The 57671-nt window shown below is 35.9% G+C and carries 59 protein-coding genes (1 of these 59 running past the window's edge); 19 read left to right on the forward strand and 40 right to left on the reverse strand.

Translation table 11 applies throughout. The features are described 5' to 3' along the window. Positions 1-426 precede the first annotated feature (426 nt). Positions 427-783, forward strand: a complete 357-nt coding sequence (locus tag ACXVYO_RS09660) for a YgzB family protein (protein WP_229136801.1) — start codon at positions 427-429, stop codon at positions 781-783. Between the two features lie 201 nt (positions 784-984). On the opposite strand, the gene perR is transcribed toward ACXVYO_RS09660, so the two are convergent. The 6 genes from perR to ACXVYO_RS09690 all read right to left on the reverse strand — a co-directional run bounded on the left by perR (position 985) and on the right by ACXVYO_RS09690 (position 5276). Further along, a complete protein-coding gene (gene perR, locus ACXVYO_RS09665; protein WP_000237831.1) occupies positions 985-1413 on the reverse strand; it encodes a peroxide-responsive transcriptional repressor PerR in 429 nt (142 codons plus the stop codon). A gap of 298 nt (positions 1414-1711) precedes the next feature. Continuing rightward, on the reverse strand, positions 1712-2167 hold the full coding sequence (gene bcp / locus ACXVYO_RS09670; protein ID WP_000633720.1) for a thioredoxin-dependent thiol peroxidase: 456 nt from the start codon (positions 2165-2167) through the stop codon (positions 1712-1714). A gap of 44 nt (positions 2168-2211) precedes the next feature. After that, entirely contained in the window at positions 2212-2616 is a 405-nt protein-coding gene (locus tag ACXVYO_RS09675; RefSeq protein WP_458466839.1) for an ion channel, read from the reverse strand. 72 nt (positions 2617-2688) lie between these two features. Then, positions 2689-3474: an ABC transporter permease gene (locus tag ACXVYO_RS09680; protein ID WP_061676757.1), complete on the reverse strand. Its 786-nt coding sequence runs from the start codon at positions 3472-3474 to the stop codon at positions 2689-2691. A gap of 4 nt (positions 3475-3478) precedes the next feature. Further along, positions 3479-4270 carry an ABC transporter permease gene (locus ACXVYO_RS09685; RefSeq protein WP_000521523.1) on the reverse strand — a complete coding sequence of 264 codons (792 nt, stop codon included), beginning with the start codon at positions 4268-4270 and terminating at the stop codon, positions 3479-3481. After that, complete coding sequence (locus tag ACXVYO_RS09690) at positions 4263-5276, reverse strand: ABC transporter ATP-binding protein (RefSeq protein ID WP_000843649.1); 1014 nt, start codon at positions 5274-5276, stop codon at positions 4263-4265. The genes ACXVYO_RS09685 and ACXVYO_RS09690 overlap by 8 nt, the downstream gene beginning before the upstream one ends. Before the next feature lie 127 nt (positions 5277-5403). On the opposite strand from ACXVYO_RS09690, the gene hemL reads away from it, so the two are divergent. The 3 genes from hemL (at position 5404) to ACXVYO_RS09705 (ending at position 12805) form a co-directional block, all read left to right on the forward strand. Continuing rightward, a complete protein-coding gene (hemL, locus tag ACXVYO_RS09695; protein ID WP_327798748.1) occupies positions 5404-6702 on the forward strand; it encodes a glutamate-1-semialdehyde-2,1-aminomutase in 1299 nt (432 codons plus the stop codon). 198 nt (positions 6703-6900) lie between these two features. Beyond that, positions 6901-11337: a glutamate synthase-related protein gene (locus ACXVYO_RS09700; protein ID WP_458466840.1), complete on the forward strand. Its 4437-nt coding sequence runs from the start codon at positions 6901-6903 to the stop codon at positions 11335-11337. 379 nt (positions 11338-11716) lie between these two features. Beyond that, complete coding sequence (locus ACXVYO_RS09705) at positions 11717-12805, forward strand: aromatic acid exporter family protein (protein WP_061676753.1); 1089 nt, start codon at positions 11717-11719, stop codon at positions 12803-12805. 15 nt (positions 12806-12820) lie between these two features. On the opposite strand, the gene ACXVYO_RS09710 is transcribed toward ACXVYO_RS09705, so the two are convergent. From ACXVYO_RS09710 to ACXVYO_RS09725, 4 genes are all read right to left on the reverse strand, one after another. Continuing rightward, entirely contained in the window at positions 12821-14581 is a 1761-nt protein-coding gene (locus tag ACXVYO_RS09710; RefSeq protein WP_458466841.1) for an ABC transporter ATP-binding protein, read from the reverse strand. Positions 14582-14635: 54 nt separating this feature from the next. Then, complete coding sequence (gene ntdP / locus ACXVYO_RS09715) at positions 14636-15166, reverse strand: nucleoside tri-diphosphate phosphatase (RefSeq protein ID WP_000506626.1); 531 nt, start codon at positions 15164-15166, stop codon at positions 14636-14638. Positions 15167-15416: 250 nt separating this feature from the next. Next, positions 15417-15677, reverse strand: coding sequence for a YgaB family protein (locus tag ACXVYO_RS09720; RefSeq protein ID WP_000997584.1), 261 nt, complete (start codon positions 15675-15677; stop codon positions 15417-15419). 188 nt (positions 15678-15865) lie between these two features. Continuing rightward, positions 15866-16147, reverse strand: coding sequence for a gamma-type small acid-soluble spore protein (locus ACXVYO_RS09725; RefSeq protein WP_458466842.1), 282 nt, complete (start codon positions 16145-16147; stop codon positions 15866-15868). 124 nt (positions 16148-16271) lie between these two features. Here ACXVYO_RS09725 and ACXVYO_RS09730 point away from each other — a divergent pair, with 124 nt between their 5' ends. Beyond that, positions 16272-16496 (forward strand): hypothetical protein, encoded by a 225-nt coding sequence (locus ACXVYO_RS09730; protein WP_458466843.1) that lies wholly within the window; start codon positions 16272-16274, stop codon positions 16494-16496. A 91-nt stretch (positions 16497-16587) separates the two neighbouring features. On the opposite strand, the gene mutY is transcribed toward ACXVYO_RS09730, so the two are convergent. Beyond that, the gene (mutY, locus tag ACXVYO_RS09735; RefSeq protein ID WP_458466844.1) at positions 16588-17685 is read right to left on the reverse strand and encodes an A/G-specific adenine glycosylase; all 1098 of its coding nucleotides are present in this window, start codon (positions 17683-17685) and stop codon (positions 16588-16590) included. Between the two features lie 149 nt (positions 17686-17834). On the opposite strand from mutY, the gene ACXVYO_RS09740 reads away from it, so the two are divergent. Then, positions 17835-18815 (forward strand): metal-dependent hydrolase, encoded by a 981-nt coding sequence (locus ACXVYO_RS09740; RefSeq protein WP_458466845.1) that lies wholly within the window; start codon positions 17835-17837, stop codon positions 18813-18815. 24 nt (positions 18816-18839) lie between these two features. On the opposite strand, the gene ACXVYO_RS09745 is transcribed toward ACXVYO_RS09740, so the two are convergent. Then, on the reverse strand, positions 18840-19106 hold the full coding sequence (locus tag ACXVYO_RS09745) for a YfhJ family protein (protein ID WP_458466846.1): 267 nt from the start codon (positions 19104-19106) through the stop codon (positions 18840-18842). A gap of 123 nt (positions 19107-19229) precedes the next feature. Here ACXVYO_RS09745 and ACXVYO_RS09750 point away from each other — a divergent pair, with 123 nt between their 5' ends. Both ACXVYO_RS09750 and ACXVYO_RS09755 read left to right on the forward strand, forming a co-directional pair. Continuing rightward, the gene (locus ACXVYO_RS09750; protein WP_000517891.1) at positions 19230-19388 is read left to right on the forward strand and encodes a small, acid-soluble spore protein K; all 159 of its coding nucleotides are present in this window, start codon (positions 19230-19232) and stop codon (positions 19386-19388) included. A 37-nt stretch (positions 19389-19425) separates the two neighbouring features. Continuing rightward, positions 19426-19578: a YpzG family protein gene (locus tag ACXVYO_RS09755; protein ID WP_000122093.1), complete on the forward strand. Its 153-nt coding sequence runs from the start codon at positions 19426-19428 to the stop codon at positions 19576-19578. Between the two features lie 64 nt (positions 19579-19642). Here ACXVYO_RS09755 and ACXVYO_RS09760 read toward each other — a convergent pair whose 3' ends face one another. Both ACXVYO_RS09760 and recX read right to left on the reverse strand, forming a co-directional pair. After that, positions 19643-19960 carry a YfhH family protein gene (locus ACXVYO_RS09760; protein WP_073518177.1) on the reverse strand — a complete coding sequence of 106 codons (318 nt, stop codon included), beginning with the start codon at positions 19958-19960 and terminating at the stop codon, positions 19643-19645. Between the two features lie 10 nt (positions 19961-19970). Beyond that, positions 19971-20783 carry a recombination regulator RecX gene (gene recX / locus ACXVYO_RS09765; RefSeq protein WP_458466847.1) on the reverse strand — a complete coding sequence of 271 codons (813 nt, stop codon included), beginning with the start codon at positions 20781-20783 and terminating at the stop codon, positions 19971-19973. 81 nt (positions 20784-20864) lie between these two features. Here recX and ACXVYO_RS09770 point away from each other — a divergent pair, with 81 nt between their 5' ends. The 4 genes from ACXVYO_RS09770 (at position 20865) to ACXVYO_RS09785 (ending at position 24070) form a co-directional block, all read left to right on the forward strand. Continuing rightward, positions 20865-21770, forward strand: coding sequence for a TIGR01777 family oxidoreductase (locus tag ACXVYO_RS09770; protein ID WP_458466848.1), 906 nt, complete (start codon positions 20865-20867; stop codon positions 21768-21770). A 140-nt stretch (positions 21771-21910) separates the two neighbouring features. Further along, complete coding sequence (locus ACXVYO_RS09775) at positions 21911-23041, forward strand: amidohydrolase (protein WP_458466849.1); 1131 nt, start codon at positions 21911-21913, stop codon at positions 23039-23041. Between the two features lie 241 nt (positions 23042-23282). Continuing rightward, positions 23283-23840 carry a GNAT family N-acetyltransferase gene (locus tag ACXVYO_RS09780; protein ID WP_098664416.1) on the forward strand — a complete coding sequence of 186 codons (558 nt, stop codon included), beginning with the start codon at positions 23283-23285 and terminating at the stop codon, positions 23838-23840. A 110-nt stretch (positions 23841-23950) separates the two neighbouring features. Next, positions 23951-24070: a YfhE family protein gene (locus ACXVYO_RS09785; RefSeq protein WP_000358487.1), complete on the forward strand. Its 120-nt coding sequence runs from the start codon at positions 23951-23953 to the stop codon at positions 24068-24070. A gap of 367 nt (positions 24071-24437) precedes the next feature. Here ACXVYO_RS09785 and ACXVYO_RS09790 read toward each other — a convergent pair whose 3' ends face one another. The 13 genes from ACXVYO_RS09790 to ACXVYO_RS09850 all read right to left on the reverse strand — a co-directional run bounded on the left by ACXVYO_RS09790 (position 24438) and on the right by ACXVYO_RS09850 (position 39701). Continuing rightward, positions 24438-25604, reverse strand: coding sequence for a diglucosyl diacylglycerol synthase (locus tag ACXVYO_RS09790; protein WP_458466850.1), 1167 nt, complete (start codon positions 25602-25604; stop codon positions 24438-24440). Between the two features lie 412 nt (positions 25605-26016). After that, complete coding sequence (pflA, locus tag ACXVYO_RS09795) at positions 26017-26748, reverse strand: pyruvate formate-lyase-activating protein (RefSeq protein WP_458466851.1); 732 nt, start codon at positions 26746-26748, stop codon at positions 26017-26019. Positions 26749-26816: 68 nt separating this feature from the next. Further along, entirely contained in the window at positions 26817-29066 is a 2250-nt protein-coding gene (gene pflB / locus ACXVYO_RS09800; RefSeq protein WP_061676739.1) for a formate C-acetyltransferase, read from the reverse strand. A gap of 339 nt (positions 29067-29405) precedes the next feature. Continuing rightward, on the reverse strand, positions 29406-30953 hold the full coding sequence (locus tag ACXVYO_RS09805; RefSeq protein ID WP_458466852.1) for a glycosyltransferase family 2 protein: 1548 nt from the start codon (positions 30951-30953) through the stop codon (positions 29406-29408). Further along, complete coding sequence (locus ACXVYO_RS09810; protein WP_458466853.1) at positions 30946-31911, reverse strand: NAD-dependent epimerase/dehydratase family protein; 966 nt, start codon at positions 31909-31911, stop codon at positions 30946-30948. Before ACXVYO_RS09810 ends, ACXVYO_RS09805 begins: the two co-directional genes overlap by 8 nt. After that, complete coding sequence (locus ACXVYO_RS09815) at positions 31908-33152, reverse strand: nucleotide sugar dehydrogenase (RefSeq protein WP_458466854.1); 1245 nt, start codon at positions 33150-33152, stop codon at positions 31908-31910. Before ACXVYO_RS09815 ends, ACXVYO_RS09810 begins: the two co-directional genes overlap by 4 nt. Next, positions 33142-34722, reverse strand: a complete 1581-nt coding sequence (locus ACXVYO_RS09820; RefSeq protein ID WP_458466951.1) for a glycosyltransferase family 2 protein — start codon at positions 34720-34722, stop codon at positions 33142-33144. The genes ACXVYO_RS09815 and ACXVYO_RS09820 overlap by 11 nt, the downstream gene beginning before the upstream one ends. Further along, complete coding sequence (locus ACXVYO_RS09825; protein ID WP_458466855.1) at positions 34703-34897, reverse strand: hypothetical protein; 195 nt, start codon at positions 34895-34897, stop codon at positions 34703-34705. Before ACXVYO_RS09825 ends, ACXVYO_RS09820 begins: the two co-directional genes overlap by 20 nt. A gap of 16 nt (positions 34898-34913) precedes the next feature. Next, positions 34914-35315, reverse strand: coding sequence for an LSm family protein (locus ACXVYO_RS09830; protein ID WP_000335520.1), 402 nt, complete (start codon positions 35313-35315; stop codon positions 34914-34916). Positions 35316-35482: 167 nt separating this feature from the next. Beyond that, a complete protein-coding gene (locus ACXVYO_RS09835) occupies positions 35483-36298 on the reverse strand; it encodes a sugar ABC transporter ATP-binding protein (RefSeq protein ID WP_458466856.1) in 816 nt (271 codons plus the stop codon). A 138-nt stretch (positions 36299-36436) separates the two neighbouring features. Continuing rightward, positions 36437-37681, reverse strand: a complete 1245-nt coding sequence (locus ACXVYO_RS09840; protein WP_458466857.1) for a serine hydrolase domain-containing protein — start codon at positions 37679-37681, stop codon at positions 36437-36439. A gap of 262 nt (positions 37682-37943) precedes the next feature. Next, positions 37944-39446 carry an N-acetylglucosamine-specific PTS transporter subunit IIBC gene (gene nagE, locus ACXVYO_RS09845; RefSeq protein WP_087979328.1) on the reverse strand — a complete coding sequence of 501 codons (1503 nt, stop codon included), beginning with the start codon at positions 39444-39446 and terminating at the stop codon, positions 37944-37946. 141 nt (positions 39447-39587) lie between these two features. Further along, positions 39588-39701, reverse strand: a complete 114-nt coding sequence (locus ACXVYO_RS09850) for a transcriptional regulator (protein ID WP_458466859.1) — start codon at positions 39699-39701, stop codon at positions 39588-39590. Between the two features lie 69 nt (positions 39702-39770). Here ACXVYO_RS09850 and glsA point away from each other — a divergent pair, with 69 nt between their 5' ends. Both glsA and ACXVYO_RS09860 read left to right on the forward strand, forming a co-directional pair. Continuing rightward, entirely contained in the window at positions 39771-40700 is a 930-nt protein-coding gene (gene glsA, locus ACXVYO_RS09855) for a glutaminase A (RefSeq protein ID WP_458466860.1), read from the forward strand. 175 nt (positions 40701-40875) lie between these two features. Continuing rightward, a complete protein-coding gene (locus ACXVYO_RS09860; protein ID WP_000766602.1) occupies positions 40876-41217 on the forward strand; it encodes a DUF3969 family protein in 342 nt (113 codons plus the stop codon). A 22-nt stretch (positions 41218-41239) separates the two neighbouring features. On the opposite strand, the gene ACXVYO_RS09865 is transcribed toward ACXVYO_RS09860, so the two are convergent. Together ACXVYO_RS09865 and ACXVYO_RS09870 are read right to left on the reverse strand one after the other, a co-directional pair. Then, on the reverse strand, positions 41240-41398 hold the full coding sequence (locus ACXVYO_RS09865) for a hypothetical protein (protein ID WP_458466861.1): 159 nt from the start codon (positions 41396-41398) through the stop codon (positions 41240-41242). Positions 41399-41513: 115 nt separating this feature from the next. Next, positions 41514-42125: a manganese efflux pump gene (locus ACXVYO_RS09870; RefSeq protein ID WP_458466862.1), complete on the reverse strand. Its 612-nt coding sequence runs from the start codon at positions 42123-42125 to the stop codon at positions 41514-41516. Between the two features lie 130 nt (positions 42126-42255). On the opposite strand from ACXVYO_RS09870, the gene ACXVYO_RS09875 reads away from it, so the two are divergent. Beyond that, positions 42256-42909 (forward strand): DUF1232 domain-containing protein, encoded by a 654-nt coding sequence (locus ACXVYO_RS09875; RefSeq protein WP_458466863.1) that lies wholly within the window; start codon positions 42256-42258, stop codon positions 42907-42909. A gap of 99 nt (positions 42910-43008) precedes the next feature. On the opposite strand, the gene ACXVYO_RS09880 is transcribed toward ACXVYO_RS09875, so the two are convergent. From ACXVYO_RS09880 to ACXVYO_RS09890, 3 genes are all read right to left on the reverse strand, one after another. After that, on the reverse strand, positions 43009-44283 hold the full coding sequence (locus ACXVYO_RS09880; protein WP_458466864.1) for an acetylornithine deacetylase: 1275 nt from the start codon (positions 44281-44283) through the stop codon (positions 43009-43011). A gap of 108 nt (positions 44284-44391) precedes the next feature. After that, complete coding sequence (locus ACXVYO_RS09885; protein WP_458466865.1) at positions 44392-45813, reverse strand: amino acid permease; 1422 nt, start codon at positions 45811-45813, stop codon at positions 44392-44394. Positions 45814-45912: 99 nt separating this feature from the next. Next, positions 45913-46167: a biotin/lipoyl-containing protein gene (locus ACXVYO_RS09890; RefSeq protein ID WP_000859483.1), complete on the reverse strand. Its 255-nt coding sequence runs from the start codon at positions 46165-46167 to the stop codon at positions 45913-45915. Between the two features lie 274 nt (positions 46168-46441). On the opposite strand from ACXVYO_RS09890, the gene ACXVYO_RS09895 reads away from it, so the two are divergent. Together ACXVYO_RS09895 and ACXVYO_RS09900 are read left to right on the forward strand one after the other, a co-directional pair. After that, the gene (locus ACXVYO_RS09895; RefSeq protein WP_458466866.1) at positions 46442-47845 is read left to right on the forward strand and encodes a sigma-54 interaction domain-containing protein; all 1404 of its coding nucleotides are present in this window, start codon (positions 46442-46444) and stop codon (positions 47843-47845) included. A gap of 157 nt (positions 47846-48002) precedes the next feature. Beyond that, the gene (locus tag ACXVYO_RS09900; protein WP_458466867.1) at positions 48003-48200 is read left to right on the forward strand and encodes a hypothetical protein; all 198 of its coding nucleotides are present in this window, start codon (positions 48003-48005) and stop codon (positions 48198-48200) included. Between the two features lie 52 nt (positions 48201-48252). Here the strand turns inward: ACXVYO_RS09900 and truA are convergent, their stop codons facing one another. From truA to ACXVYO_RS09930, 6 genes are all read right to left on the reverse strand, one after another. Next, the gene (gene truA / locus ACXVYO_RS09905) at positions 48253-48990 is read right to left on the reverse strand and encodes a tRNA pseudouridine(38-40) synthase TruA (protein WP_061676723.1); all 738 of its coding nucleotides are present in this window, start codon (positions 48988-48990) and stop codon (positions 48253-48255) included. Positions 48991-49046: 56 nt separating this feature from the next. Then, the gene (gene rlmD / locus ACXVYO_RS09910; protein ID WP_088022763.1) at positions 49047-50426 is read right to left on the reverse strand and encodes a 23S rRNA (uracil(1939)-C(5))-methyltransferase RlmD; all 1380 of its coding nucleotides are present in this window, start codon (positions 50424-50426) and stop codon (positions 49047-49049) included. A 10-nt stretch (positions 50427-50436) separates the two neighbouring features. Then, positions 50437-51300, reverse strand: a complete 864-nt coding sequence (locus tag ACXVYO_RS09915; protein WP_458466868.1) for a DNA-3-methyladenine glycosylase family protein — start codon at positions 51298-51300, stop codon at positions 50437-50439. Positions 51301-51359: 59 nt separating this feature from the next. Continuing rightward, a complete protein-coding gene (pdaA, locus tag ACXVYO_RS09920; protein WP_061676720.1) occupies positions 51360-52142 on the reverse strand; it encodes a delta-lactam-biosynthetic de-N-acetylase in 783 nt (260 codons plus the stop codon). A gap of 126 nt (positions 52143-52268) precedes the next feature. Continuing rightward, on the reverse strand, positions 52269-53789 hold the full coding sequence (fumA, locus tag ACXVYO_RS09925; RefSeq protein ID WP_080467825.1) for a class I fumarate hydratase: 1521 nt from the start codon (positions 53787-53789) through the stop codon (positions 52269-52271). A gap of 206 nt (positions 53790-53995) precedes the next feature. Beyond that, positions 53996-54178, reverse strand: coding sequence for an SE1561 family protein (locus ACXVYO_RS09930; protein ID WP_000513558.1), 183 nt, complete (start codon positions 54176-54178; stop codon positions 53996-53998). Positions 54179-54391: 213 nt separating this feature from the next. Between ACXVYO_RS09930 and yfkAB the strand changes: the two genes are divergently transcribed. Further along, entirely contained in the window at positions 54392-55519 is a 1128-nt protein-coding gene (gene yfkAB / locus ACXVYO_RS09935; RefSeq protein ID WP_063263193.1) for a radical SAM/CxCxxxxC motif protein YfkAB, read from the forward strand. A gap of 35 nt (positions 55520-55554) precedes the next feature. Here the strand turns inward: yfkAB and ACXVYO_RS09940 are convergent, their stop codons facing one another. Continuing rightward, positions 55555-56352, reverse strand: a complete 798-nt coding sequence (locus ACXVYO_RS09940) for a YfkD family protein (RefSeq protein ID WP_458466869.1) — start codon at positions 56350-56352, stop codon at positions 55555-55557. A gap of 81 nt (positions 56353-56433) precedes the next feature. Beyond that, entirely contained in the window at positions 56434-57489 is a 1056-nt protein-coding gene (cax, locus tag ACXVYO_RS09945) for a calcium/proton exchanger (RefSeq protein WP_327811185.1), read from the reverse strand. Positions 57490-57665: 176 nt separating this feature from the next. Between cax and ACXVYO_RS09950 the strand changes: the two genes are divergently transcribed. Then, positions 57666-57671 carry the start of a pyridoxamine 5'-phosphate oxidase family protein gene (locus ACXVYO_RS09950; protein ID WP_061676715.1) on the forward strand. Its footprint extends 411 nt past the window's final position, so only the first 6 of its 417 coding nucleotides appear in the window; the start codon lies at positions 57666-57668; its stop codon lies beyond the right edge, outside the window.

Here is a 57671-nt window from a genome sequence, read left to right on the forward strand (position 1 = left end):
GAGCCAGGATCAAACTCTCCAATAAAGTTAGTTTGTCTAGCATCTAAAAATAAAAATTGACGTTTCACGTTGTTTGTTTCGTTCAGTTTTCAAAGAACTACTTAGTCGCTCATTTGCGACTTCCTTATGTTAACATCTTCGTTTTTCGATGTCAACTAAGTTTTTCAATTTCTTTTTTGTCGTTTTCTGCGTTTCCGCATCAGCGACGGTTATTAATATATCATGCAGTACATATAGGGTCAATACTTTTTATAAAAAAATTTCACATCCCGTTAAATCCTTAAAAACATGTTCCAAAAAATCATTATAGTCTTCCTTCATTCTTCATCACACTCCGCATTTCATATCTTATCACTTTATCATGTTTCCGAACGAGTGAAAATTCTAAATTTTGTGTTATATTATTATTATAGGAGCGTGGTGAGAATGAGCATTAAGTATTCAAACAAAATCAATAAAATCCGGACCTTTGCATTAAGTTTAGTATTTATCGGTCTCTTCATTGCATACTTAGGAGTCTTTTTCCGTGAAAACATTATTATTATGACAACATTTATGATGGTTGGCTTTTTAGCTGTTATCGCTAGTACTGTCGTTTACTTTTGGATTGGCATGTTATCTACTAAAACGGTACAAATTATTTGTCCAAGCTGCCATAAGCCAACAAAAATGCTCGGTCGTGTTGACGCATGTATGCATTGCAACCAACCTTTAACAATGGATCGAAATCTAGAAGGAAAAGAATTTGATGAGAAATATAATAAGAAGAGCTATAAATCATAGTTATATATAGGTACAATGTAGCCTTACAAAACTAAACATTAAAAGGTGATTTCTTAACCAAGAAATCACCTTTTGTATTTATCCTTAATCAAATTAGGTTCTTCACTGAACATTTTAAACCCTCCTGAACCTAACGCAATTCCCATATATAATAAAGAAAGAGGCTGACGTAAAGCCGTCAGCCTCTTTCTTTATTATATATTACGCCTTATGACACTCTGGACAAACGCCATAAATTTCTAAGCGATGACTATTAATAACGAAGCCTGTCGTTTTCGCAGCTTCCTCTTCAAGCTGTTCCAAACCTCCATAAGGAAAATCAACAATCTTACCACATTTTTCGCAAATCACATGATAATGTTGACTTGTAACATAATCAAATCTACTTGAAGCGTCTCCATAAGTTAATTCCTTTACAAGTCCAACCTCTTTAAATACACGTAAGTTATTATAAACAGTTGCAACACTCATATTTGGAAACTTACCTTCTAATGCTTTATAAATGTCATCCGCTGTTGGGTGCGTCATAGATTCCACAAGGTACTCTAAAATAGCATGACGCTGTGGAGTAATGCGTACACCCGTATTTTTCAGCATTTCTAGCGCTTCTTTTAATTCTTCTTTGACCACCGTCATGCACCCCGATTCTATACGGATTATTATTTTATAATTCTTATAAAGAGTGTACTCCTTTTCTTATAAATCGTCAATATTTCTACTATAAGTATGTGGTTTATTTTTGTATATAGCCTTATTCTTATATATCTTTCCCCATTTTCTATACATTTACATAGAAAAAAAGTGCGACATAATCGCACTTGGAATATTATCATCTGAGGAGGTATGCCCTACACTTCACTTTATGTAAGACGATAAAATATGTATAGACACTCGCCTTACTTCTATATATTTTATCTCCACAGTGAATTTACTTTATATAAGAAAGAACATCCTCAATATGTCCCTTCACTTTCACTTTACGCCATTCTTTTACAAGCTCACCGTCTTTATTAATAAGGAATGTAGAACGCTCGATTCCCATGTACTCTTTCCCAAAGTTCTTTTTTAATTTCCAAACATCGTACAATTCTGCTACCTTATGATCTTCATCTACTAAAAGCACAAATGGAAGTTCATGCTTCTCAATGAATTTCAGATGTCTGTTCGCTGAATCAGGGCTTACACCAAGAATAACTGTATCTTTCTCTTGAAATAATCCATATGCATCTCGAAAATCACACGCTTCAGTTGTACACCCTGGAGTCATATCTTTCGGATAAAAATATAGAACTACATTTTTACCACGAAAATCAGCTAAGCGAACTTGTTCCCCGTTACTTCCCTCTAATGTAAATTCTGGAGCCATTTCTCCTACTGTGATCATTATTATCACTCCTACTCTTTTCTTTTACTATATCAAATGCAATCTTATTTTTCATTGTCTATTACAGACCTCATGACAAAAGCAAACGGTAATGTATATCCAATTAGCGCTTCTGCAATCGCAATCCATCTCCCTATTCCAATCGGAGCTATATCACCGTACCCAACGGACAATAAAGTAACTGCGCTAAAATATAAGCTAATTTCTACGAGTTGAAAAGATTGAGCATGCAAGCTTTCTCCATCTTCTTTCAAAACTGCAAAGCCCATTTCTTCTAATACAACATAACTTAACCCAAACGCAATCAATACCGTTGTATAAATTAAAAATAAGGAGGCTAAATTATAAAGCGAAAAGAAACGCCTAGAATCTGAATATGAACTCCATAACAATTGGACACTTCTCAAAATAGCAATTGCTACAATTAATAGAATAAATCCCCATAACATGTCCTCCACCTCATTTTATATGTATGAGACAGCTATTGGATTTATCCCTTAGAAACAAACAAGCTTCTATAATTAATTCCCAGCACCACGGTACCTTTTTACCCCTTGATTCCAAAGAGTGATTGCAATCGTAAAACAGATAACACCAACGAATGGTGTTGCAAATGCATAGCTATTCCACTCTGTTTTTCTTAAAAAATATGCTGCTGGATACACTCCGACAAACGCAAATGGTAATACAAACGTTAAAATGAAGCGAATCACACGATTATAAATATTAACAGGATAGCGACCATAGTTACCTATGTTATACATTAGCGGCATAATTGAACTTTTCGCATCCGACCAAAAACCAAGACTTGCAAGCGTAACAAATATCCCTCCGTATACAAGGGCGCCCCCTCCTACCATCAGTAAGAATAAGAAGAAATCATACCAGTAAAAAGATAATTGCAACTCCACCGCTGCGTAGCCCATTACAATTATTCCTGTAATCGCTCCAATTAAAGATTCAAGCTCCATTCTTTCTAATATAATTTGAAACAAACTATGAATCGGTCTTGTTAATATACGATCCATTTCTCCTTTAATAATGTAACGATCATTAAAGTCCCATATGTTAAAGAAAGCTGAGAAAATGGCAAACGGCACTAAAAAGAAACCATAAATAAAGATGACTTCTTCTCTACTCCAGCCTTTTAATGCTTGCGTATGCCCAAACACAACGAGAATAAAGATTAAATTAACAGCCTGCAGTGATAAATCAGAAAGTAATCCAACGATAAAATCGCCCCGATACTCCAATTTTGTTTTTATATATTGGCTTGCATATTGCAAAAATAGGTTTATATATATCATCTCATCATCCCCCTTGTACAATTAGACGTTTTCTCGCCGTTCTCCACATGAGTACAATTGGAATAATAAGTACAATTGCCCAAATTACTTGGAATAATAATGCCTCATACAATTTACTTCCTTGTATACCTTCTGAAAAAATCATACTCGGAATATAACTAATGGCCTGAAACGGTAAAAATACCATTGCCTTTTGAGCCCATAACGGATAAAAACTAATTGGTAATAATAGACCTGAAAACAAATCAATAACAACACGTTTTGCATACATAATTCCGCTATTATTAAATAGGAAGAACGTGAGCATTCCCGTCATTAAATTAATTTGTGTATTAATAATAAAACTAAATATTAAAGATAAGAAGAAATATAACCACGTTTGAAAATTCGTTGTAATTTGCAATGAAAATAATAAGGTAACGATAACCATACCTGGAATTGAAAAGAAGGCAAAACGAAATATTCCTTCACCGAGACCTTGCATCACTTTCATCCCTAAATAGTTATATGGACGAATCAGTTCTACCGCTACACGTCCTTCTTGAATCTCCATCGCGATTTCCCTATCTATATTATTAAAATAAAAGGCACGTGCCATCCACGCAATTGCGATATACGTAGTCATTTGCGAAATAGATAAACTTTCAATATTCTCTTTCCCGCTATAAATTGCTTGCCATAAAAAATAATACGCACCGATATTAATTGTATAAATTAAAATCCCACTATAATAGTTTGTACGATACGCAAGCATCATTAAAAAGCGAATTCGAATCATTTCAATATACTTACCCATGTTTAATACCTTCTTCATAAATGTTACGAATAATTTCCTCTGTAGACACTTCGTTAATTTTTAAATCTTTAATTTGAAATGCTTGTACTACTTTAGAAATAAGCATTGAAATGATAACTTCTTCATTCGGTATTTTTGCAACCCACGCGTTTTCCTCTTTTGCTTTCGACCAAACGACATGACTATCTGGCATAACCATTGATAAAGCCTGATAGGAAACTGGTGCAATAAATTGAAAGTGTATTTCCTTCTCTGCTCCCCACTGCGTACGAAGATTATTTAAAGAACCGTCATACATAATATTTCCTTCATCCAGCATGATAACGCGCTCACATAAAGCTTCAATATCCGTAATATCATGGGTTGTTAATAAAATTGTTGTTTTATAACGTTCATTCATTTCTTTTAAAAATTCACGTATTTTCAATTTCACAAGAACATCTAACCCAATTGTAGGTTCATCTAAAAATAATAACGGCGGATTATGAATTAATGCTGCAGCTAATTCACAACGCATTCTTTGACCTAGAGATAACTTTCGAACTGGCTTATCTAATAAAGGACCGATATCTAACGTTTCAATTACGTGCTCCATGTGCTCTTTATACTGAGCATCTGATACACCATACACCTTTTTTAATAAACGAAACGATTCTTGTACAGCAATATCCCACCAAAGTTGCGAGCGTTGACCGAAAACAACACCAATTGTTCTTACAAATTCTTCTCTCTGTTTATGTGGATTCATCCCATTTACTAAAATCTCTCCTGATGTCGGAGTCAAAATCCCCGTAAGCATTTTAATTGTCGTTGATTTACCGGCACCATTCTCACCAATATACCCAACCATTTCACCTTGTTTCACAGTAAAAGATACGTCATTTACTGCTGGTACTATTTTATAATTACGATTTAATAAATCGCGAAATGCACCCTTTAAACCCGGACGACTTGAATAGGCTGTAAACTCTTTACGTAATCCTTGTACCTCAATTACCGATTTCATAACCGGACCCCCTTCCTAAATGTCACAACGAATAGTTTACCCAACTGCCTTCTCTATCACAAACAATACGTCTTTTCGAAAAACATGTTAGAATAATACATAGATTTTTGTAAGGAGATGAATTGTAGTGAAATTCACAAAATCAGAAGCATTACATAAAGAAGCTTTAGAACATATTGTTGGCGGCGTTAATAGTCCTTCTCGTTCTTTTAAAGCAGTTGGCGGTGGCGCTCCTGTTGCTATGGAACGTGGAAAAGGTGCTTATTTCTGGGATGTAGACGGAAATAAATATATCGATTATTTAGCAGCATACGGTCCTATTATTACTGGACATGCTCACCCGCACATTACAAAAGCAATTACAACAGCTGCTGAAAATGGTGTACTTTACGGAACACCAACAGCGCTAGAAGTAAAATTTGCAAAAATGTTAAAAGAAGCAATGCCTGCATTAGATAAAGTCCGCTTCGTAAACTCTGGTACTGAAGCAGTAATGACAACAATTCGTGTCGCTCGTGCTTACACAGGCCGCACAAAAATTATGAAATTCGCTGGTTGTTACCACGGTCATTCTGATTTAGTACTTGTAGCAGCTGGATCTGGCCCTTCTACGCTAGGAACTCCTGACTCAGCCGGTGTACCACAAAGTATCGCTCAAGAAGTTATTACCGTTCCATTTAATAATGTAGAAACTTTAAAAGAAGCATTAGATAAATGGGGACATGAAGTAGCTGCTATTCTTGTAGAACCGATTGTTGGAAACTTCGGTATTGTAGAGCCAAAACCTGGCTTCCTTGAGAAAGTGAATGAACTTGTTCACGAAGCTGGTGCACTAGTAATTTATGATGAAGTTATTACTGCTTTCCGCTTCATGTACGGTGGTGCTCAAGACTTACTTGGCGTAACACCAGACTTAACAGCGCTTGGTAAAGTTATTGGCGGTGGACTTCCGATCGGTGCTTACGGTGGTAAGAAAGAAATTATGGAACAAGTTGCTCCGCTTGGACCTGCATATCAAGCTGGTACAATGGCAGGAAACCCCGCTTCTATGGCATCTGGTATTGCTTGTCTAGAAGTTCTTCAACAAGAAGGGCTTTATGAGAAATTAGATGAACTTGGTGCAATGCTTGAAAAGGGAATTTTAGAGCAAGCTGCAAAACATAATATCGATATTACATTAAACCGACTAAAAGGTGCTTTAACTGTATACTTCACAACAAATACAATTGAAGATTACGATGCAGCACAAGATACAGACGGTGAAATGTTCGGTAAATTCTTCAAGCTTATGCTGCAAGAAGGAGTTAACTTAGCACCTTCTAAATATGAGGCATGGTTCTTAACGACAGAACATACAAAAGAAGATATTGAATATACAATCGAAGCTGTAGGCAGAGCATTTGCTGCTTTAGCGGAGAATAAATAATCCCGTCATGAAAAGGAAAAAAGAAAGCACATCTTTCTTTTTTCCTTTTTTCTATTTCATAAATCCCTCATTAATAGTATAATTATTCATAATTATCTGTTTAATTTTCTTTTATATCCTTACTATCTCTGTATACAAGGCTGCTCACGCCTTAAATAGTAAGATTATTCAAACTTCAATAAGAGGGGGGATTGACGGATGCTCAATAAAACAAATACATGGACACCGTCTTTATTTCGAGATTATAAAAATGCAGAACATGATGCGTGCGGAATCGTTTCCGTTATGGAGAAACGAAAAATTCCTACAAAAGAAAACATTGACCTTTGTATACAATCACTCGTCAAAATGAATCATAGAGCTGGCTTCATTAATGGTGAAGGCGATGGAATCGGCATTCACATTGATGTACCAAAAGCACTTTGGAATGAAAAACTAAAAAGTAGCGGATATACTCCAACGATCGTGGATCATCCCCACTTTATCGTTGGACATTTTTTTCTAAACAAAAACGCAAATATCGTTAATTTAAAAAATCATATTCGTACACAACTAAACAACGAAAACCTTGCAATCCTTTTCGAAAGTGACGACGTAATAAATTCCGATGCACTCGGTCCACTTGGCAAACAAGAAGAACCTTTATTTTGGCAAGTTGCTCTTATCGCGGAAAATGAAGTTAAACATATTGAGCAAACATTATTTTCAGTAACGATCAAAATAGAGGAAAACGAAGCGATTCATGTTGCTTCTTTAAGTCGTGACCATGTTGTATATAAAGTTCTAGGTGCTGGGGATACACTTGTTGCCTATTACAATGATTTACAACATCCACTTATCGCTTCAACTATGACACTAGGACATAACCGCTATTCTACTAATACATTATCTAATTTTTTTCGTGTACAACCATTTAGCGTTCTCGGACATAATGGTGAAATTAACACCATTGCAAAATTACGCGATCAAGCTGACATGATTCATGTTCCACTTACTGCTGGGGGCAGCGACTCCCAAGATTTAAACCGCACCTTAGAAACTCTACTTGTTCAATACGACTACAGTTTATTTGAAGCAATGGATATACTATTCCCACCAATTATTAATGAAATTAAACTTTATGAACCTCATTTACAAGATTTATATACGTATGTACGTGAAGCATGGGGCCATTTTGCGCAAGGTCCAGCTGGCATTATTTCACGTTATAAAGATGAAGCTGTTTTCAGCGTTGATTCCCTTGGACTACGACCAGTATGGAAAGTTGAAACAGAAAGCTCTTATATTTTCTCATCTGAACCTGGAGTTGTATCACCAACTGAATATATAGCAGAACCAAAACCACTCGCTCCTGGAGAAAAAGTCGGTCTAAAGTGGAATGAACAAGATGAGCTGGTACTCTACGAATACGATGACTACCAAACTCAAGTATATAACCGTTTTAAAAAACGAGTGGATACGAAAGGTTATCATTTAAACTTATCTATCCCTGAAACGAAAGAAATCTCGGGATTATGTGATTCTATGCAAGTTGAGACGAAGCAATATGTTGCTTTTGGATGGGACCGAGAGCATATTCAGCTTCTTGAACAGATGGCAACAAAAGGCGTTGAGCCAATTCGCTCACTTGGACATGACTCACCACTTGCCGCACTCGATACTGATAGACGAAATATCGCTGACTTCATTAAGGAAAGTGTAGCCGTTGTTACAAATCCAGCAATCGATCGCGATCGAGAGGTCGAACACTTCTCCACACGGACGATACTTGGAGAGCGTCCAAGTTTATTAAGTGGCGCTAAACAGCCATTTGTAGTTGAGATGCTTTCCCCCGTTATTTTAGAAGGAAGTGTAGCACAATCTATTGCAGAGGATTTACACACAATTACGTACGAACAACTTATACAGCTATTCAATACTCATAGCTCTATCGCTACAATCTCTGCTACATTCAGTCCGGCAGAAACTTTACAATGCGCCTTAAATCGAATTAGTTCTGAAGCGATAAAGGCCGTGAACAATGGAGCTTCCCTACTATTAATAGACGATGCCAACGCTCATCTAAATGAACAGTTATGGATTGATCCGCATTTAGTTACCGCTAAAGTACATCAAGTATTAAGCGAAAATAAATTACGCCGAAACTGCTCTCTCGTTATACGTTCTGGTGCCCTTCGCTCCTTACACGATATCGTCACACTGTACGGATTAGGAGCAGATAGTATTAATCCATATTTATTATTTGCAACCGTAAATGATGGGACAAAAACACCAATTACGAATTTATATCATGCACTTAATAAAGGACTAGAGAAAGTCATTTCAACAATTGGAATTCATGAATTACGCGGTTACGGTCGCCTCTATTCTTCCATCGGATTACATGAGGAAATCGCAAATATATTACAAATTACGAATTTCTTCGGGTCAAATAATCTAGCTTTTTCGCTTGAATCACTTGCTGAAGATGCACAAATGCGAGCAGATGATTACAACGATCCTAAAGTTAGAATGCGAAAATCTTTTCATATATTCCCGCGAATTTGGAAAGCAATCGGCGATGTCGCAAAAGGAAACTCTTATGATGATTACCGTGACAAGTTAAGTGAATTAGAAGAAAATAACCCAATTGCAATTAGACACCTTGTTCAAACGAAACAAGCAAAACATGTAGTTCCCGCTGAAGAAGTGTCCATCAGCATTCACAATCATGATTTACCATTTATTATTAGTTCCATGTCATTCGGTTCTCAAAATGAAGTTGCCTTTCGCGCATATGCAGAAGCGGCCGATCAGCTAAATATGATTAGCTTGAACGGTGAAGGCGGTGAAATTAAAGATATGATTGGAAAGTATCCACATACACGTGGACAACAAGTTGCATCTGGGCGATTTGGCGTAAATGCTGAACTACTAAATTCATCAAACTTAATTGAAATAAAAATTGGGCAAGGCGCAAAGCCTGGTGAAGGTGGACATTTACCAGGTTCAAAAGTAACAGCCAAAATCGCTGAAGCACGTAATGCTACAATTGGCTCAGATTTAATTTCACCTTCTAACAACCATGATATTTATTCCATTGAAGATTTGGCTCAAATGATTACAGAGATTAAAACGGCTAATCAACTTGCGAAAGTAGCTGTAAAGGTCCCTGTTGTCCCTAACATTGGAACAATTGCTGTCGGTATCGCAAAAGCTGGTGCTGATTTTATTAACATTAGCGGATTTGATGGTGGTACAGGTGCTGCGCGTATTCACGCATTGCAACATGTAGGTCTCCCTGTAGAAATCGGTGTGAAAGCCGCTCACAATGCTTTATTAGAAGCAAATATGAGACACAAGGTAGAAATTTGGGCTGACGGTGGTATTCGAAGTGTCAATGACGCCTTGAAAATCATGCTTCTTGGGGCAAACCGTATTGGTTTTGGTACATTATCTATGATTGCAATCGGCTGTACAACTTGCCGCGGATGTCACCTTGATACTTGTCACGTTGGAATTGCAACACAAATTGAGTCTGAAGCTCAGGCGAAAGAACATGGATTACGCCGCTTCGTCCCACGCAAATTAGAAAGCGCCGTCGCTGGATTATTACATTTATTCACCACTTTTGGCGTAGAACTAAAACGATTAACAGGAAATCTTGGTTATACAAATTTACAAGAAATTGTTGGGCGTTCCGATTTATTAGAGCAAGTTCGAGGCGAAAATTCATTAGACTTATATAATTTACTACAAACGATAGAACATCCACCTGTTACACAAACAGAATACGTATCGGAAAAACAATTGGAAACAGTTCATTCCCCTCATTCAAAAGAATTAGTAGGCGTTGGCGTAGAGCATCGCGTTATGGGTGGCCTAGAATCTTGCTATCGCGTTCGTAGTAAATTATATGAAGACACCAAGCTTGAACCACTTACATTAAAGTATACGAATGGCTCTATTCCTGGAAATGGATTAGGTGCTTACAATAGTGAGAACTTATTTATACACGTAAATGGCGGTGCACAAGATGGTATTGGTAAAACCTCCTTTGGTGGTGGTATTTATATAACAAAAGCAAAAGGAAAAGACGGCATATATTATAACGGTTCTGTCGGAAAAGGTTTTGGATACGGTGCACAAAAAGGAGCGCTATACGTTCAAGGTAATGCTGATGCTCGCGCTGGCATTCGCCTTTCTGGAGCAGACATGATAATTGGAGGGCGTATGACAAAGCCACTCCGTGAAAAAGAGCAAGGGAATATAGGTGCATACTCTAATATTAAAGGTTTCGCTTTTGAATATATGACAAATGGGCGAGCGCTTGTTTTAGGGGATCCTGGTCCATGGATCTGTGCTGGTATGACTGGCGGTGTTGTATATTTACGTCATGATTCAAGCTTAGGTTTAACTGAACAGGCTTTAAAAAGAAGAATCGCAAAAGGAGCAAATGTTACATTACAAACAATTAGTAAAAATGGTGTGCAAGATGTAACTGAGTTATTGCTAGATTATATTCGTGTACTAAATGAGCATGAGCAATACGAGGAAGTTGCTTTATTAACACCGTTACTCGATGATATGCAGCAACAGTTTTTTGAAATTATCCCGAAAAAAGAGCAAGCTGACCCTTCTATCTCAACAGAGTGATATACCTAACTTTCATTTTCAAGAATAAAGTGAAACTTTAATCAGCCCTCACCAATCGGACTTTTATGGGCAGTTGACTCCCCACCTAAATTCTTTGCTTTCGCTGAATTTTGAGGTGGGGATCTTACTGCCCATTAAAGCGGGATAAATTGACGAAGTACACTTCTCATAGTAATCTATAGTAACAATTTGAAACCTGCTGAAATTCAGCAGGTTTTTTTACTAAAAACTGATGTTTAAAAAGAATTAGGAAAAAGTATAAAATGAATCTTAATTTCTTATTAACGTCACTAAAATATCACTTGCTAACATATTGTAATGAATGTATAGTATCATGTTGTACATTCATTATGACAAGAGAAAGGATCTTATTAAGGGTATGAAACTTGGTGCTCGCATTTTAAAAACGGGTATCGCCATCACGTTAGCTTTATTTGCTTGTATTTTACTTCAGTTACCGAGTCCAGTATTTGCCGGAATCTCAGCTATATTCGCTGTTCAACCGTCTGTATACCGCTCGTATTTAACAGCTCTTGAGCAAATTCAAGCAAACGTCATTGGCGCGGTATTCGCTATCGTATTTGCTACTGCTTTTGGACATAATCCTTTTATTATTGGATTAACATGTATATTAGTAATTGCGCTTACGTTACAATTACGATTAGAAAACACAATATCAATTGCTTTAGTAACAGTTATCGCCATTATGGAGTATCAGGGCGAAGATTTCTTTAGTTTTGCCTTACTTCGCTTTGCGACGATTATGATTGGAATTATTGCGGCTTCACTTGTAAATTTAGTGTTTATGCCGCCAAAATACGAAACAAAACTCTATCATCGTATCGTTGATAATACAGAAGAAATTGTAAAATGGATTCGAATGAATAGCAGGCAAGCTTCTGATTTTACAACGCTAAAAACTGATATTGATCGTATGAAAGAAAAAATGATCAAACTAAACCATTACTATTTGCTGTATAAAGAAGAAAGAAGCTACACGAAAAAAGTACAGTTCGCAAAAATTCGTAAGCTCGTTTTATTCAGACAAATGTTAGCGACGACAAGCCGTGCTTTAAGTACGTTAAAATCATTACATCGTACTGAAAATGAACTGCGCTATATGCCAGAAGAATTTCAGGAATCTATCCAAAACGAACTTGACTCATTAACCCATTATCATGAACAAGTTTTATTAAAATTTATTGGTAAAGCAAAAAAACAACAATCTGTTGAAATGCTTGATGAAGTTGAAACAGGTAAACAAGAATTAATTGATATCTTTATGGATTATCAAAACAAGGACGATGAGGAAGCGTATAAAACATGGCTACACCTCTTCCCTCTTATTTCTGCCATTATTAACTATAGTGAAGAAGTAGAGCATTTAGATTTACTTGTGGATAGTTTCTACACATACCATAAACCAGAAGCAGAACTCCAAATCGAAGATAAAAAAGAAGACGAATAAAGAAAACAGCTCCTTTTACGCTAAAGGAGCTGTTTCTGTTATATGTTGAAGTTGATATAAATTGTAATAAAACCCTCTTTTTTTCATTAACTCTTCATGAGAACCTGTTTCTTTAATTTCACCATCTTCAATATAAATAATCGTATCCACATGCGTAATCGTCGCCAATCGATGTGCGATTATGATCGTCGTTCGATCAGCAGCTAACGTCTGAAGCGCCTCTTGAATATACCGTTCATTTTCTAAATCTAAAGCGGATGTCGCTTCATCTAATATAAGTAACGATGGGTTCTTTAGAAACACTCGTGCAATCGCTACACGTTGCCTTTGCCCACCAGATAACTTCACACCACGTTCCCCAACGACAGTATCATAACCATCAGGTAACTCTATAATAAAATCATGAATTTGCGCAGCTTTGGCAGCTGCAATCACTTCTTCCTCTGTAGCTTTAGGATTTCCATATAAAATATTTGCCCCGATTGTATCACTAAATAACAAATTATCTTGCAGTACAATTCCAATATGACTACGTAAATTTCTCATATCATACTTTCTAACATCTATCCCATCTACATACACTGCACCTGAAGAAACATCATAGAAACGCGGGATTAAACTAGCAAGAGATGACTTCCCTCCCCCACTTGCTCCTACAAGTGCTACCTTCTCTCCTGGCACCATAGTTAACGAAAGGTTATGTAATATCTCTTTTTCATCTGCATTGTAACGAAAAGATACATTATCAAATATCACTTCACCATTTAATTTTGTCGTTTGTACCGCACTTGGCACATTGACAATATCGTATTTCTCATCTAACAATTCAAACACTCGATCCATCGATGCGAAAGACTGTGTTAATGTTGTAGAGGAATTAACAAGACGTCGAAGCGGACTATACAAACTATCCATATATCCAACAAAGGCAACCATAGTCCCTAATGTTAACTGCCCCTGAATCACTTCGTACGCTGCAAAACCGATTACAAGTAACGGGCCTAAATCGGTTAACGTATTCACTGCTGAAAATGTCCTTGCAGTCCAACTCGTATGCGTTAACGCTTTCGTCAAAAATTCATTATTTCTTTTTTCAAACTGCTTACCCTCGTACTCTTCTAATGCAAAGCTACGTGTCACTTGCATCCCTTGAATACGTTCATGTAAATACCCTTGCATCGTTGCTAAAGCTTGTGAACGCTCTTTCGTCAATTTTCGAAGACGTCCGAAAAAATATTTCACTGCCACTACATAAATAGGTAAAATTAATAGCGCAACAAATGTTAATTTTACATTCATAGAAAACATAACAATAATAGCAATAGCGATTGTTGCCGTATCCAACCAAACATTCATCAAACCAGTAATTACAAAGTCCTTCGTTTGTTCTACATCATGAATGACACGTGAAATAATCTCTCCTGTTTTTGTATTCGAATAATAGCGTAAACTCAACTTTTGCAAATGACCAAAAATATGTTTTCGCAAATCATATAGTATCGTATTTGCGATACGCTGCGCGAAATATTGACGATAATATTCAATTGGCGGTCTCACTACTGCAAAAATAAAAAAAGCAATCCCAACAGCTGTTACTAATTGGGATGTTTTATCTTGAAGTGACCCTCCGCCTTGAATTACATCATCAATAATATATTTTAATAACCACGGCATAATAAGCGGAATGCCGAATTTAACTAGACCAATCATAATCGTAATAGCAATAAGCCACCGATATGGTTTAACAAATTGCAAATATCTTTTTATACCTTGCACATAATCCCCCCTCTAATAGGACAAACCTGCCGGGAAATCCCCTGCAGGTTTGTTTTAATTTCTGTACATTAAATATCTTTCATACCACATATCTACGAAATCTGGCGCGAATGGCCCTTTTCTCTGATGAATCCATTGTGTTAATTGTGCTACATTTCGTTTTAAAATAGTATCAATAACAGGTGGGTACTGCATAATTTGACTATGCTTTTCATACTCATCTTCATCTAAAAGCGTATATGTCATATCTGGATACACTTTAATATCTAAATCATAATCAATGTACTTCAATGCTTCAGAATCATATGCAAAAGGTGAGCCTAAATTACAATAATAATATACTCCCTCTTCCCTTAGCATCCCAATCACATTAAACCAATAGTTTGCATGAAAATAACAAATTGCTGGTTCACGAGTAATCCATGTTCGGCCATCTGATTCTGTCACTACTGTACGATCATTTGCTCCGATCACGAGGCTCTGTGTCCCTTTTAAAATTGTTGTCTCTTCCCACATTCTATGAATGGAGCCATTATGTTTATAACTATGTATTTGTACTTTTTCTCCTTCTTTGGGAAATCCCATATATGCTCCCTTCTTTCAACTGCAAATGCCCTTTGAACTGCATCCACTTTTTTTCTATTATAACTTTTTTGTCGAAATTTTAAAACTAAAGCGACAAGACTCCATTTCTCACACTGAATACCATATCCCTAATCTTCTTAGGAGACAAGGTCTTCGCTGAATGATTTACAAACGAGGAAATAGAAATAGAAAAAGCCCTTCCTTATTTCTATCTAAAGAAGGACCTTTCACCGGAGGGAAACAATATGTCTTATCCTAAATTTGAAATCATTTTTTCAGTTTCAAAAGATTGAATTACACTATTTGTTTGCTCTTCAAACTTCTCATGTAATAACTTGAGTGCTACTTCTGTTCTATATATTTCTTGGCGTATAAAATGTAATTCCTTTTTATCGCACGTATCCTTTTCGCTCATTTCAATTTGCTGATACTTCTCTAGATGAGCTTGTAACTTCAACAACTCATCCATCGTTTCTAATTGCTCTCCCACCAACTTATCAAAGTCGTTCATTACTTACCCCCTTTTAGATTTATTGATCAGTTATTATTCCTCATTACATATTTCTAATCTTTAACTTCCTTCTCCTTTGACTACATTTGTTGACTTATTAGAAGTTATGTCGTTCGCTTTATTTTCATCACCATGAACAAAGCACAAAGAAAACACTTCTCCCGAATTAGAGAAGTGTTTTTCTTCCATTACTGATTTGAACTAGAAGATTGTGATTGTTTTGCAGCTGATTGTGCATTTTGTTTTTTCACAGCATGCACGTCTGTTTCAGTTGCAAATTCAGTACCATAACTAGCGTTTGCACTTTGTGCACCAGAAGCTTGCGCTTTCTTTGCTTCTGATTGTGCATTTGCTTGTTGTACTGCTTGCACATCTGTTTCAGTTGAAAACTCTGTACCATAACTAGCATTTGTACTTTGAATGCTAGCGCCAGAAGTTGCCTTGTTATAACCTTGTTGTTTTTTATTCATCTTTCTCACCTCCACAACCAATAATGTAACCAATTTACTTAGAAGCTATCCGTGATTTTCTTTTTTTAATCTCCGTATATATCTCTTATCACTCATTCAAACTATAGGAAATGGAGGTGGAAATATGTATATAGGACGCGATATGACTGAACTAACGATGGTTTCAAAAAATGAGTGGAAAGAAGATGAATTGGCTTATTTTCATCATTCATTACAACAGATTCTTCCGTATTTAAACGCAGAAGGTCAAAGTATCTATAAAGGAATTGTAAAAGAAATTGAAACAAGAGGCGGCTTACAAGAAGGTGAGGCTAGTTGGACTCATGGGACAAAAATTTCTTACGATTAAAAAAGTGTTCCCAATCTAGGGAACACTTTTTTATGGTTCAACTAATAATCAGTGGGGGATGAAGAAAACCCCCACTGATTAAAGTTTCACTTTATTGCATTGTAATCTTCTCGACACAACTTTCATAAATCGTACGATGTGATTTCGAGAAAGGCAACTGTTCAAAAGCTTCTTTCGATACAAATTTCAATGTATCTGTTTCAACAATATCACCAGTTACTTTTCCGTAAAATACAAATATATCCCAAGTGCGATGGGTAAACGTATGTTGTACATTCATTGCGTATTCTTCAATAGAAATTGAAAGCTCAAATTTTTTGTTCATATAATCTATAAGCTGTTCCTTCTGATTACGAATCCCTTCGCCAAGTTCAACATTCGGAAACTCCCACATATTAGCTAATAAACCGGTACTTGGACGTTTATTAATGACGTAACGACCATCTTCCGTTTGAAGCACTCCTGCAACAATCGGTACCATCGTAGGGGCCTTTGCTTTACTTTTGACTGGTAATTCCTTTTGAACACCTTCAGCATATCCCCTGCAATGCTCACGTACAGGACAAAGTAAGCATGCTGGATTTTTTGGAATACAAATTAGCGCGCCTAACTCCATCAAACCTTGATTAAAATAAGATGGATTTTTAGCCGAAATAATTTCACGCACAATCTCTTCAAACACTTTTCTAGTTTTTGGTTTTGCAATGTCATCCCATACGGATAAAATACGAGATAATACACGCATAACATTTCCGTCAACTGCAGGCTCTGGTATACCATATGCGATACTTAAAATAGCACCTTTTGTATATGGTCCGACTCCCTTTAACTTTTCAATTTTCTTTACATCATTCGGTACAATTCCGCCGTATACTTCTTTTACTTCTTTTACGGCCGCATGTAAATTACGTGCCCTAGAATAATACCCTAAACCTTCCCATGCCTTTAATACTTCTTCATCATCAGCATTTGCCAAAGCTTCTAGAGTAGGAAACTTCCCCATAAAATTCGCGTAATATGGTTTTACAGCTTCCACTCTAGTTTGCTGCAACATAATTTCTGAAACCCAAACACGGTATGGATCTTTATTTTTACGCCACGGTAAGTCGCGTTGCTCTTTTTCAAACCAACCAATTAAATCATTTTGAAACTGCTCTATGTTAAAATTATTTAATATTTCAAGTGTCAAACTTGATCCCCCTCATTTTTTTGCATATAAGTACTATTATAAAGATTTTAGGAAAAAATTTAAGTAAGATGACATAGGAAATAGAAGGCAAAGGACTTGAGGTATCGAATAAAAAGAGTTACATTAATAAAAAACGGAGGTGGATTTCTATGGACACAGCCACTCACCTTGTTATGGGCGTTACTCTAGGCAGTTTGGCAACGTTAGATCCAGCCATAGCACAAAGTGATATTGGACCACAAGCAGTTATGCTTGCTACAATTGCCGGTTCCAATATTCCTGACATCGATACAGTTTTAAAATTGCGTAATAACGCTAAATATATAAGAAATCATCGCGGGATTACTCATTCCATTCCTGCAGTGATTCTTTGGTCATTCCTTATAAGTGGCATCTCTTTCGCCTTCTTTTCAGACGCTCCATATTTGCATCTACTACTTTGGTCATTTATTGCCGTCTTTCTTCATGTCTTTGTAGATATTTTCAATGCCTACGGTACACAGGCATTACGGCCCTTCACAAAAAAATGGGTAGCACTCGGTATCATTAATACATTCGATACCGTCATTTTCTTCATCCATATACTCGCAATTGCTTGTATGCTCGTAGGTTCCCATAAAGGATATACTGCCTTAGCAGCGTATATATTGATGGTTGTTTACTATATCGGACGGATTATGATGCATAGAAATATAAGAAGCGTTGTACAAAAACGTTTCAAAAATGTTGAGAAGATAATTATTTCTCCTTCTTATCGATTTTATCATTATCATTTAGCAATCGTTACAACCAATTATTACTACGTTGCTAGATGGCATCGCGGTAACATCATGGTATATGATAAATTCGAACGGGTACCGTTCCCAGACAATACTATTATGCGCGCTGCTAAACAAGATGAAAACATCTCAGCATTTTTATCTTTCTCCCCTGTGTATCGCTGGGACATTTTCGATTATGATCATTATTACGAGGTTCGATTCATTGATTTGCGCTATCGTAGTAAAGATTATTATCCATTCGTTGCGATCGTTCAACTTGATCATAACTTAAATATTATTAGTTCCTATACAGGATGGATTTTTAGTGAAGAAAAACTTCGAAAAAAGCTGGAGTTACTTCCACATTAAAAAAAGCGACTTAAGTCGCTTTTTTTAATGTTTCAAATGATCTTCTTGATTGATTAAATGGCTATATTTCGGATTATTTGTACGCATTTCATGAAGGCGACCTCCATAATTATTAATCCATGTTCGTACCACTTGTTCAGTCATTTCATCACCTTGATAACGACCTGATTTCGCATAAGTTGTTTGAAAGTCTTCCCACAATAATTCAACCCACGCACGAGCTTGTGCGTAAGAAAGTTTGTCATTTTTGTCTATTAATTCTTTTGTTAATGTTTCGTGAATATCATTCATGTTCTATTCTCCTTTTACCTATTTATTCCCTTAATTTCTAAAGGATAGTTTCTTCTATTTTGCACATTCTATAAGTGATACTTCTTAAAGAGGTATCAACTGATGATGAGGAGGGCGTTCGCAATGGGTAAACAAGCCGAATTTTGGTCTGAGTCAAAAAACAACAGCAAAATCGATGGTCAGCCGAAAGCGAAATCACGCTTCGCTTCGAAACGACCTAACGGCACAATTAACACGCACCCACAAGAACGTATGCGTGCTGCAAATCAGCAGGAAGAGTAGTACAAATTAAATTAACTTCCTACACGAGGTGATAAAGATGAGCTACCGTGATCGCTTAGATAGTCGTTCTGAATTATTTAACCATACGTGGACTCGTCCGAAACATGCTAAAGCGCAGGTTAACGGACAGACGCAACAAACCCAGTCTCTCATTATATTGGCGAATGAATGTAAAAAGCGCCAATTTTAGAATCTCCTATCTCCTGTAACGCCTACCAAAGATGAAAACCAGAGAGATATTCGCTCTCTGGTTTTTATTTTTCTTGCAATAAGGAAATCGGTATTCCAATCTCTTCATTATCATTTTGCTTATGTCCCCAAGCAAATACCCCATTGAAATACGTAATTTTAAATAATATACCAGGTTCTTCTACCAATTCATATGTCTCACCAATATGGAATTTATTTATGTCAGTCATATAAGCGCGAGCCATTGCCATCTTTCTCATTAATACATCGAACTCATTTACAATTCCAAGCTGCTCAGCCTTTATCGCTTGCTCTTTCAAAACCCCAATTTCTTCCCTTAGCTCATATGGTGTCATCTCACTGTAGCGCTTTGGCATATTCATCTTATTCCCCTCATCCCTCTTCGCGTTTCATCTGCAAATATATCTCTATCTCATCAATAGAGAATCCTTTGCGATATAACGCTTGTTTCATCTTATTTTCGAATGTCCATCCATCATACTTCTTATATTTCTCATAATATTTATTCCCATGATAGTGTAACGCTTCTTGTTGCTGTTCGTCATCTTTTTCGTCTTTCAATTCTTCTAAACAAATTTGAATCACATCTCTAGAATATCCTTTACGAACGAGCATTTCGTCTAACTTTAGCTTCATTTGTAAAAAGGACTGCTTTTGATAAGACCTTTTCTTCTTTTCTATAAGAATTAAAGCATTCTCAATTTGCTTTTCCTTCGGATATTCTTGTAAACTATGCATAATAATTAGATCCTGAACACCTTTATTTAACAACTCTCTTTTAATAACAGTAGGACCTTTTCGATTTACATTACTTTGCGTTCTCGTATATAAAACAGCATACTCTTTATCATTAATATATCGGTCATGTAATAATTTCGAAACGACTTCAGAGATGATGGCCTGTCCCACTTCTTTTTTTCGTAAAAACTCTTCTATTTCTTGTTTCGTTCTCATTTGATAGGATAAATAGGAGACTGCTTGTAAATATGCTTTTTGTACCTCTTCATTGTACAAAATATTTCCTAACGCTATTTCATCAATTTCTAAGCCCTTTTGTAATCCGTGTTTTATTAAGATTACTTCATTCACACTAAACCCGTACTCTTCACCTTGACCTTTATCAATATAAATATTAAACCGTTCTTTCGATCGTTTTTGCACTTCTATTTTTGTAATGACAGCCATACTCTCACCTCTCTATTATTTTAACATAGTCAAGGAACGTTTTTGCTTTTCAAGAATATATATAATGAGGAGGAAATAATTGTGAGAATCGCAATTTCTGGTGGTACCGGCTTTATCGGTAAATACCTTTCTACTTTTTTTATTCAAAAAGGATATAATGTTTATATTCTTACTCGAAACAAAAATATTGAAACTTCCCACCCTAACCTTCAATACGTACAATGGACACCAGATTTACAAACATTCCCCCTCTCCTCTATTGATGTAGTTATTAATCTAGCTGGAGAGTCTATTAACAGTAGATGGACAAAGAAACAAAAAGACTCCATTTTAAACAGTAGAATCCAAACAACAAAAGGACTCATTAAACAATTACAAAAACTAAATACAAAACCAAACACATTTATTAACGCAAGTGCTATTGGCTACTATGGAACGTCTGAAACTGAGTCTTTTACAGAACAGGATGAGATTCCTGGAAATGACTTTTTAGCAAATACAGTATATTCATGGGAACAAGAAGCATCTAAAGCTCGTTCTCTCGGAATACGAACAATCTACGCAAGACTCGGAGTTGTATTGGGCGCAGACGGAGGAGCTCTTCCAAAAATGCTACTCCCTTATCAATTCTATATCGGAGGTACAATTGGATCTGGAAACCAATGGTTATCATGGATTCATATAGACGATGTCGTTCGCCTGATTGATTTCATCATACACAAAGAAGAAATTGATGGACCTCTTAACATTACAGCTCCCCTACCTATAAGAATGAAGGAATTCGGAGAAACCATTGCAACTATAATGAAAAAGCCTCATTGGTTACCTGTCCCTTCATTTATACTTCACACTTTATTGGGCGAGATGAGTATACTTGTACTAGAAGGACAACATGTATTACCTAGTAAAGCAATTAAACATGGGTATCAATACACATTTCCGGCAATAGACCATGCATTACAAAATATACTTTCGCATACAATGTAGTACTTCTAAAACACAGTTTTACAGGGGCCCCTTTCAAAACTTTCATGTTCTAGAATCCGGAGCATTATTACACAAATAATCTTTCAGTTACTTTCCCTTAAATTCCATTAATATTGTAAAGTAACAGAAATGAGGTACCTATGAAAATATTGCTCAAACAAGCCATTGTCTATCCTATTACATCCCAAAAATTTCAAGGGGATGTACTCGTTATAGGAGAAAGAATTGCCGAGGTCAAGCCTTTCATTCAACCTACCCAAGATATGACAGTTATAGACGCTCGTGCTCTTCATCTTTTACCTGGATTTATTGATGTCCATACTCATCTTGGTCTCTATGATGAAGGTACTGGTTGGGCTGGCAATGATGCAAATGAAACATCTGAAGTTTCAACACCACATATCCGTTCTTTGGACGGAATCCACCCTTTTGATATTGCATTTCAAGATGCTGTACAAAACGGAATCACAACTGTTCACGTTATGCCAGGAAGTCAAAACATTATCGGTGGTACTACTTGTGTAATAAAAACAGCTGGAACTTGTATTGATCATATGATTATTCAAGAACCTGCCGGCTTAAAGATTGCCTTTGGAGAAAATCCTAAAAAGGTCCATAGTAATGGAACAAAAGAATCCATTACACGTATGGGAATTATGGGATTACTTCGAGAATCATTCTATGAAGCACAGCACTACGGGCATGAAGCTGATTTTCGAATGCTGCCTATCTTAAAAGCATTACGCCGCGAAATACCCGTACGTATCCACGCTCACCGAGCAGATGATATTAGTTCAGCTCTACGCTTTGCAACAGAATTCAACCTCGATTTACGCATTGAACATTGTACAGAAGGACACTTTATTGTTGAAGAGCTTTCGAAACACAATTTGAAGGTTTCAGTTGGCCCCACTCTTACACGCCGTTCTAAAATCGAACTTAAAAACAAAACATGGGATACTTACCATATATTATCGAAAAATGGAGTGGAAGTTTCTATAACAACAGATCACCCTTATACACCAATTCAATATTTAAATGTTTGTGCTGCTGTCGCAGTAAGAGAAGGATTAGACGAAAAAACTGCACTAGAAGGAATCACTATATTTCCAGCACGAAATTTACGTTTAGAGGATAGAATTGGAAGCATCGAGGTTGGAAAAGACGCTGATCTCGTGTTATGGACCCATCATCCTTTCCATTATTTAGCCAAGCCTGTACTAACCATGATTGATGGAAAAATAATTTACAAAAAAAATAAAAAAAACTAGTTTATTTTTTTGACTAGATAAAGTATTATACGATTATAAACTGAATGAAACCATAATCAATTTGTGTCGTGATTATCATTTTCAAATTGATGAATGGGGAAGGCAAATGGTGCGCCACCAGCGTTAGAAACTGGTTCTAGTGGGTTCGATTCCCACCCCGAAATTTTTTAAAGATTGATATAAAAATTTCGAGGGTGGGGTGCTTTTTCGTCATGCTACCCTCGTGTGAGGAGGAGTTAGTATGTTGAAAAAACGCGACTTACACGACAGCCACGTTCTATACGAGTTAATGGTGGATCCAGCTGTCTTCCCTTTTGTGCGTCAAAAGGCTTATTCTTATGAGGAATATTTATTTTTAACGAAACAAACGATTGAAGCTGAAGAGCGTGGGGAATTAATTTCACGCACAATTTTAGATGAATGGGGTAACCCTATCGGAACAATTACTTTATTTGATGTGCAAGAAAAAGCCGGATTTCTTGGAACATGGCTTGGCAAACCCTATCATGGAAAAGGCTATAATAAATTGGCGAAAGATTCATTTTTTAGTGAACTTTTCTACGAATTAGATATTGAAACAATCTTTATGCGTATTCGCAAAATAAATATTCGTTCTATTAAAGCTGCCGAAAAACTACAATATGTTAATCTAGCAAACGAAACAAGAAAAGCCGTTTATGATGAAATTAACGCAAATGAAGAAGTATATAACTTATATGAAATTCCAAAAGATCAATATACACTTGCTACAATGCGAGATACAACGTTCCAAGATACTCACCAATTAAAAGAAGCGTAATCTAAATTTTTAGAAAAAATAATTAATCATTAACATTTTGCCATATACGTATATCACCCCATGTCTTTGGAAACGATAGATAGTGACTTTAGGACACGAGGTGATTTGTAATGGATAAAAAGAAACGTGATAAAACAAAGAATACATTATCTAGTACACAAGAGGTTCTCTACCAACGAGAATTTCGCAAAGCAGATCGTGCAGCGGGTTATCGCTCGAAAAGTATTTAAAGTGAGAATGAATAATTAGAAGTTTTCCCCCCTAATTATTCATTCTCATTACATATTTTTTCTACGTGATAGAATAGACAAAAAAGGTTTCTTATAAATAAGAAACCTTTTTTGTGTGGATAACGTTATCCACACAATTTATAGAATTGTGAATAAATTCAACAACCCCTACACAAGTTTATATGTTATAACGCATAGTAAATGTTGAAATTGTGGATATTTTTCTAAAAATTGTGGACAATGTGGATATAGTTGTTAATATTTCGACTTTACTGTTTAATGAAAGCGCAATCTTCATGTGGATAAGTTGCTATATCTTATAAAACAATAAAGAACCCTCTTTAAACATATAAAAGAGGGTTTCATATTAAGTAAATAATTGTGCAAGAGCAGGTGATTTAATAGGTATATGATTCGGTTCTACATGATTTTCTGCCAAAATTGTATCCACAATATGACCAGCCGGCTCCGGACGATAAATGCTTTTCATCGCTTCTTTCATTTGAAGAAGCTTCATATCATCTTGTAATAACGCCTCTGTCTTTGCAAAAACCTCACTATCATCACGAATGACAACTGCAGCTCCTTTTCTTTCAAAGTACATCGCATTTTCATTTTCTTGTCCTGGGACAGGCTTATATAAAATGACAGGTACTTGCAATGCTGCCGCTTCACTTAACGTAATACCGCCTGGCTTCGTAATCATACAAGAAGTAACACGGAATAATTCATCGATATTTTCAACATAACCAAATACTTTTAATGCATCAGGATTTTTTTCCTGAACACCTAATAAATCCTGTTTTAACGCTTCATTTTTCCCACAAACGACAACTACTTGTAAATCAGATACTGACATAAATGATTGGCATAGTTCTTTTACACTTCCTAATACCCCATGAGCACCTGCTACAATTAGTAGAATCTTTTTATTCTTACATAACTGATATTTATTATATATAATGTCTGGATTGATCTTCAGCTCAAAACTACTACGAATCGGAATTCCAGTTTCAACAATTTGCTCCGCAGGCACACCAATATCAATCATAATTTTTTTTACGTGATCAGTTGCTACAAAATAACGATCTACTTCCCGATGAATCCATATTTTGTGCACACAAAAATCCGTTAATACGTTATACACAGGAATTGAAATACCTGTTTGCTTTTTCAACTCTGGTACAGCTATGATCGGAAATGTATTAATAACAATATCCGGTTTCTCTGCTTGTAAAAGTAATTTCAAACGTTTTCTTCCAAAGTTCGCATACCAAGATGCTATTTTTTTATCATAAATTTTTTCTACGCCGTAATAAAACAAGCGGTATAATTCTTTTCCTATTGTATAACTTTTTAAATATAAATATTTTGTAATATCGGTTATAACTGGATGTGATTCTCCGAACAAATCGCATACAATTACATCTTTAATTCCTTTTTGGCGAAATGTTTGTTCTAATGTTTTCGCTACTTGCACATGACCATTACCGTAATGTGCAGTTAATATTAAAACCTTGGGGTTTTTTATCAAACAAATCCACTCCTAGCTTATTGTTTCTCCATATTGCATATACGACAATAGGAAAAACATTTTCCTTAAAAATTACATAAACAGATTCTAATGTTTCTCTTTCAGCTATGTACCTGTCGTGGATATGCAAAGCATATAAGATTGACCCCTTAATCCTATCTGTGCTCATATCTTTACATTATACTTTCCTATAAGAGCTTTCGCAATAACTTACAAATGTTCTCTATTCCATGATACTCACTCTTTTACTTCTTAATTCTTTTTACTATTTTGATTTCCCTTTACAATTATGTAAATTTCTCCACTTATTCCTTACAAAAATATGGATATTCTATTTTCAGTATACTCTTTTCTATATACATACTCTAGGTTTTATTGTAAAGAAAGCAAAAAGCCTAACCCAATATTTGGATTAGACTGCTTGTAAAATATGTCTTGCTTGTTCTACATTTTTTTCAGTAGGTGGTTCTACATTCGCAAGTGGATACTTATGTCCAAGTGCCTCCCATTTATATACACCAAGCTTATGGTACGGTAGCACTTCGACTTTCTGAACATTAGACAGACTTTGAATAAAGCTAGATAATCTTTGTAGATCCTCTTCATTATCCGTAATACCGGGAACTAATACGTGTCGTACCCAAATCGGTTTATTTTTATCCGATAAATAACGAGCAAATTGTAAAATATGTTCATTTGGTTTTCCTGTTAATTTACGATGTTTCTTTGAATCAATATGTTTCAAATCCAATAAAACTAAATCTGTGTAATCCATTAAAATATCTAGCTTATTTTGGAATTCTGGTTCTTCAGAATAACAACCACCCGAAGAGTCAATTGTTGTATGAATTCCAGCTTCCTTACATTTCTTAAATAACTCAATTAAGAAATCTAGCTGTAGTAATGGTTCACCACCACTAACTGTTATACCGCCTCCAGAAGCTTCAATAAAAGGAAGGTAACATGTCACATCCTGCATTACTTCTTCAACTGTTATTTCGTTTCCTTTACCAATCTCCCACGTATCAGCATTATGACAATATTGACAACGTAATAAACACCCTTGTGTAAATATGACATAACGAATTCCTGGGCCATCAACAGTACCACAAGACTCTACAGAATGAATTCTTCCTTTTACCATGTTACTTCCTCCTTTATTGAAGCAGCCTCCCTCTGCTATTTATAAAATGCAGAGGGACACTTTTTCACTTACATACTTTCATGCATTGTACGGTTAATTACATCGATTTGTTGCTCACGAGTTAATTTAATAAAGTTTACAGCGTAACCAGATACGCGAATTGTTAATTGTGGATATTTCTCAGGATGTTCCATTGCATCCATTAATGTTTCACGATTAAATACGTTAATATTTAAGTGATGACCTTCTTTTACTGCATAACCATCAAGCATTGATACTAAGTTTCGTACTTGTACATCATCTTCTTTACCAAGTGCTTTTGGAATAATAGAGAATGTATTAGAAATACCATCTTGTGCATCTTCATATGGTAATTTAGCTACAGATAATAATGAAGCTAATGCACCTTTTGTATCACGGCCATGCATTGGGTTCGCACCTGGTGCAAATGGTTCTCCAGTACGGCGACCATCTGGAGTGTTACCAGTTTTCTTACCGTATACAACGTTAGATGTGATTGTTAAGATCGACATTGTATGAACAGAATTTCTGTATGTTTTATGTTTACGAAGTTTATTCATGAATGTTTTCACAAGGTTTACAGCGATTTCATCTACACGATCATCATTGTTACCGTATTTAGGGAAATCTCCTTCAATTTCAAAGTCAACCGCAATTCCGTTTTCATCACGAATTGGTTTTACTTTTGCATGTTTAATTGCACTTAAAGAGTCTGCTACTACAGATAGACCCGCGATACCTGTTGCCATTGTACGAAGAACATTTGTATCATGAAGTGCCATTTCAATACGTTCGTAGCTATATTTATCGTGCATGTAGTGAATAACATTTAATGTGTTTAAGTATAGACCCGCTAACCATTCCATTGTCATATCAAACTTATGCATAACTTCTTCATAATCTAATACTTCAGAAGTAATTGGTGCGTACTCAGGACCAACTTGTGCTTTAGATTTTTCATCTTTACCACCGTTAATCGCATATAGTAATGCTTTTGCTAAGTTTGCACGTGCGCCGAAGAACTGCATTTGTTTACCAATTCTCATTGCAGATACACAACAAGCAATTCCGTAGTCATCGCCGTAATCAGCACGCATAATGTCATCATTTTCATATTGAATTGCTGATGTTTTAATAGACATTTTCGCACAGTAGTTTTTAAAGTTCTGTGGTAATTGTTTAGACCAAAGAACTGTTAAGTTTGGTTCTGGAGCTGGTCCTAAATTATCTAATGTATGCAAGAAACGGAATGAGTTCTTTGTTACTAATGGACGACCATCTAATGCCATACCACCGATAGACTCAGTTACCCAAGTTGGGTCACCAGAGAATAATTCATTATAATCAGGTGTTCTTGCAAATTTCACAAGACGTAATTTCATAATGAAGTGATCCACAATTTCTTGTACTTCTTCTTCTGTTAAAGTACCATTTGCTAAATCTCTTTCAATATAAATATCTAAGAATGTAGAAGTACGTCCAAGACTCATCGCAGCTCCGTTTTGCTCTTTAATTGCTGCAAGATATGCGAAGTATAACCATTGGAATGCTTCTTGTGTATTTGTTGCAGGCTTAGAAATATCAAAGCCATGAGAAGCAGCCATTTGTTTTAACTCTTGAAGTGCACGCATTTGCTCAGATAACTCTTCGCGTAAACGCATTGTATCTTCGCTCATTACACCGCCAGTTAAATTCAAATCAGCTTTTTTCACTTCAATTAAATGATCAATACCATATAATGCTACGCGTCGGTAGTCACCGATAATACGTCCACGTCCGTATGCATCTGGAAGACCAGTAATTACACCTGATCTACGAGCCGCTTTCATTTCTGGTGTGTATGCATCAAATACACCTTGATTATGCGTTTTTCTCCAGTCTCTGAAAATACGACTAAGTTCTTTATCCATTTCGTATCCGTAAGATTCACAAGCTTGTTCCGCCATACGAATACCACCATATGGTTGTAAAGAACGTTTAAATGGTTTTTCAGTTTGGAAACCGACTACTTTTTCAATATCTTTATTTAAATATCCTGGTTCATGTGATGTAATAGAAGAAACAATTTTTGTATCCATATCAAGAACGCCACCGTTTTCACGTTCTTTCGTTGTTAAATCCATTACTTGATCCCAAAGTTGTTTCGTTGCTTCAGTTGCTCCCGCTAAGAAAGATTCATCTCCTTCGAAAACGTTTACATTATTTAAAATGAAATCGCGAACATCAATCTCTGCTTTCCATTTTTCACCTTTAAAGTTTTCCCATGCGTTTTTTACATTTTCTAATACTTGAGTCATCCTAATCTCCTCCATTTTTGATTAGTACAGGACTAAGATTTTTTATATAACAGCTTACACACTTAGAATACTACTTTTTTGCGAAAGTGAACGAAATAGTTGTGACATGTTTGTGAAATGTTGAGCAAACAACTATATACATAGTGTTAACTTCACTTAAAAGTCTTTATAATTAACCCTTTCCTTAATTGTATTTTTTTGGTATCCTTATATACGAGTCCTATTTTGTAATATAAGAACAATACCCATTGTAGAGCTGTAATACTCTTATCTCCTAATCTGTTATAGTTTTTATAACAGAACAAAAAAGTGTACATATGTTGTACACTTTTTTTGTTACTACTCTAAAGCATCTCTTTTTCTATTCCCATCATAGAATCCACCACGACGGCCTTCCAATACAATTAATTGCTCTAATCCTTCTATATGGTCACCTATAATTCGCAAGACAGCTGGAGGATGACCTATTTTTGCAAAATGTTCACTGGGACGAATACGGTTCATCTTATCGACCTCTACACGACTTACACACGCAATCTCGAATCCTGACAGAATAGCTTTCACTTGGGCTACACAAGGTGAAAGTAAAGATCTATATCCGATTTCTTTCAAACACTTACGACTAAACGCATTCGGTACAGCGATAAGAGAGCCTACTCCTAGATCTTTTCTATCACAAGCTAAATTTAATGCATATTTAAATGCAGTTACAAGATGAAGCGGTACTCTTAAATCTAAATAATGATTTAGATCATTTAATGCGACATCCATTCCATCTGCAATTGCTTTTGCGAAAGGATATAATTCCCTAGCTGGAATAACAAAGTCACCGTCTATAAATAATACAATTTCTCCTTTTGCAAAATAAGTTCCAAGTGAACGCCCTACATCATTTCCAAGTGCTTCTTTATATACAATTGTTGTTGCTCCCTTGTTTTTTGCAACCGTTGCTGTTTTATCAGACGAACCATTTACAACAACGATAATTTCAAAAGGTTCAATTTTGCGGAGCTCTTCTATAACGTTGCCAATTGTTTTCTCTTCATCTTGTACAGGAATAATGACCGATAATTGCTTTCCTTTATACAACTTAGATGTGACGCCCCATCCTTGATAAAAATCTTCGAAACTTAAAGTATGATAAACACTCTCTCTTTTCCTATTTCCATCATAATACCCTCCGCGCTCATTACTGCCCACTATTCGCTCCGATACAGCTTCTATATGATCACCTATCATCCGTTTTTCAGATTGAGAAAGACCCGTTCCATACGCAGCATGCTTGGTCGGCCGAAATTTATTTGGCGTAATAACATCAATTACACAATGACGACTAATCCTCCAGTTGCTTTGTAATAGGCGTAAATGAGCTACAATAGGATTCACAAAACACTCATATCCAATGCTTTGAACAACTTCTTTTGTCAACGCATGAGGTACAGATAATAAAGAATCAATTTTTAACTCTTCACGCTCTAACATTGCATTTAATATTTGGCGCCATACTGTCACGGAGTGCGGTTTTTGTTTCTTTAAAAATAGTGCGTCCAAATTATTTAAAACGATGTCGGCCTGATCATGTAAAATTGGATTCAGGAATAATTGTAATTTTGAAGTTTGAATAGCAAAATCTCCATCTATAAATAGTAGTACATCACCTATCGCGTGTTTTGCGCCGACCGCACGTCCAACATCGTTCCCGAGTAGCTCTGTATACTTGATTACTTTACACCCTAAACGACTGGCAACCTCTTCTGTACCATCGTTACAACCGTTTGCTACTACAATAATCTCTACTGGATTTAATCCTTTTACCGATTGAATAACGTCTGAAATCGTATCCGCTTCATTACATACAGGAATAATAATTGATAGCGACTTAGCCATTATTTTCTTCACGAAACCATTTAATTGTTTCTTTCAATCCTTGTTCCCACGTTACTGTCGCTTGAAACTGCACAAGTTCTTTTAATTTCGTTATATCTGGTCTTCTATTTGGAATTTCTTCAAAGCCATGTGGGTATACCTCTTTGAAAGGAACTTGGACAATCTTTGAAGAAGATTTCGTTAGCTTTTTAATTACTTCTGCTACTTGTGTTATACTCTTTTCATTCTCAGAACCTATATTAATAATCTCACCATTTACCTTTTCATCCATCGCTCGAATCGTTGCCTCTACCGCATCACTCACATACGTAAAGCAACGTGTCTGCTTTCCATCTCCATATACGAGAATGTCTTCTCCTTGTAGGGCTGCACTGATAAATCGTGGGATTACCCCTGCATACGGACCATCTTTCGCTCTTGGACCATAAATATTAAAATAACGAACAATCGTTACAGGTAAACCTTCTAAAGCGTATCCTAAACACAATGTTTCTTCTAACGTTTTACAAATTGCATAACTCCAACGTATTTTAGAAGTCGCTCCGTATAATCGATCCCCCTCTTCAGAGAAGGGTGGCTTTGCCTTACCATATACTTCTGAAGTAGATGCAAAGACTACTTTCTTTTTTCCTTTTAGCGCTGCTTGTAAAATATTTCTCGTTCCATCAAAATTCGTTTCAATAAGCTCTATACTCTTTTCCATTGTCGTTTTCACACCTAAAATTGCTGCTAAATGAAACACTACATCATGTTGATTTACTAATTCATAAATTGAGCTTTTATCTAAAACGCTTATTGGAATAACCCGAATTTCTTTCATTAACTCATCATGATATTTATTTTTTCCTTTATAGAAGTTATCCACGATTGTGACCCCATAACCTCTTTTCACCAATTCTTCAGCTAGATGCGATCCAATGAATCCTGCTCCACCTGTAATTAAACATTTTTTACTCATACACTCACCTTCTTTACAATTCCACGTGTATCTACTACTCGCTTCATTCCTTTAAAAAGCTTCCAATCGATATTAGAGTGATCAGTTAAAATTAAAATACAACCCGCTTGTTTAATGACTTGTTCATCCAAAGAAACAGATTGGTACACCTTATCTCCAAATTTTGCAGAAGAAATATATGGATCATGATATTCTATCTCATATCCTTCTTCTATTAACAATTCAATAATTGGCAACGCTGGTGATTCTCTTAAGTCATTTACATCCTTCTTATACGCAATTCCTACAATTAAAACTGATGCAGGTGATTGCACCATACCTTTTACTTTCCGGACTATTTTCTCTGGCATTTCTTCATTAATTACATGTGCCGCCTCAATTAATTGACTAATTGCTCCATTCTTTTTTATTCTCCATTGAAAATATAAAGGGTCTACTGGAATGCAGTGTCCCCCTATCCCTGGCCCTGGCCAATATGGGGTAAATCCAAACGGTTTTGTAGATGCAGCTTCAAGCGCCTCATAAAAATCAATTCCTAAACTTTCACATAGTGTGTTTAACTCATTTACTAATGAAATATTGACTAGGCGCTGAATATTTTCAAATAACTTACACATTTCAGCTACTTTCGGAGAACTAACTGGAACAACTACATCAAATGTAGTACTATACAACTCCTGTACTTTTTGCTTACACTTTTCTGTTTGTCCACTAATAACTTTTGGAATCGTTTGAACGGAATAGTGACTATTAGCCGGATCAATTCTCTCAGGGGAATATCCGATATAGAAATCTTCTCCTACCTTTTGACCTGCTTGAGAAACAATCGGAATAATCACTTCCTCAAGTGTGCCTGGATATGTGGAGCTTTCGAAAATGAAGGTTTGTCCTTTTTGAAGGTGTTGTTGTATATAATGAGAAGCTGAAATGAGGGCACTTAAGTCTGGTTCTCTTTTTTCATTAATTGGAGTCGGAACAGTGACAATAACATAATCACTATTTTGAAAATCAGCAATACCTTGATCTGGTGTATTTACTATTAATTTTTTTTTAGTCAATAAACTTTGTAACAATTTAGAAGAAACATCTGGAATATAACTTTCTCCTTTTATAATCGATTCTATTTTTCTAGTATCTTTATCTAATCCAATTACTGTATGTCCTCTCTCTGCAAAATGAACTGCCAAAGGAAGGCCAACATATCCTAATCCGATAATGGCAACTGTACTACTAACATTCATCTGTATTCTCTTCTTCCTTTCTCAATTGTTGAATTATATTTCTATCCCGCTCTCCATCTGTAAAACTCCCGCGTTCATCTGTGGATTGTAATAAATATGCAATTGCCTCAATTTGATCGCCGAAAATACGGTCAAATGCTGGAATACGCCCATTTACAAATCCATGTTGCTCTGGGCGTACCCGATTTGTTTTTATAACATCTACAAACTCTACCGCTGTAATAGAGAATCCCTCTAAAATAGCTTTCATTTGGGCTAGTGGCGGAATGATAAGAGAATCGTATCCTATTTTCTCTATTACCTTTTTATGCATAGCATGTGGTACTGCCGTTAATGAGTTATTCCATAAATCTGGTCGTTTCGCTACCAAATTCACAAAATATTTTCCCATGCTAATTGGATCTGCCGGATGAAACATATCTAATAAACACTGTAAATCATTTAATGCCACATCATGTCCATCTTCAATCGCATGTAAAAATGGAATTAGTTTTTTCTCCGGAATAACAAAATCACCGTCGACAAATAAACAAATATCAGCCGTGGCATGCATAGCTCCTATCGCTCGGGCCACATTATGGCCGAGTGCTTCTTCGAATTCAATAACGATAACATTCTCTAACTTTGCTTGTTTAATTGTCTCCCTATCAGCTCCATTCGCAACCACTATAATTTCATCTACACCTGCTTTTTTTACTTCTTGTATAACAGACCTTATAGTCATCTTTTCTTCTGATACTGGGATAATAGCACTATATTTCGCTTTTTTCTTTTGTAATACAACTGGTTTATACTTTCCTACAAACCCTCTATCCCTATTTCCTTCCGAAAAACCACCACGCTTACCATATGTTTCGATTACATATTGCAAAGCACGCAAATGATCTCCCATAATACGACTAGTCGCTTTCGGATAAGGCGAACCGGGTGATGTACCAGTATGAACAGGACGTACTTTATTTGTATGAATAACATCGACCGAGGCCATATCGACAATATCTACTCCTCTAGACATCGCCATCGCTTGAAACAGTGCTGGATCTGCTAAATTCCACCAACCAAATTTCTGAATAACTTCTCTACTCATTGCGTGTGGAATTGCAATTAAAGAACCAACAACAAGCTCTTTTTTATCCAAATAACGATTCAACATAAACTTTCCAACTGTCGTATAATGCGGCCTCATCTTTAAATAAACGGACCATGTTAAATTATTCACAACAATTTGGTGACCTTGCCGAACTCCTTTTATGAAACGTTGTAATTCTTTATTATCAATAACGATGTCACCATCTAAAAATAAAACAATGTCACCCTTCGCTTCTCTTGCTCCAATCGCCCGTCCAACATCATTGCCAAGAGAATATTTATAATAAATTACTCGGCAATGGTGTTGTAACGCTATTTCTTTCGTCCCATCTGTCGATCCATTATCTACTACAATAATTTCATATGGTTCGAGCTTCTCCACTTCTACTAAAACTTGTGATAAAGTACTTGCTTCATTATGCACTGGAATAACAACTGATACTCTCATACTTGTATCACTCTTACCCTTCCAAGCGAACATAAGAAATAATAGGGATACGTACAACTATATCTTCCGGTGGTCCATAAGAAGGAGAAGTACGAACACTTACTGCCCCGTCTGTCACAGATAACAGAATACCTGCAACAATTTCAACCGCTGTCACAACTTGCACTAACTCACCAACATGGTTACGCAATTCATCAGTAAATAACATATATAATTCTCCTTTCTTACGCTTCTTTAATTGATATAATACTTGTAAATGGTAATAAAACTTCTGTTCCTATTCCTTCTTGCAGTGTTAAGAAATCATCTCCAACTGCCACAATTACACCTGTTAACTGTCCAACTGTCACAGTAATCTCTACGTTTTTCCCCAAATACTGCTCTGCGATTTCTTTAAAAGGTGATGTATTACATTCTTTTAAAATGTTACAAATAATAGATTGAAATCTACTTGATTCAATAAATTCTTCCGTAGCTTGCTTAGAGTTTCTTTGAATAAATCTCGCGAAGTTTTGTGAAAATAAAAGTCTTTCCACAGCGGGCAATAACTTATTGTCTAAAAAATAATCTAATTGCCTATTAAACAATCTCGATAACTTTTTCCAATACTTACCGAACAGACACATACACTTCTCCTCCTATTATTTTAAAGTTACAAAAATACATCCATACATCTTAATGTATACAAAGCAGGCTTTTTTTGTGATAGGTAAGACATACATTTTTCAAAGAAACAATATTTTCTAATCACACAAAAAAGATAGATGGTATCCCATCTATCTTTATATATATTTTAATTTTTAATTGTAACAATGGCAGAGACGCTGTAATAAACCGCTCGTGGTAATTCTGCCTGTTCACTTATAGAAGCTGTAACTAGTGAACCACTACTTGCCGAGAAATACTTAACAGCTTCTAACGGAATACCATCTTCTTTCACATCAATATGCGTTCCATCTCGCCAATCTATTTTCTGCATTGTTGCTGAAAGGTCCCCAGTCACTTTACCAAGTTCTTTACCATCCACTCCTAAAAAGATCCATTCCCACTTTGTTAAACTTAGTACTTGTTTCAATTCTCCAATTTTCTTTCCCTCTACATCGGAAAAAATATAGAAATTGCGTACTCCGGTCTTCTTTCGAACACACAACAATCTTTCTCCCGAGTGATTATACAAATAAAATTGTTGCTTATGTAGTCCCTTAACCAAAAAAGAAAGTACAGCTTGCCATACACGTTGCATAACAAAATCATACTCTTCTTTTAAAAAACCTACTGCACTACCATCTAATCCAAAGTATGTTATTACTTGAAATATCCCTACCTCTTTACGAACAACAAATTTTTGTTGCTCAAATAATTCAGAAGTCTCTATATTATAATTTTCCTGTTTAAGCATTTTTGATCTTCTTTTTTCTATAAAACTATATATTAACAATCCAAATGCTGGTAGTACAACACCTATTAATTTTAGATTTTCTTTCTCCGAAGTGAATAGCATCCCTTTTTTATATTCCATTACTAATCCAATTGTGACAATAATCCATACGATGACAGCTACAAAAAAAATGCGTTTCGCGTTACGTGCGTGATGCTTATGTATACTCATATCCCTCCCCCTTTTTCATTTATCCCGCTATTTGCCGGGCAGTAAGACCCCCACTGATTAAAGTTTCACTTTATTTCATTATCTCATCGCCCCCTACACTTCCTCAATAAAAAAAAGACTATCCAATAGGATAGTCTCTTACACTTCAATATTTCGCAACATCGTATAAATGTCGTTATTCACTTTACCAAATGATTTAATGTTATTTTGAATATTAGATAATAAAACGACATAAACACTTCCGTTTTTACTAAATCCATTTAAACAATTCCATCCTAGCATGACACCGTGATTCGAATAACTTCCCGGGTCTACATACCAACCAAATCCGTAATCTTTTTTTCCGCCTGTAAACATTTGATCGTAACTCTCTTTTGAAATTAACTTTCCAGAGAAGAGTGCTTCATTAAATAAATATAAATCATGTGCGCTTGTATATATATCACCACAACCATATAGTTGTGACATACTTGGAATATTAGGTGTTGTCATATTGTTATTTACTATTTTATAACCCGTTGATGGGAATCTTGTTTGTTCTAACTCTCTACCAAAACCAGAATGTTTCATACCAGCAGGTGCAAAAATATGCTGCTTAATATATTCTTCTAACGGTTGGCCACTTACTTTCTCAGCGATGTAGGCAAGTATAGAATAGTTCGAATCGGAATACTTCCATTTCTCTCCTGGACTCCCAATACGCTTTTGCTTTCCTATTCGTTTTATCAATTCTTCATGAGAAATATCCTCTGTTCCCTGCTCATACTCTGGAATTCCTGATGTATGTGTTAGTAAATGTTTTAACTGAATACCATTACCTTGAGGAAAATCTGGAATATACTTTGCAATCGTATCCTCTACATTTAATTTATTTTGATCTTTTAATTGCATAATAGCAGTCGCTACAAATGCCTTTGAAATAGAACCAATATAAAAAGTTGTCTCTGAATTATTCGGTACTTGTTTCTCTTTGTTCGCCATACCGTATCCTTTATTCAAAAGAACTTTTCCGTTCTTCACAATAACAGCTGTCCCGCTAAATCCTGCGTTTTGTAAATATTGATCTAATTGAGCGTTTTCATTAATTTCTTGAGGTGGTCCCTCAGCAGGCTTTTCCGCAGCTTGTACTTGCTTCACCTGTTCTTCCTGCTCTTTTTGTTTTTGTGCTTCTTGTTTCTTTTTTTCTTCTTCTTTCTTTTTCAGCTCTTCTTGTTTCTTCATTTCTGCCGCTGCTTTTAAAGTTTCTTCTTTCTTATTATGCGCAACAATTTTTGTATACATGAAATATACAAGTGAAAATAGTAAGACGAGAATGATTGTTCTTTTTATGTATACAATCGGCTGACGTGCTTTCCCATTCGCATTATTTTTTTCTTGATCCATGATTGCTTTTTTCCCCTTATTTACCGATAATTTAATTCCACTACACAAGATTCATTCCAGATCTTTTTCATAGATTTTCGACATTCCATTCGACGTCATCCCTACTTTATCACGCACTGCACATATTACCAACCTATATGCATAAAAAAGAAAAAGAAAATTTACAAAAGTAAGATTCCCGTTAAATTGTTAACAAAAAAAGAGGATATCCTCTAAAAAATTGATGTTATCAATCTTTTTGGATATCCTCTTATCTCATTATTTATACGTGTTTTTTCATATCATCGGCAACAGATTCAACATTTGTACCTACGATAACTTGGACACTCGTGTTACTTAATTTCATAACACCTTTTGCACCAGCACGTTTTAATGCTGCTTCGTTTACTTGACCAGCATCTTTCACTTGTAAGCGTAGACGTGTTGCACAGTTATCAATAACTGTTAAGTTTTCTTTTCCACCTAAAGCTGCTACATAAGTTTCACCAATTGAACCTGCAACTGGAGCTTCTTCACCTTCAGCTAGCTCCTCTTCATCTTCACGACCAGGCGTTTTCAGGTCGAACTTCTTAATTAAGAAGTAGAATACAACGAAATAAATTACTGCGTAAATTAAACCGACTCCCGCGAGTAATACTGGTTTTGTTGCAATACCGAAGTTTAAGAAGTAATCGATTGCACCGGCACTAAATGTGAAACCATCGTGAATGCCGAGTGTTGTTGTAATGAATAGAGACAGACCTGTTAATACAGCATGAATACCATATAATACTGGTGATAAGAACATGAATGAGAATTCAATTGGTTCTGTAATACCAGTTAAGAATGACGTTAATGCTAGACCACCTAACATACCTGTAACCATTTTACGGTTTTCTGGTTTAGCAGCCGCAATCATTGCGAAACATGCTGCTGGTAAACCGAACATCATAACTGGGAAGAAACCAGTCATAAACATACCCGCTGTTTTATCTCCTGCAAGGAAGCGAGCAATATCACCATTTACAACATTACCTGCTGCATTTGTAAAGTCACCAAGTACAAACCAGAAGTATGTGTTCATTACGTGGTGTAAACCGATTGGAATCAATAGACGGTTTAATAAACCAAATAGACCTGAACCAACTGCCCCTAAATTAACAATTCCATGAGCTAATGCATCGATAGCATTTTGAATTGCTGGCCAAATTTGTGCGAATAGAATTCCTAATAGTAACATCACAACCGATGTAACAATCGGAACGAAACGTTTTCCAGCAAAGAATCCTAACCATTCTGGAAGTTTAATCTTATGGAATTTATTATAAAGAAGTCCTGCTATAACACCGACAATAATACCACCTAAAACTTTCATATCCACTTTAGTCGATAATTCGGCTGCCTTAGATACCTGTGTCATTGTATCTGCAAGCTTAGATGGATCTACATTAGCGCTATTACCTACTAAATCTTGAACTTTGCCTAATTTATCTTGTAATTCTACAGTAGAATATCCCTTACTAAGTGCATCAATACTGTTTTTCATAACTAGATAACCAATTGCACCTGCAAGACCTGCTGCACCACTACCATCAACTGAAAGACCGATTGCAATACCAATTGCAAAAATAAGTGCTAAATTATCAAAAACTGCTGCACCGGCCTGTGCCATAACAGGAATATCAAATACATCTGGTTGCCCTAAACGAAGCAATAATCCTGCTGCTGGTAGTACGGCGATTGGAAGCATTAATGCTTTACCAATACGTTGTAGAAACTGCAACATTTTAATTCCCCCTATCAAATTTATGAAATCGTTATCATTATAAGTACGCCTTAGAAAACGCTTTCTATTTACATAACCATAATAACATATAGTTGTATAGATGTGTAGTTTTTATTTTCGAATTTTTTATGGATAAATCTCCTATTTCCAAACTGTTATATAAAAGGGAATTTCTCCTTTTTCAATATAGAATACTCGAAACGAAATACCTACTATAGAACATGTAACTTTCGTTTTATCATTCCACTTTTTCATGTTATTATTTATTTCCGAGCATATCGGGAAAAGTAAACTTAGTTAATTCGAAATAGGAGCGTTGGTACTATGCAGTGCATTGAAACAAACAACTTACAACAGTTGTTAGAACAAGTAAAACCATATACGAAAAAAGGAAAGCTTGCTACTTACATCCCCGAACTAGGAAATGCAAATCCAGATGATTTAGGGATTGCCATTTTCCATAAAGAAACAGAATACATCCATGCTGGCAACTCACAAACACTATTTACTCTTCAAAGTATTTCAAAAGTAATTACACTTGCACTTGCCCTTTTAGATCGTGGTGAAGAATATGTATTTTCTAAAGTTGGAATGGAACCAACTGGTGATCCATTTAATTCTATTATTAAGTTAGAAACGACAAGTCCTTCTAAGCCACTTAATCCAATGATTAATGCAGGGGCACTAGCCATTACAAGCATGTTAACAGGAAAAGATAATGAAGCAAAAATGGAGCGCATCCTTCATTTTGTACGTGAAATAACAGATAATCCTACTATTAATTATTCTTCTAAAGTTGCCAATTCAGAATTAGAGACAGCTTACTTAAACCGTTCACTTTGTTACTATATGAAACAAAACGGAATTATCGATTGTGACATCGAAGAACTTATGGATTTATACACTCGTCAATGTGCAGTTGAAGTAAACTGTATCGATTTAGCGCGTATCGGCTTAATTTTTGCGATGGATGGATATGATCCATATAAGAAAAAACAAATTATCCCTAAACATATTACAAAAATCTGTAAAACATTTATGGTTACATGCGGTATGTATAACGAGTCTGGTGAATTTGCGATTCGTGTTGGTATTCCAGCAAAAAGTGGTGTAGCTGGTGGCATTTTCGGCTGCGTAAAAGGAGAAATGGGAATTGGTATTTTCGGGCCGGCTTTAGATGCAAACGGAAATAGTATCGCTGGTTTTAAAATTCTTGAACTTCTTTCTGCTCAAGAAGGATGGAGCATTTTTTAATTCTGAGTTATCCTGCTATACTAGCAGGATTTTTTTGTTGCATAAAACACTCAACTTTATCAGCTATCCGTCCCCTCACAAAAACCGTACTGAAAGTTTCTCTATATCATGCATATTTGCTCCCCCCTCCTGAATAATATAGTACAACCTAGCGCTATATGTGGAGGTGTGAAAGATGAAACTAATATTTCAAATGGAAAAACAGCCTGTTCTTGAAAAAACAATTCTTCTTTTTATATTGAGTATTGTAGAAAGCTTGAAGTTAAAAGTGGTTTCACTCGATGAAGCTCACCGATACATATTCAATTTAGAAGTACTTGAACTATTAATGGATCGGAACATCGATGATCAAGTGCTTGAACTTATTCATTTCGGAATGGGACTTGAAGACATTCATCACGTGCTTCCTGAAGAACTTGAACATACTATCGAAGAACTAAAGTGGCTCTGTATTCAAGTTTTAAGTGAGTACAGTATGCATGAAGAATCGGAACAATTAATTGAAGATATACGTTGAAAAAGCACCTATGTAGGTGCTTTTAATGTTTTTTCAAACTATTTTTATACGTCTCAATATTTACTGGTAGCTCTTCCTCTTCTAAAGTATGTTCATTTACATCTTTATGAATGAACGCACCTTTAGGCGGTTGATGGTTATGCCCTTTTTTCTTATGATCAAATGCTTTTCCGCGTCCCATACGGATCCCCCCTTCTTTAAAAGAAATCCGTATTAGTATGGAGAAAAGTACGTCGATATATGCAAGCCTTTGCCGTATTTCCAAGGAAATACTCGAACATTGTTTTCTGTTCTCCTTACAACAACTGATCGATTCCAATAAGAATTAATAAAGCTCCCGCAATAACAGTAGCCCATTTCCCTAAGTATGCTGCTAAAAATCGTTTTCCTACATACGCAAAACCACTAATACAAATAAAACTAAACACCCCAGAAATACATGCCGTAAGCCACAGATTCAAGTTTGTTACCCCAGCATCAAATCCTCCTGCGATGTTATTAATAGACAATGCAACGCCTAACACAATTGCTTCAGAAAAACTAATTGTTTTAGATCCATCGAAATCTGCTTTTTCTGGATCACGTAAAATCCCCATAAGTACATTACCATCTTTAGAACTTACGGTATTTCTTTGTCCCAAGAAAGGCTGGCACAAAATAAACACCCCGATTATGCCTAAAACGATTGCTCCAATCAAGTTTGCCGTAAACTCTGAAATAAATAACACAATCCAGTTCCCAAAAAAGCCAGCTAATAAAGTAAATAAAAATCCAAAAAATGCGATGATAAAATTGTTAAACCACGAAATGCGGATTTTACGAATGCCATATGCAATCCCAACACCTGCATTATCTAAATTAGAAGCAATCCCGATTAAAAAAATTGAAAATAGACCTGCCGTACTCATAAACAGCCACCCCTTTTTCTCACTTTTCCATGCATCTTATGAAAATGTTGAGCAACTGTGCCTGTCTATTTCATATACATGTAATAAATGCTCAACATTTTTTCAACAATAAAAAAGGAGTGCCTTCACAATGCCTAAAGAAAATCCAAATGAACGGCTTAGTACATTAATAAAAAAACTTTTAAAAGAACGTGCCTTATCCATGCGCCAATTAGGAATGCATACAAATATTGATCCCGCAACAATCTCAAGAATTATGAATGGTAAACAACCACCAAAACAAAAACATATACAAAAATTTGCAGAATGCTTGCAAGTTCCACCCCAATTGTTATTTGATGAAATGTATCCTGATTCTCCTCACATTAATAAAGAAAAGACGGATATGTACACATCTCTTGATACAATTCAGCAAACGCTGCAATCCTCTAACTTATTCGATTTCGACTATACAACAACGCGCGTAAAACAAGAACTTGAAAACTATGAACGCTATGCTCAAACAGCAGAAGGTGAAAAACGTATTCATGAAAGTTTCGCGAGTAAATTAGAACAAATTGATAGCGCCGGCCCCTTTATTGAACAATTAACAGATATGTATCAACAATTTTGCAACGAGACTATTTCAAATGAGGAACGTGCGGTTCTCGGAGGCGCATTACTGTATTTCATTTTATCAACAGACATTATCCCTGATTATCTCTTTCCAATTGGCTATTTAGATGATGCAATTGCTGTTGAATTAGCGAAAGAGAAATTAATCGAACTAAAACGAAAGACATAGAAAAACAAAGAACTATTTCAGTTGTTTCTGTTCAGCTCTGAAATAGTTCACTAAAAAATCGTACAAGTATACATACCTGTACGATTTCAACATACTAATCTATTTTTTTGTATGACACCATTCATATATAAATGCTGTTATTACTTTTGTAAATTCAATTAACTGTTCTACTTCAACTCTCTCATTTATTGAATGAGCTTCTTCTAATGTACCTGGTCCGTAAATAACAGCTGGAATATGAAATTCACTAAACCAACCACCATCCGTTACCGTTGCAGACATATCTAAAATTGCATTTTTAGATAGAATTGATTCGTGTACTGAGCTAAGGGTTTTTACTGCTGCATGTTCACTATCCACTTCTAAAGAAGGGAAAATTTCGCCACGATCCACAATCATTGATTCTCCGCCCCACTTAAATTGTGGTGGATTTTCACTTAACCATGGATCGGCAGCTGCTACTTTCCCAATATACTCTTCAATTTCTTTTATTATTTGTTCATGTGTTTCATTTGGATAGAAGTGCACTGTTATCCATAACCGGCACTCATCCGCAATAAACGCTGCATGCCGTCCGCCTTCAATAACAGCTGGGTTAATTGTTGTTGTTCCAGATGGATAGCCTTCATATGTTTTCATAACTGCCCAATGACGCTCTAATTCTTGTAAACTCTGCACAATTTTCATCATTTTTTCAATCGCACTCGCTCCGAATAAACGGCCGCCAGCATGGATCATTTGCCTGCGTGTTGCATCATGAAATGTTTGAGGGCTTTTCACAGTAATCCATCCAGTAATTACACCACCCTGTCCTTGCATATGTAAATCACTCGTATCCACTACGACTGCAAAATCAGCATCATACCCCCTTTTGCAGCATTGAAGTGTACCTGCCTCTCCAACTTCTTCCCCAATTACAGATTGAAAGATTAAATCTCCAGGTAATTCAATTCCAGCTTCTTGTAAAAGCTGAATAGCAAATAGCGCTCCAGCCAGTCCCCCTTTCATATCTGCTGCACCACGTCCAACTAACCAACCATCTTTTATAAACGGCTCAAATGGCTTAGTTTCCCACGCCTCATCTGCTGACACTTCAGCTACATCCATATGTCCGTTAATAATAAGACTTTTATGTGTGTCACTTTCTATCCCTTTTCTCACCCCAACAACGTTCGGGTCATTCGGATATACATCCCATTTATCAACACTAAAATTTCGTTTTCTTAGAAAATCCGCAACAAATTCTTGTGCCTCATTTGTGTTTCTCGCCGGCGGTGCTGGTGTTTCAAAACGGATTAAATCCTTTGTAAGCTCTAGTAATTCGTCTTTTCGTAAATCAATCTGTTCTAACAGCTGTGAAACTTCTTGATTCATCACTAATTCCCCTTTGCATACATAGTATGTTTCCAGCTTTATTTTCACAAAAAAAGAGACTGTTTACAATTTTACAGTCTCTTTTTTCAGCATAAGTTTCTAATATATTTATAAACTTTCTGCTTCTGTTGTATTTACTTTTTCAACATGTTCTATCTTGCTTCCCTTATTTTTTGTCGCACGGTAAAACAGTAAACAAACAATCATAAATGGAATTCCACAATATAACGCCATTCTTTGCTCTGGGATAAAAGCCATAGCTACGATTACCGTTACATTTAATACTAACGCAAGCAGTGGTACAAATGGATACAGCGGTGTTTTAAATTTCAAGTCCTTCACATCCCCGCCCTGCTTAATATATGTCCTTCTAGCTAATAAGTTAGATAGAGCAATAGATGCCCAAACTAATATCGCCCCAAATCCGGCAATAGAAAGTAGCCATAAATAAACTGTATCTTCCGCATAAATACCTGATAGTAATGAAAGGCAACCTACAATTGTACTTACAATCAATGCATAAATAGGAACACCATTTTTAGATAACTTACCAAAAATCGGACTAATCATTCCTTGATTAGACATAGACCATAGCATACGAGAAGTTGCATATAATCCTGAATTCGCAACGGATAGAACAGCTGTAATAATAACGAAATTTATAATATCGGCTGCATAAGGAATACCAATTTTATCAAATACAACTACGAATGGACTTTCTATCACTCCGGCTTGTTGCCAAGGGAATAAGCCTGCAAGAATGAAAATAGATAATACAAAGAACACAAGTATACGCCAAACCGTATTATTAATTGCCTTCGGGATCGTTTTCTCTGGATTTTCACTCTCTCCAGCTGCAATACCAACTAGTTCCGTTCCTTGGAAAGAAAAATTAACTGCAATCATCGTAATTAAAATAGCTGATAATCCATTTGGAAACAATCCACCATAATCAGTAAAACTAGAGAACATTGGTGCCGGTTCATTTCCTTTCATATCTAGAAAACCAAACATTGCTGCCCCGCCCAAAATAATAAATGCAATGATTGTAATGACTTTAATACTTGCAAACCAAAATTCAACTTCTGCAAAACTTCTTGAAGATAATGCATTGATAGCAAAGAGCAGCACCGCAAATGCTACACACCAAATCCATGACGGTACATCAGGAAACCATCGTTTCATTAAAATACTAACTGCAATCAGTTCAATACCTATCGTAGCAGACCAGTTTAACCACGACATCCATCCGACTACATAACCCGCTGCAGGGGAAATATGCTTTGTAGCATACGTTTGATAAGATCCTGCGTCAGGCATCGCGACAGCTAATTCTCCAAGACAGAGCATCGTTAAATACATAACAAATCCTCCAACAAGATACGCTACAATCGCTCCTCCAGGCCCAGCTTCATGAATTGTATACCCAGATCCTAAGAAAAGACCGGTACCAATAACTCCTCCAAGTGCAATCATAAATATGTGCCTGCTTTTCAATTCTCGTTTTAACCCTTGGTTTTGATCCATCATATAAATCCCCCCTTTTTCCCTTTGGAAACCCACTTCATGTAAGCGTTTTTAAAATCATTCATAATAAAAATAATTATTGAAAAGAGCAAAATACATAGATTAATCACTACCTGTTATTAAAAGATCATCCCTCACTGTTATTAATAACTTTTTATCAGCGATAGCTTGTCCTTCTACTACTTCTAATGATTCGATATACCCACTAATTCCTACCTTAATTTCTACTTTCTGTTTATCTATTGTTTCAATTAACGCTAATTTCTCCCACTCGTATACGTATGAACTTTCCGCAACAAATAGCTTCTCTACTTTCCCGTAACAAGGACTATACACGCCTTCTATAACCGTCTTCACTTTATAAACTCCTCCTTCTTATTAATTGCTACTGAAACGTTGCATATCCCTCCTTTAGAGATTTCAACTATTATTTATGCAAAATGCGTACCAATCTCCAATTCCTATTTAAAACGAAGGTTTCTCCCCAAAAAATCTTCATAACCGCAAAATTTTTCTATCATTTGAGAAGTTTTAAAAGGAAAATCGCAAAAAAATTTTGCGATTTTATAAGAATTTTAATAAAATTATAAAAAGTCAGTCTTCATAGGGTGAAATGAGGAGAAGATAATCTATGCGTACAGAAGAAATTAATTTTAAACAGATCATTGAAATGAATATGCTATATGAAACTTTACTCAATGAGCTCGATATCGGGATTCATATTATTAATGAGGAAAGTAAAACGATTATCTACAACCGCAAAATGATGGAAATTGAATCAATGGAACGCTCAGATGTGCTATACAAAAGTCCTTTAGAAGTATTCGCATTTGAAGAAAATAAAAATAGTACTCTTATAGAGGCATTAAAATTAGGAAAAACAAACAAAAATATAAAACAAACGTATTTTAACAATAAAGGACAAGAAATTACGACGATTAACAACACTTTCCCTATAATAGAAAACGGAAAAATTAAAGGTGCTATTGAAATTTCAACAGAGATTAACCATTCCAAACAAACAATGAAAACAAGCCTTTCTCGAAAACAAAATAATAAGTTTACCTTTGATCACATAATCGGTGATTCTAGTGCTATCCAATCTGTCATTACAGAAGCTAAAAGAGTCATTCGTACATCCTCCTCCATACTTCTCGTAGGGGAAACTGGGACCGGCAAAGAACTATTTGCACAAAGTATTCATAACGAAAGTCAGCGTTCAACAAAACCATTTATTTCACAAAATTGTGCCGCTATACCTGATACACTCATGGAAAGCTTATTATTTGGTACGAACCGAGGTGCATTTACAGGAGCTATCGATAAAGCTGGTTTATTTGAAGAAGCAAACGGAGGAACTTTGTTATTAGATGAGATCAACTCATTAAGTCCAGCACTTCAAGCAAAGTTACTGCGAGCTATACAAGAAAAAACAATACGAAGAATCGGAGGCACACAAGAAAAAGAAATTGACGTTCGCATTATAGCAACTATTAATGAAGACCCTCTTGAAGCAATTACACACAATCGATTACGAGAAGACTTATATTACCGATTAAGCGTCGTTACTTTATGTCTCCCGCCTTTACGCGAACGAAAAGAAGATATTCCAGCTCTTGTTCAGCACTTTATCGAAAAGTACAACATTCAATTTGGGCTCAGCGTGACGGATCTAGATGTACATGTAAGAGAATTCTTGTATGCATATGATTGGCCTGGAAACGTACGAGAATTAGAACATATCATTGAGGGTTCAATGAATTTAGTTGAAGATGAAAATATCATTACAGCGTTTCATCTTCCCACTCGCTTTCGCGAACGAATAAAAAAGGAATTCAATGCGCAACCTTTCCTAACTAATAACGATGCTGATGCACCTAAAACGTTAAAGCACACAATAGAAGCAATGGAAAAGAACTACATCAATCAAATTCTGAAAGAGTACCACGGTAATATCTCACAGGCTGCAAAATTTTTGGGATTAAGTAGGCAAAACTTACAATATCGAATTAAAAAATTGCATTTACACATATGAAATGAAGTGAAACTTTAATCTATGGAGGTTTTGTCCACCCTGACTAATTGGACCTGTATTTCCTGTTAATGTAGGATAAACCTGCTTCCAAGTGTAAATATAAACTGGTAAAATATGCTATAATAAACATATAACATACTAGAAAGGAATGATATATATGAGTAATGATAACAAATTAAAGTTATTACAATACTTAGCCTTCTTCCCTACCCTTGTATGTATGATGTTACTCATGGATATGAACAGCTTTCCTTATGCAAAGCTATTCGCAACAATTAGCGGCTCCTTTGCAGCTATTATGCTTGCTGCTTTTTGGAATTTAAAGATACGTACGAAGAAAGAACAATCTTCTTAACACCAAAACAAAAAAAAATCGAGCCTACACAGCTCGATTTTTTTACTGATTATTAAAACTCAACATTCTCCAAATACAAACCACTCGCCTCAGCAAGACAATTAATTTGATTGCGTTGTTTCGCCTCTAAAATGTGCGGAATTGCTTCTGCATCTAATTGTCCTAATCCAACTTCAATTAATGCTCCAACAATTTTTCGTACCATGTTATGAAGGAATCCATTACCACTTACTCTAATTTGTACAAATCCTGCCTCTTCCATCACATCAAGTGTATATACTTCTCGAACCATAGACTTTTTCTTTGATTTCGCATTTGAAAAAGCAGTAAAGTCATGTGAACCAACTAAATGTTTCGCAGCTTCTTTCATGCTTTTCACATTTAATTTTTTATTCACATGCATGCTGTATTTACGCATAAATGGATTTGTATGCTCTTCATTCCAAATCTTATAAAGATACGTTTTTGCTTTAGAGTTGTAACGAGCATGGAAGCGATCTTGAACTTCTTCTACATCCGTAATGCTAATATCGTTAGGTAAATATTGATTTAAATATTTTTTCACTTTATGTTCCACTAACTTCTCATCACTTTGAAAGTTAGCAACTTGATTCAAAGCATGTACACCAGCGTCTGTTCTACTACAACCGATAATTTCAATTTCTTTTCCGACCATTTCAGATATAACACTTTCGATTTTTCCTTGGATCGTATTATCGTTATTACCGAGACGTTGCCATCCTTTAAAACGTGCACCATCGTACTGAATCGTTAATTTATAATTGTTCATTTTATTCTCCTTCATAGAAAATATTCCCTCATATCGTGAGGGAATATGAATACACTTTACTTTCTAACAAGCTTCACTACATTTTCTACATGAGCTGTATGCGGGAACATATCAACTGGTTGCACATACTCCACTTCATAACTCTTCATTAATGCTTGTACATCACGTGCTAATGAAGAAGGATTACAAGATACGTAAACAACTTGTTTCGGCTTCACTTTTAAAATTGTTTCCAGTAATTTATCATCGCAACCTGTACGTGGTGGATCGACAACAATTACATCTGGACGCCATCCTTCTTTTACCCATTTCGGTAACCACTGTTCAGCTTTACCTGCTTCATATTTCGTATTTGTAAATCCGTGACGCTTCGCATTTTTTCTTGCATCTTCAATCGCTTCTGGAATTACATCCATACCACGTACTTCCGCTGCATCATTTGCAAGCCACAGTCCAATTGTACCAACACCACAATACGCATCTACAATTTTCTCATCGCCTGTTAAAGCAGCTGCTTTTTTCGCTTCATCGTATAAAACAACTGTTTGTTCTGGATTTAACTGGAAGAATGCACGTGCTGATAATTCAAATGATAAATCACCTAGTGTTTCTTGAATTACTTCTTTTCCAGCTAATTTAAATGTTTTATCACCGAAAATAACAGATGTTTTACGCCAGTTTACGTTTTGCATAATTGATTTCACACTTGGCATTTGTTTTTGTACTTCTGCGATAAATTGATCTTTATTTGGTAATTCTTCTTTTGTTGTAATAAGTGTAACTTGTACTTCCCCTGTTTGAACTGCAGTACGTGTCACAATTGTGCGTACTAAACCTTTTTGTTTTTTCTCATTATAAATAGAAACATTCAACTTTTCTAATATACGTCTTACAACTTTTGTCGCTTCATTCGTTGCTTTATGTTGAATCATACAATGAGCAATATCAATTAACTGATGTGAGTTTTGCTTATACAGCCCTGTAATAACCTTTTCATCTTTACGTCCCACTTGTAATTGACTCTTATTACGGTAATGCCATGGATTTTCCATACCAAGCGTTGGACGGATTTTCTCTTCCAAGCTGTTATTCATATACTTTTCAAATGCTTGTACAACGATATCACGCTTTTGATTTAATTGTTCTTTATAATCTAAATGTTGCAGCTGACAACCGCCACACTCTTCATATACCGGACATGGTGCTTTCACACGATGTGGTGAAGCTTTACGAACTTTTTTCACTTTTGCTTCAGCGAAGCCACGCTGAATTTTCGTTGTTTCTGCAACAACTTCTTCTCCTGGTAATGCCCCTGGAATGAAAACGACTTGTCTCTTAAAATAACCAACGCCTTCTCCGTTAATCCCAAGACGTTTAATTGTCACAGGAAATGTTTGACCAACTTCCAACTTACTCTCATGTTGCTTTTGTATCATTATTACACCTCTACTCTATACTTTTCCATAAATATAACGCTGCATAACTGCAGTATGGTTCACACTCTTGTTTCACTTTTTCTAAAAATACATCATCAGGTTTATCCTCTAATTGAAATATCCCTTGCACCGCACGCTGAATCCCAATGTCAGTTTTCGGAAACATATTTTTCCGTCCAAGCCCAAACATTAAAAAGTTTTGCACTGTCCATGCACCAATCCCCCTAATTGGTAACAATTGTGCCGAAACCTCTTCTTCCGCCCTGGTTTCTATGCTCGCCAAGTCTAATGTACCGCTGACAATACTTTGACCTAATCCTACTATATATTCAGCCTTTCGTTGACTAAACTTCTGCTCTCTCAATTCCTCTATTGAAATATTTGCTACTATTTCCGGGGTGGGGAAAAAGAATACACCATTCTTCTCTGTTCCATATCGTTTTACAAATTGTTCTGTTAACACAGTAGCAAATTTCAAATTTATTTGTTGATGAATGATACAGCGAAGAAGGCAAGCGAAATAATCAAATTCTAAAATAATTGGAGTATAAGCATATGTTTCAAATAGTGGACGTAATGATGTGTTTAAAAAATGATGTTGTATATCTTGAAACGGTTCATTCCAATGAAAAATGGCTCTCATTCGTTTCATGACTTTCTTTGGATCTCCTGTTTGACTAGAAATCCAAAACTGTGGATTTTGCACAGTACCAATCCCTTGCAAGCGAACAACAACCTGTTCCTCATCTATACAAAGCGGGACATAAATGACTTTCTCATCTAATTGAATGATGTTAAGAGGATCAAAAGATAACCGTTTTAATACCTCTTCAAAATGATACGGATACTCTAACGTAACATGTTCGCTCCACATACGTTTCCCCATCCTTTTTACACATCATTATAGCATGAGAAAACCGCAAGCATACATGCTTACGGTTGATTGCTTTTTACTAAGTCATCTAGACTTTTAAAATGATACCCTTTCTCGCGCAAATCATCAATGATTTTCGCAAGTGCTTCTGCATTATCTTTCGAGATTGCATGAAGTAATAAAACAGATCCCGGATGAATCATCGTCATGACATTATTATGTGCATATTGCCATCCTCTTTGTTCATCCACTTTCCAATCCAAAAACGCAAGTGACCAAAATACATTATAATAGCCCATTTCTTTCGTAAGAGCTAACGTTCTTTCACTGAACACGCCTCGCGGAGGGCGTACATATTTGACTTCTTTTTGCCCAGTTACTTTTTTAATTTCCTCTGTTACACTCGTTAATTCTTCACGAAGCTTCGCATCATTTACCGTTGTAAAATCAGGATGACTCCACGAATGGTTTCCAATAATATGTCCTTCATCCTTCATTCTTAATAACAAATCTTTTTGTGTTTTAATATAATGACCCGTTACAAAGAAAGTTGCCGGTACTTTTTTCTCTTTCAATACGTCTAAGATTTTCCCTGTGTATCCATTCTCATACCCATTATCGAATGTTAAATAAATATCTTTTTTCTTTGTATCCCCTAAATAAAACCCACCATTTTTTTGTAGCAAATCTGTATATAACTTTCCTGCATCTGGTACTGTTTCATTTTTAGGGCGCGGGATTCCCCAGTTATGTGGAGTATTTGTATAAGCTAATGTTGAAACTGGAACAAGTGCCATCATAATTGAAAAAATGAGACCGATATATAACCATTTATATTTCATAAATAGTCTCCTTTCCATATATAATCGTACTTGTAGTTTCTGTTGCTACGCATTCTTTCATGCTGAACATGTTTTTCTATATATGCCAAAAAAATGCATCCCGAATGATTCGAGATGCATTTTTGTTTACTTAAATACTGGCTCTTTAAAGCTAGCTAATTTTTCAAGTGATGTTTTATCAACATCTGCATGTAAGCTATTACCATGAGAATCCATCGTTACAACTGCTTTAAATCCTTCGATACGTAAATGCCACATCGCCTCTGGAATACCAAATTGTAAGAAATCAACATCTTTTACTTCTTTAATACATTCAGCATAATATTGTGCTGCACCGCCAATTGCATTTAAATATACACCACCGTGCTCTTCTAAAGCCGCTAATGTTTTCGCTCCCATACCGCCTTTTCCAATGACAGCACGAATACCGAATTTCTTCATAATATCGCCTTGGTACGGTTCTTCACGAATACTTGTCGTTGGACCTGCCGCTTTAATTTGCCAGTTTTCATTTTCATCTTTCACGACAACTGGACCACAGTGATAAATAACTTGTCCATTTAAATCTACCGGACAATCATTATCCATTAAATGCTTATGGATTGCGTCACGACCTGTATACATCATGCCATTAATTGTTACAACATCACCAACGCGAAGCTCACGAATTTGCTCTTCTGTAATTGGAGCTTGTAATACAATCTCACGTTGCTCCGTTTTTTCTTGTGCTTCTTGCTGAAGTGTATCGTCACCTTCTTGATATAGCCAATCCATAATTTCACCTGTTTCAGGATGGATTGTTACGCCAAGGCGGCGATATGCCCAGCAATTATATGCAACAGATACGTAGAAGCTAGCTGGCAGACGGTTATACACGCCAATTTTACAGCCAAGTAAAGTTGTTTCTCCACCAAATCCCATCGTACCAATGCCAAGCTTATTCGCATTTTCTAATACGTACTCTTCAAGTTTTTGTAACTCTGGTACTGGATTGACATCATCTAATGTACGGAATAATTGATTTTTTGCTAATTCGTAACCTGATGTGCGGTCTCCCCCGATACCAACACCAATTACACCTGCACTACACCCTTGACCTTGTGCTTGATATACTGCATGAAGAAGGCATTTACGAATCCCTTCTAAATCACGGCCAGCTCGTCCAAGTCCTTCTAATTCACACGGTAAGCTATACTGAATATTTTTATTCTCACAGCCGCCGCCCTTTAGAATTAAACGTGCATCAATATAATCTTTTTCCCATTGTTCAAACTTAATAACCGGTGTACCTGGCCCTAAATTATTTCCACTATTGTCTCCAAAAAGAGAATCAACAGAATTGGGACGAAGTTTACCATCTTTTGTCGCCCGCTCAAGCGCATGATAGATAGCTTCCTTCAACTTTAGTTGATTCACACCAACTGGTGTATAAATTTTAAACGTTGGCATCCCTGTATCTTGGCAAATTGGTGAGATGTTATCATCAGCCATTTTAATATTATTCGTAATTGTGCCAAGTGCCATCGCAGAACGAGTCCCTGCATTTTCTCGTTCTTTCGCTTGTTGAATTGCACGACGAACATCTTTCGGTAAGTTCGTTGACGTTTCAACAATTAGTTGATACATGCTTTCTTGAAGCTTTTCCATTGTTACTTCCCCCTCAATTGTGAACGCTACCAAAACGTTATGAGATGAAAATCCCATTGTTATGCTCTTCAGCTTTTTATTTGTTTCACGCTATTCAAGCATAAATGAAATTTTTCACAACTTGATTATACCTCTTTTTCTATCGTCCTTCTATTATCCGTACAGAAAAAGGCTACCAAATTGGAATAGGCAGCCTTTTTAATATATTATTCGTCTTTTTTAAATTGCTCACATTTTAATTCTAATTCATCTAACATCGCAAGAAGACGATCCACATCTTCTAATTCTACTTCTTCAGGTTCAATTGTATCAATTACTTCAATGAACATATTTAAACGTTCTTTTAAATATACTAATTGTGTATCTTTATCTTGAATTGCTTTTCCCATGAAGGCACTCTCCTTTTAATTCGAGTTGCTTTTATTATACCGCAAAAATGATTGCTATGGGCATGAAATTTCATCAATTTTGTCACAGTAATTCATTCAAATGTAAGCCCTATCTCTTTTTTCACAAAAAAGTTTCACTTTATAAAAAGCACATATTCTTCTATTATAGAGAATGGACAAATTGTTATTTCAATAGTCAAAGGAGTATTTCATATGACGATATCACAAAAAATGAAGCCGATTACTCCTTCTTACGATCCATGGGAAGCGTATATGGACCTTGAAGAGTACGGCAAACTACTATTAACAAATGTTGAGTTTACAACGACGACGTTATGCAATATGCGCTGTGAGCATTGCGCTGTTGGTTACACGTTACAGCCGAAAGACCCGAATCCGCTTCCGATGGATCTTTTATTAAAACGATTAGATGAGATTCCTCATTTACGTTCTTTAAGTATTACTGGCGGAGAACCTATGCTTTCAAAAAAATCCGTCGACAACTATGTAACACCACTCTTAAAATACGCCCATGAACGAGGCGTTCGCACTCAAATCAACTCAAACTTAACTATAGATTTAGCACGTTACGAACAAATTATTCCTTATTTAGACGTATTGCATATATCTCATAACTGGGGAACAATTGATGACTTCGTTGAAGGTGGATTTGCAATGATGGAGCGTAAACCTACGTATGAACAACGTGCAAAATTATTTGAACGAATGATTACAAATAGTAAAGCTCTATCAGATGCAGGTGTACTCGTATCAGCCGAAACAATGCTGAATAAACGAACTCTACCACACATGGAACATATTCATCGTCAAATCGTTGACGAAATGGGATGTAAACGTCATGAAGTTCACCCGATGTATCCAAGTGACTTCGCGAGTAATTTAGAGATTTTAACAAAAGCTGAAATTCGTGATGCAATTGAGCATTTACTAGAAATTCGCGATGAAAATGTATGGATGTTATTTGGAACTTTACCTTTCTATGCTTGTAGCGATGACGAGCGAGACATCGCCACATTTAAGAAATTACAAGAAAGCAAAAATGTAACAGTTCGTAACGATCCAGATGGCCGTTCTCGTTTAAACGTCAACATTTTCGATGGAAATATTATTGTAACTGATTTCGGTGACGTTCCCCTTCTAGGTAACGTACAAACAAATACACTACAAGAAGCGTATGACAAATGGAGTGCCTCAAAAACAGCAAAATCATTAAGCTGTCACTGTCCTGCAGTGAAATGCCTAGGACCAAATGTTCTTGTAAAAAATAGCTACTATCCAACAGAAGATTTCTTATCAAAAACAGCAAATATTACATTATAAAAAAACGTCAGCTTATAAGCTGACGTTTTTTTATATTATTGCGAATGAGAAGAAGAAATGAATTTAAAATACAAATGATCATGAATTGGAATAGCAGCTCCGATTCCTTGTGAAGTAATGTTTTTTACAACAAGCCTTTTTTGATTTCCTTTTAAAACAAGATACACTTCTCCAAAAGTCACTTTTCCTTTTTCATTTACTGCTGGTGTATAAGCGTATAAATATCCAAGTTGACTCGGACTAATATTATACACGCGCTCATGCCCTGTACCATACCCAATGGTCGTTTTAAATGAAAGTGGCAATTGTACTTTTTCAAGCGCTTTGAGGAGCATCATTTTTTTCACATCCGCAGTATCTTTCATATCTGCTGTTAAATCGCCTTCAACCGTCTTTTGCGTTTCTTGTTTATAGCGTAGCGGATATAAGCGATCTCCTCCGCGATTATCGTACACATTGCGATTTACTTGTTTATATTCCCAATTAATCGATGTATCAACCGATTCATAATTCAAAGCCCATTGACCTAAATAAATCTTTGCTCGGTACCCTACCGCAAGCGGCGCATTCGATATTGTCGTTTCATTAAACATTCGAATTAAGTCTGGATTTTCAATTTTAATATTTGCTGTTTTCAATAGTTCTTGAGCAAACTTACTCGGCTGTAAGCGCGGCAAATCTTGCGCATCATTTGGAAACGTATTGTCTTTGGAAATATTTAAAACAGATGAAGGCATTTTTGTTTCTACCGTTGTCTTTGCAAAGCCACTGTTAGGAAATAATAAAATAAACGAGACCATAGTTGAAAGACATATGCTGTATACTCGTTTCACCTGTCTGGCTCCTTCCTACGTAAAGGTATATATACTACTTCGTTTATTGTTTTCCCTGAGCACAATTGTTATGCCTGTTTTTCATAATAAATAAAAACCAATTCCCATAATGACATACGCTGCTAATAACGTACCGCCTTCAAACCAGTTTGTATCTCCGTCATTCGAAATCGCAATCGTTAAGAAAACAGCTGTAATCATAGAAACAAGTTCTGGTATTGTAAATACTAAAGGCATCCTTTGCGTGAAGAACATAGAAAGCAGTACTAATACAGGAGCAACAAACATGGCAATTTGTAACGTAGAACCTATCGCAATCTCAACTGCAATATTTACTTTATTTTTATACGCCATAATAATTGCAGAGGCATGTTCCGCTGCATTCCCAACAATCGCAACGATAATAACCCCTATAAATAATTCTGACCAACCAAATGATTTTGCAACTGTTTCAAATGTATGCACAAGCGCCTCTGACACATAAGCTACCGCAATTGTCGCTATTGCTAAAATGAGTAGCGCTTTACCTTTCGACCACTCTGGTTCTTCCTCATGAGCTACTTCATCCGTTTTATGTTGATATACACCACGATGTGTAACGAGCTTAAATAGCAACGCAGCAAGGTACATAATAATCATAATGATAGAAACACCGATACTTAATTGATACGTCTTTCCAGCGTCCATCTTCATTGAAAAAATCTCTGGAATAACAAAAGCTACTACAACAGCAAATATTAATAAAGCTGAATTATGCCTTGCATCATACACATTAAAACTTTGTCTTTTGTATTTAAGCCCTCCTACAAAGAAGGATAGCCCTCCTACTAATAATAAATTCCCAAGTACAGAACCCGTTAAAGAGGCTAACACAACCTCAATTAACCCTGCCTGAAGTGCAAAAATTGAAATGATAAGTTCGACTGCATTACCGAAAGTAGCATTTAACAATCCGCCTATTCTAGGTCCAGAGACAATTGCCAAGCTTTCTGTCGCTCTGCCCATAAAACCCGCTAATGCGATAATCGTAATACAATACACAGCGAACATAATTGTTTGAGGCCAATGAAGTGTTTTTCCCAGTACAGAAAGTGGTACCCCAATCAGCGCTACGATAAGAAATATTTTATTAAACATGCTTTTCATCCTTCCATCGTATGTATTTCTCCTCGATATTATTATTATTCTTCTCCTAACTTGTCCGATTTCATCACAATTACGTTTAAAAAATCATGTTGATGAAAAGAGTATGAAAGATACTTCATTTTTATTTGGACGAAGAAAATTACAGAATATGAAAAGAGGTTAAAAGCATGCAT

The organism is Bacillus sp. BC08, assembly GCF_054326875.1.

What these genes read in the sequence shown, in the direction of transcription:
- ACXVYO_RS09815 (WP_458466854.1), bottom strand. Translation starts at nt 33,152, where the DNA reads ATGAATGTTAGTAGTACAGTTGCCATTATCGGATTAGGATATGTTGGC.
- ACXVYO_RS09705 (WP_061676753.1), top strand. Translation starts at nt 11,717, where the DNA reads ATGAAACTTGGTGCTCGCATTTTAAAAACGGGTATCGCCATCACGTTA.
- ACXVYO_RS09875 (WP_458466863.1), top strand. Translation starts at nt 42,256, where the DNA reads ATGCCTAAAGAAAATCCAAATGAACGGCTTAGTACATTAATAAAAAAA.
- glsA (WP_458466860.1), top strand. Translation starts at nt 39,771, where the DNA reads ATGCAGTGCATTGAAACAAACAACTTACAACAGTTGTTAGAACAAGTA.
- ACXVYO_RS09860 (WP_000766602.1), top strand. Translation starts at nt 40,876, where the DNA reads ATGAAACTAATATTTCAAATGGAAAAACAGCCTGTTCTTGAAAAAACA.
- ACXVYO_RS09660 (WP_229136801.1), top strand. Translation starts at nt 427, where the DNA reads ATGAGCATTAAGTATTCAAACAAAATCAATAAAATCCGGACCTTTGCA.
- ACXVYO_RS09750 (WP_000517891.1), top strand. Translation starts at nt 19,230, where the DNA reads ATGGGTAAACAAGCCGAATTTTGGTCTGAGTCAAAAAACAACAGCAAA.
- ACXVYO_RS09885 (WP_458466865.1), bottom strand. Translation starts at nt 45,813, where the DNA reads ATGATGGATCAAAACCAAGGGTTAAAACGAGAATTGAAAAGCAGGCAC.
- nagE (WP_087979328.1), bottom strand. Translation starts at nt 39,446, where the DNA reads ATGTTGCAGTTTCTACAACGTATTGGTAAAGCATTAATGCTTCCAATC.
- ACXVYO_RS09745 (WP_458466846.1), bottom strand. Translation starts at nt 19,106, where the DNA reads ATGAATGATATTCACGAAACATTAACAAAAGAATTAATAGACAAAAAT.
- ACXVYO_RS09785 (WP_000358487.1), top strand. Translation starts at nt 23,951, where the DNA reads ATGGATAAAAAGAAACGTGATAAAACAAAGAATACATTATCTAGTACA.
- ACXVYO_RS09865 (WP_458466861.1), bottom strand. Translation starts at nt 41,398, where the DNA reads ATGGGACGCGGAAAAGCATTTGATCATAAGAAAAAAGGGCATAACCAT.
- ACXVYO_RS09775 (WP_458466849.1), top strand. Translation starts at nt 21,911, where the DNA reads ATGAAAATATTGCTCAAACAAGCCATTGTCTATCCTATTACATCCCAA.
- ACXVYO_RS09805 (WP_458466852.1), bottom strand. Translation starts at nt 30,953, where the DNA reads ATGGCTAAGTCGCTATCAATTATTATTCCTGTATGTAATGAAGCGGAT.
- ACXVYO_RS09870 (WP_458466862.1), bottom strand. Translation starts at nt 42,125, where the DNA reads ATGAGTACGGCAGGTCTATTTTCAATTTTTTTAATCGGGATTGCTTCT.
- pdaA (WP_061676720.1), bottom strand. Translation starts at nt 52,142, where the DNA reads ATGAAATATAAATGGTTATATATCGGTCTCATTTTTTCAATTATGATG.
- ACXVYO_RS09820 (WP_458466951.1), bottom strand. Translation starts at nt 34,722, where the DNA reads ATGTTCGCTTGGAAGGGTAAGAGTGATACAAGTATGAGAGTATCAGTT.
- ACXVYO_RS09725 (WP_458466842.1), bottom strand. Translation starts at nt 16,147, where the DNA reads ATGAATAAAAAACAACAAGGTTATAACAAGGCAACTTCTGGCGCTAGC.
- ACXVYO_RS09900 (WP_458466867.1), top strand. Translation starts at nt 48,003, where the DNA reads ATGAGTAATGATAACAAATTAAAGTTATTACAATACTTAGCCTTCTTC.
- ACXVYO_RS09840 (WP_458466857.1), bottom strand. Translation starts at nt 37,681, where the DNA reads ATGGATCAAGAAAAAAATAATGCGAATGGGAAAGCACGTCAGCCGATT.
- pflA (WP_458466851.1), bottom strand. Translation starts at nt 26,748, where the DNA reads ATGGTAAAAGGAAGAATTCATTCTGTAGAGTCTTGTGGTACTGTTGAT.
- ACXVYO_RS09700 (WP_458466840.1), top strand. Translation starts at nt 6,901, where the DNA reads ATGCTCAATAAAACAAATACATGGACACCGTCTTTATTTCGAGATTAT.
- ACXVYO_RS09810 (WP_458466853.1), bottom strand. Translation starts at nt 31,911, where the DNA reads ATGAGTAAAAAATGTTTAATTACAGGTGGAGCAGGATTCATTGGATCG.
- ACXVYO_RS09930 (WP_000513558.1), bottom strand. Translation starts at nt 54,178, where the DNA reads ATGGGAAAAGCAATTCAAGATAAAGATACACAATTAGTATATTTAAAA.
- ACXVYO_RS09690 (WP_000843649.1), bottom strand. Translation starts at nt 5,276, where the DNA reads ATGAAATCGGTAATTGAGGTACAAGGATTACGTAAAGAGTTTACAGCC.
- ACXVYO_RS09850 (WP_458466859.1), bottom strand. Translation starts at nt 39,701, where the DNA reads ATGAAAAAGTGGAATGATAAAACGAAAGTTACATGTTCTATAGTAGGT.
- ACXVYO_RS09915 (WP_458466868.1), bottom strand. Translation starts at nt 51,300, where the DNA reads ATGTGGAGCGAACATGTTACGTTAGAGTATCCGTATCATTTTGAAGAG.
- ACXVYO_RS09830 (WP_000335520.1), bottom strand. Translation starts at nt 35,315, where the DNA reads ATGTGTCTGTTCGGTAAGTATTGGAAAAAGTTATCGAGATTGTTTAAT.
- ACXVYO_RS09720 (WP_000997584.1), bottom strand. Translation starts at nt 15,677, where the DNA reads ATGAACGACTTTGATAAGTTGGTGGGAGAGCAATTAGAAACGATGGAT.
- fumA (WP_080467825.1), bottom strand. Translation starts at nt 53,789, where the DNA reads ATGGAAAAGCTTCAAGAAAGCATGTATCAACTAATTGTTGAAACGTCA.
- ACXVYO_RS09755 (WP_000122093.1), top strand. Translation starts at nt 19,426, where the DNA reads ATGAGCTACCGTGATCGCTTAGATAGTCGTTCTGAATTATTTAACCAT.
- ACXVYO_RS09880 (WP_458466864.1), bottom strand. Translation starts at nt 44,283, where the DNA reads ATGAATCAAGAAGTTTCACAGCTGTTAGAACAGATTGATTTACGAAAA.
- ACXVYO_RS09760 (WP_073518177.1), bottom strand. Translation starts at nt 19,960, where the DNA reads ATGAATATGCCAAAGCGCTACAGTGAGATGACACCATATGAGCTAAGG.
- yfkAB (WP_063263193.1), top strand. Translation starts at nt 54,392, where the DNA reads ATGACGATATCACAAAAAATGAAGCCGATTACTCCTTCTTACGATCCA.
- recX (WP_458466847.1), bottom strand. Translation starts at nt 20,783, where the DNA reads ATGGCTGTCATTACAAAAATAGAAGTGCAAAAACGATCGAAAGAACGG.
- ntdP (WP_000506626.1), bottom strand. Translation starts at nt 15,166, where the DNA reads ATGGGATTTCCCAAAGAAGGAGAAAAAGTACAAATACATAGTTATAAA.
- ACXVYO_RS09685 (WP_000521523.1), bottom strand. Translation starts at nt 4,270, where the DNA reads ATGGGTAAGTATATTGAAATGATTCGAATTCGCTTTTTAATGATGCTT.
- ACXVYO_RS09740 (WP_458466845.1), top strand. Translation starts at nt 17,835, where the DNA reads ATGGACACAGCCACTCACCTTGTTATGGGCGTTACTCTAGGCAGTTTG.
- ACXVYO_RS09680 (WP_061676757.1), bottom strand. Translation starts at nt 3,474, where the DNA reads ATGATATATATAAACCTATTTTTGCAATATGCAAGCCAATATATAAAA.
- pflB (WP_061676739.1), bottom strand. Translation starts at nt 29,066, where the DNA reads ATGACTCAAGTATTAGAAAATGTAAAAAACGCATGGGAAAACTTTAAA.
- bcp (WP_000633720.1), bottom strand. Translation starts at nt 2,167, where the DNA reads ATGATCACAGTAGGAGAAATGGCTCCAGAATTTACATTAGAGGGAAGT.
- cax (WP_327811185.1), bottom strand. Translation starts at nt 57,489, where the DNA reads ATGTTTAATAAAATATTTCTTATCGTAGCGCTGATTGGGGTACCACTT.
- ACXVYO_RS09780 (WP_098664416.1), top strand. Translation starts at nt 23,283, where the DNA reads ATGTTGAAAAAACGCGACTTACACGACAGCCACGTTCTATACGAGTTA.
- truA (WP_061676723.1), bottom strand. Translation starts at nt 48,990, where the DNA reads ATGAACAATTATAAATTAACGATTCAGTACGATGGTGCACGTTTTAAA.
- ACXVYO_RS09730 (WP_458466843.1), top strand. Translation starts at nt 16,272, where the DNA reads ATGTATATAGGACGCGATATGACTGAACTAACGATGGTTTCAAAAAAT.
- rlmD (WP_088022763.1), bottom strand. Translation starts at nt 50,426, where the DNA reads ATGATACAAAAGCAACATGAGAGTAAGTTGGAAGTTGGTCAAACATTT.
- ACXVYO_RS09835 (WP_458466856.1), bottom strand. Translation starts at nt 36,298, where the DNA reads ATGAGTATACATAAGCATCACGCACGTAACGCGAAACGCATTTTTTTT.
- ACXVYO_RS09675 (WP_458466839.1), bottom strand. Translation starts at nt 2,616, where the DNA reads ATGTTATGGGGATTTATTCTATTAATTGTAGCAATTGCTATTTTGAGA.
- ACXVYO_RS09895 (WP_458466866.1), top strand. Translation starts at nt 46,442, where the DNA reads ATGCGTACAGAAGAAATTAATTTTAAACAGATCATTGAAATGAATATG.
- ACXVYO_RS09825 (WP_458466855.1), bottom strand. Translation starts at nt 34,897, where the DNA reads ATGTTATTTACTGATGAATTGCGTAACCATGTTGGTGAGTTAGTGCAA.